The organism is Erwinia sp. 1181_3 (assembly GCF_052824965.1).
Genome location: NZ_VTDE01000001.1, coordinates 461,374 through 519,044 on the forward strand (window position 1 = coordinate 461,374; position 57,671 = coordinate 519,044).

The following is a 57,671-nucleotide window of genomic DNA, read 5'->3' on the forward strand; positions in this document are numbered from 1 at the left end:
ATGACTCATCCCTTCGCCGATCCGCTCCTGATAAAGATTCAGGCTTTCAATATCCCGATAGTCGTCAATATCAGCAAAACTCACGTTGGTCATGCCAATCTCTTCACCCTGATAAATGTAGGGTGTGCCTTTAAGGCAGTGAAGCGCGGTGGCGAGCATTTTTGCTGACACCACGCGATACTCACCGTCATCACCAAATTTGGAGACCGCGCGAGGCAAATCATGGTTGCTCCAGAACAACGAGTTCCAGCCATGGTCAGCCAGTGCCGTCTGCCACTTGTCAATCACGGCCTTAAAGCGCAACAGATCAAACGGCTGGTTGCACCACTTCCCGTACTGTTCATCCCAGAAAAGCCTGATGTGCTCAAACTGAAAGACCATCGTCAGCTCTTGCCGCTCTTCGGCACTGTAGAGCAGGGCGTCTTCCGGCGTTGCGCTCCACGTCTCCCCTACCGTTACGCTGCCGCGCGGGCCAAAGGTCGCCCGGTTCATCTGCTGAAGATACAGGTGAAGATGAGGGCCATTCGCCATGATCTGTTGATCCACTTCTTTCCCGATCAGGTCGATAACGTCCATTCGGAACCCCCCGATGCCCTTATCCAGCCAGCGGTTCATCATGGCGTGGATGGCTTCACGAACGCGCGGGTTTTCCCAGTTGAGATCGGGCTGGCGCGTGGAAAACTGATGCAGGTAATATTCACCGCTGGCCTCATCAAGCGTCCAGGCACTGCCACCAAAGTTCGAACGAGAGTCATCAGGCGGCCCGCCGTCTGCCGCCGGTGCTCGCCAGATATAAAAGTCACGGTAAGCACTGTTTTTTGAGGTCAGTGCGTCGATAAACCAGGGATGCTCGTCAGAGGTATGGTTGACCACCAGATCCATCAGGATCCCGATATCACGCGCTTTAGCTTCTGCAATCAGGCGCTCCATGTCGCTCATCGAACCAAAAATGTCGGCAATCTCTTCGTAATCAGAGATGTCATAGCCGTTATCGTCCATCGGCGAACGGTATACGGGCGACAGCCACAACAGCGTGATGCCGAGCTGTTGCAGGTAATCGAGCTTGCTGATAATACCGTTGAGATCGCCGGTACCGTCGCCGTTACTGTCCATAAAGCTGCGCGGATAGACCTGATAAACCACGGCCTCTTTCCAGTGCGGTGTGCTGCGCATATCATTGATCACGTGATTTTCCCCCAGACGAATTAGTGTACTTTTGCCAGATGACGTTGGAACGCCTGGCCGTGACTGTCGAACAGGTAACAGCATTCCACCGGAAGCCGTACCCCAACGGTTTGGCCAACATGGATGGCGGAACGCTCGGCATGCCGCACGACCCAGGGTTCGCCCGCATTGCCGTTGTCCAGATACAGCAGGGTTTCATTGCCCATCTGTTCCACAAACATCACCTCGCCCTGGTATTCGCACTGTTCCACATTGCCACTGCGAATATGTTCTGGACGAATACCGATGTTCACGCTGCGGCCCTCCGCCTCGGCCGGGGTGGCGATGGATAACACCAGCGTTTTGCCATTGTCCAGTTCCACCACGCTTTGCTGTTCGCCCGACCGGCGCAGCGTGGCCGGGATCAGATTCATCTTCGGCGAACCGATAAACTGGGCGACAAATTCATTGGCGGGCTGGTCGTACAGCTCAAGCGGCGTTCCCACCTGTTCGATATTGCCCTGATTGAGTACCACGATCCGGTCGGCCAGCGTCATCGCCTCGACCTGATCGTGTGTCACATAAATAATGGTGACACCCAGACGTTTATGCAGGGCAGAGACTTCCATACGCATCTGCACCCGCAGCGAGGCATCAAGGTTGGATAGCGGCTCATCGAACAGGAACAAGCGCGGTTCGCGCACAATGGCACGCCCGATCGCCACGCGCTGACGCTGGCCACCCGACAAATCTTTTGGCCGTCGTTCCAGCAACGGCTCCAGCTGTAAAATGCGTGCACACTCCCTCACCCGTTGATCAATCTCCGGCTTTGAACAGTGCGCAAGCTCCAGCGCGAATGCCATATTCTGATAAACACTCATATGCGGATACAGTGCATATGACTGGAAAACCATGCCGATACCGCGTTCGGCCGGGCTGTCGTCATTGGCGTAGTGACCATCGATGTACATGCCCCCGCCGCTGATCTCCTCCAGCCCGGCAATCATACGCAGCAGCGTTGACTTGCCGCAGCCAGAAGGCCCGACAATCACCACAAACTCTCCGCTTTTAATCTGCAAATTCAGCGAACGGATGACCTCCGCCTTCGCGCCATAGCGTTTTTGAATCTTATCCAGCGTCAACTGCGCCATATTCCCCTCCCGGTTCTCGATAAAATGATGCCGGCCAGCCACCGGCATGAATGAAATGACGCTATTTCAGATAGTTGAGCCAGGGCTGTTGACGAGAGATCATCACATCAACCAGCTCGGGGATCGCACGGCATTGGTTATTCACAGAGTCCACAAGCAGCGCCTGAATCACCAGATCGCGCGAGCCGGCAATAATGGCCTCGGCCGTAAGATCGTGAATGGCAATCTGATTACTGAGCAGCCCACCAATACCCGGTGGGATGTCTACCTGAATACCGTGCACGCCTTTACGGTCAATGATTGCCGGCACTTCTACCGCGATAAATTCGGGCAACTGTTTAATAAATCCACGATTAGGAATGTTGACGGCGGCCTCCTCATAGCCGGAGTCGGTCAGGATGCCCTCCATAATCGACACCACTCTTTCCTTTAATTTAAGCTCGATCTTCGGCTGCACCCCGCCAAGGTAGTTACGGTAGAAGGTGTAAAAATCGAGAATGCCACGGTGGTCACTCACCTCACCCGCCCAGCTGATGTATTCGCCAAAGTGGCTATCTACGGTGATAGGCATGCAGTGGAACTTCTCCAGGATCTCTTTGAACAGGGTGCGGTCTGCCCACGGATACGAACTGTCTTTGCCGCCCAGCGCATGACGCTCAGTACTGCCCTCGGTATCCACCAGTTTGCCGTGCTGACGGGTATACGCCAGGATGTCGCTGTAACCTGGCAGGCTGGCGAAATAGTCAGGCGCTTTGGCGCGGACATCGGCATAGGCATCTTTGCCACTGTCTTTGTAACGCGCTTCCAGCAGCACGCTGAAGTGGTTAAGGCCGCCCGCACGCAGGCTCAGGTTATCGAACGAGGTGTTGAGCATTTCAGGCAGATAGCGCTCCAGTGAGGCAATTTCGTGGCACATGCCAACAAAATTGAGTTCCGGGAAGCGGCGATGAACCGTAGTGCAAATGCGGCTCATGGGATTTGAATAGTTAAAAATCCAGGCATCAGGGCAGATGTCAGCCACATCGGCACAAATATCGAGGATCGGTGGAATAATACGCAGCGAATGGAATAACCCCCCCGGCCCCCCATTCTCACCATAAACCTGCTGAATGCCGTACTGCTGCGGGATCTGCCAGTCAAGGTCCCACAGGGCAAAACGGTCGCCCACCTCAATCGAAATGATGACAAATTCGGCCCCGCGCAGTGCCGTGCGACGGTCGGTGGTGGCACTGACGATGAACGGCAAATCTTCTTTTGCCAGAAAGTCTTTCGCTGTCTTTTCGGTCACCGCCAGTGCAACAGGATTGATGTCATGCAGGATGATTTCACTGCCGTACAGCGCACGGCTCTGAAAGATGTCACCCAGGGTGCCGTAGCCAAACTGTGCACTGCCTGCCCCCACTAAAACAATTTTTGTAGCCATGTTTACGTCTCCTGACGAGGATAATGTGGGCATTAGCCCTTAACTGCACCGTTGGTTAATCCACTGACGATGCGTCGCTGGAAGATCAGCACCAGCGCCACAATGGGAAGCGTCACGATCACCGAGGAGGCCATGATGGCTCCCCAGGGAAGTTCAAATTGAGAAGATCCCTGCATCATGCCGATCGCGACAGGCACGGTGCGTTTATCACCGGAAATGACAAACGTCAGGGCGAACATGAATTCATTCCACGCGCCGATAAATGCCAGCAGTCCTGTTGTCACCAGCGACGGCCCCATGATCGGCACGAAAATGCGACGGATGATGGTCCAGGTACTGGCACCGTCGACGATGGCCGCCTCTTCCAGCTCCGTTGGGATAGCCTTCATAAAGGTGGTCAGCACCCAGATGGTGAAAGGCAATGAAAAGGTGGTGTAAGAGAGCACCAGCGCGCCAAGCGAGTCATACAACCCCATAAAACGCACCAGCTCAAACATGCCGGAGAGCACGGCCACCTGTGGGAACATCGACACGCAGAGAATGGTGAACAGCAAATACTTGCGGCCTGTAAACTGAATGCGCGACAAAGCAAAAGCGGCGGTAATCGACACCAGAAGGCACAGCCCCACAGTCAGCGTTGCCACCACTGCCGAGTTGAAAAGGCTGCGGGCGATGCCGTTATCCATCAGCGCCGTGACATAATTTCCCCAGTTCATTTCATTGGGTAACCACTCCACGTTGAAGAGATTCTGCCCTGAACGCAGGGACGTGATAATGGCGTAATAAAACGGGAACAGGCAGATCAGACAGGCGAGTGTCGCTGCGGTCAGAATCATTAAACGCCGGGCAAGCTGTTGTTGTTGACGGTTCAGCCTCATGATTTTGCCTCTCCATTGCTGCGGCGGCCCAGCATCACAAAGCAGGCTGCAATCCCGGCCACCATCATGAATACCAGTACCGACGCAGCGGAACCGGACCCCATTTCCTGATAACTCACTAACTGATCGCGTGCGTAACCTGACACCGACACCGTCGCCTCACTGTTGGACGTCAGGATATAAATCAGATCAAAGACGCGCAGCGCATCCATGACGCGGAAAATCAGCGCCACGATCATCGCCGGCATAATTAAGGGCAGCGTGATGCGACGAAAACGCTGCCACGCGTTGGCACCATCAATCCGTGCCGCTTCGTACAAGTCGCGGGGGATCAGCTGCAGCGCGGCCAACAGCATCAGTGCCATAAACGGCGTGGTTTTCCACACGTCAACGATCACTACCGCCCACATTGAGAGCACCGGGTCCGCCACCCACGCCAGCGGCGTGTTGATCACGCCCATTTTGAGCAGCAGGTCGTTCACCACGCCGTACTGATCGTGGAACATCCAGCTCCACATTCTGGCTGACACAATCGTCGGGATCGCCCAGGGCACGAGGATTGCGGTGCGCACCAGCCCCTGCCCGCGAAACTTCTCGTTCATCAGCAGCGCCAGCAGCATGCCGAAGACCAGCTCAAGCGATACCGACATCATGCTGAAACGCAGCGTGTTACCGACGGCCATCCACCACAGCGGGTCTGCCAGCACGCCGTAATGATGGCCACCCGCAGCAACGTCAAAATAATTGGAGAAACCGACAAAATGGTAATCGTCAGGCGCATCCAGCATGGCATCAGTGAAGCTGTAAAACAGCGTACGAAAGAGAGGCCAGCCAGCGACGGCGGCCAGTAACAGTAGCGCAGGCGCCACCAGCAGCCAGGCAATACGGCTGCGGCGCAATTGATAGCTGCGCTTCGCCACCGGTGCGCTAGCGGTGTTGTCAGGAAGGGACAGGGAAGGCGTTTCTTGCTTCATACATCGTACTCCGGACCGTTAATGGGGCATTGGGTTCAACGCCATCCTCTGGCTTTAATTCTCTCCAGCCGCTGCTGTAATCCGGCCACCGCGGTTGCCCCATCAATGTCACCGCGCAACACGTTGTAGGTGGCGTTATAGATCGCTTTAGAGACCTGCGCGTACTGCCGCCGGGTCTGCGTGGCGGGGCGCGGTTTGGCCAGCAAGAAGATGTTTTTGAAGTCAGACAGATAAGGTGCCTGCGCCAGGACCTCAGGATCGTCATACAGCGCGGTGCGTGACGGAGTCCACCCCATCAGCGCCAGGGTTTTCTTCTGTGATTCGGCACTGCTGACGATCTTGAGCAGGGCAATTGCTGCCTGTGGATTTTTGGTATACGCACTGATCGCCCAGTGCCAGCCGCCCATGGCGCTAACCGATGTGCCATCGTCGCTGGCGGGTAACGGCATAACGCCGACCTTGCCACGAATGGCGCTGCTGCGGTCTTCTGCCAGCGTATAGGCGTAAGGCCAGTTGCGCATAAACAGGGCATCACCGTTTTGGAATACCGAACGCGACTCCTCTTCCATATAGCCCAGCGCCCCAGGCGGGACGATTTTACCGATCCACCCTGCGGCCATATCCAATGCCTGCGCAGCGCGCGCGTTGTTGATGGTAATATTGCCTTGAGAATCAATCACACTGCCGCCGTTCTGTGACTCCACCCACTCCAGCGCGTTACAGGTCAGCCCTTCATAGGCTTTGCCCTGAAACACCATTCCCCAGAAATTTTTATGCCCTGATTCGCGTTCACTCTGCTGAATACGCGTGGCAATGCGGGTCAGTTCTGTCCAGGTCACCGGGGGCTTTTCGCCGTATTTAGCCAGTAAGTCTTTGCGGTAAAACAACGCTCCCGCATCCATATAGGCGGGAATCGCTTTCACGCGTCCATTGACCACATCGTTTTGCATCGCGGTGGGGAAAAAGTCATGGCGGATATCGCTAACGCTGTCCGTCAAATCGAGAAGATGTTTGTCCAGCACGCCAATCCAGACGGTATCCGCCTGAAACAGATCAATGGCATCGGAATCTTTCGCGGCAAACAGCTGCTGAAACAACGACAGTTTTTCATTAGAGGCAGGAGGAAGATCGATAAATTTCAGGGTATGGCCCGTTTGAGCCTCAAACTTCTGCTTAATATAGTGACAAAATTGACGGCCTTCCTTGCTTGGCGGGCACTCCATGCGCAGGGTATCTGCAGCAGCCAGACCCGATGTCAAGGTCAGCACGGCAAGCACCAGTTCCGGGATCACTCTTCTCATAGCTTGTTCTCAGGTGGGGGCGAGAATATCGTCATAGGAAAAAAAATAGCGAAACCATGACATTGACGGAAATTGATTTTCACCGCTAAGCTATAGAAAAAATCTATAGCATGAAGGGAATATGTGATCGTGGATAAAATTCTTCGTCAGTTTATTGAAGTCGCGATGTTCAAAAATGTGAGTCATGCTGCAAACAAACTTTGCCTTAGCCAGCCCACCGTTACCCATAATATGAAGAAGTTAGAAGAGAGTCTGGGCGTGCAGCTGCTGGAGCGCACGTCAACGGGCGTGAAGACCACCGAGTATGGCGACCTTTTGCTGGAGCAGGCGCAAATGATGCAGCGGATTTATGAAAATACGCTGACAAAACTGGCGTTTATCAAAGCACGTCAGGTGCAAAGCCTGCGCATGGGCACGGGGCATGCCTGGTGGCATCTGTTTATCCGCGACAGCTTCACCGCTTACCGAACGCTGCACCCTACCGTCAATATTCACATCGACCAGGGAAACCATCTCAGGTTGATGGATCTGTTACTGGGGGGGGATATCGATCTGTTTGTCGGGCATGAAATTCAGGGTCTGAATTCGAAGGCGGGGATCAGCTTTGTGCCGCTGTTTAGCGTCACTGACAGCCTGTTTGTCCGGCAGGGTCATCCGCTGAGCAACAGAGTTATCGAACCGGTTGAACTGCAGGACTATCCTTGTGTGGAGTTGACGCCGGATGAGGGTCGCTTTCAGCATATGATGGAAGATATGCAACCGAAAAGGCAGGCAAGAAACCGCATGCATTTAGAAGAGAGGGTGATCTGGTCAACTAACTCCATGATGGCGGCAGTCGATATGATCAACGAGTCGGACGCCGTGATGTTGAGCTATCCGTTATGCATGGCTGACTACTTTTCTCGCCATAAGATTGTTCCCTTGCAAACCACGCAACCCAGTCCACGCTATAACGTCGGCTTTTATTTGATGCGTGAGAAGAGGGACACGGCTCACGTGGTGCAAATGCAGGAACTGATGCAACAGCATCTTGAGCCGATCCGCCACCTGCTGGTTTAACGACGGTGATCGGTTAACCCCGTCAGCGCCTCATACAACGAACGGGAGTTACCCGGGCCGACAACCAGGTGATACTCAGTGCTGTGCTGAGCCGTGTCGACTTCCAGCACGGATTTAATCGCGTCTAACGCTTCCAGCGCGTGCCTGTCGAAGCACGCGTTGTCACGAATGGTCACCCTGATGCGACTGGCGCAGTAACTCAGCTTAACGAGATTATCCGCCCCCCCTAATGCCTTCAGCACACCCGCCGCGAGCTGTTGTTTTTCCACATTTCCTCCTGAGAGCCTTTCATATTTTCCGCTGTAGCATAGGGTTGGCATCAGGCGAAGTGAAATTGATTTATTGCCGAGAGATATAGAGTCCATCTATAACTCGCTTCAACAGCATAGCGCGGTGGATATTTTTCAATGAAAAAAAACAGAACTATCCCCCAGAGAGAAAAAGAAACTAAATCGATTCAGCTTAATATCACTCATTCTGAATAAAAATAGAGAACATGATTCCTTTTAGCGACGTAAATTTTATTTCACATTTACTTGATCACTCAAGAGTCGCATAATTAAAAAAAAACAAAAACACTCGCAATAATTAATAAAAAATCAGTCAAAAAGTCTATTTTTGACATTACCATCTCAATACTTTACCCCACACATATTAAAGTGATAACTCATCACCTCTCTATATTTTAGGATTAATCATAGGAGAATTATGTTATGTCCTCTCAAGGATTGAAAACGGCTGTCGCTATTTTTCTTGCAACCACTTTTTCTGCCACATCCTATCAGGCCTGCAGTGCCGGGCCAGATACCGCCCCCACGCTCAACGTTCAGCAATCAAATGCTCTGCCCACATGGTGGAAGCAGGCTGTTTTTTATCAGGTATATCCACGCTCATTTAAAGATACAAATGGGGATGGCATTGGGGATTTAAACGGTATTATTGAGAATTTAGACTATCTGAAGAAACTGGGTATTGATGCAATTTGGATCAATCCACATTACGATTCGCCCAATACGGATAATGGTTATGACATCCGGGATTACCGTAAGATAATGAAAGAATACGGTACGATGGAAGACTTTGACCGTCTTATTTCAGAAATGAAGAAACGCAATATGCGTTTGATGATTGATATTGTTATCAACCACACCAGCGATCAGCATGCCTGGTTTGTTCAGAGCAAATCGGGTAAGAACAACCCCTACAGGGACTATTACTTCTGGCGTGACGGTAAGGATGGCCATGCCCCCAATAACTATCCCTCCTTCTTCGGTGGCTCAGCCTGGGAAAAAGACGATAAATCAGGCCAGTACTACCTCCATTACTTTGCCAAACAGCAACCCGACCTCAACTGGGACAATCCCAAAGTCCGTCAAGACCTGTATGACATGCTCCGCTTCTGGTTAGATAAAGGCGTTTCTGGTTTACGCTTTGATACCGTTGCCACCTACTCGAAAATCCCAAACTTCCCTGACCTTAGCCAACAGCAGTTAAAAAATTTCGCCGAGGAATATACTAAAGGTCCTAAAATTCACGACTATGTGAATGAAATGAACAGAGAAGTATTATCCCACTATGATATCGCCACTGCGGGGGAAATATTTGGGGTTCCTCTGGATAAATCGATTAAGTTTTTCGATCGCCGTAGAAATGAATTAAATATAGCGTTTACGTTTGATCTGATCAGGCTCGATCGTGATGCTGATGAAAGATGGCGGCGAAAAGACTGGACCCTTTCGCAGTTCCGAAAAATTGTCGATAAGGTTGACCAAACGGCAGGAGAGTATGGGTGGAATGCCTTTTTCTTAGACAATCACGACAATCCCCGCGCGGTTTCTCACTTTGGTGATGATCGACCACAATGGCGCGACCATGCGGCGAAAGCACTGGCAACATTGACGCTGACCCAGCGTGCAACGCCGTTTATCTACCAGGGTTCAGAACTCGGTATGACCAATTATCCCTTTAAAAAAATCGATGATTTCGATGATTTAGAGGTGAAAGGTTTTTGGCGAGACTACGTTGAAACAGGCAAAGTGAAAGCTGAGGAATTCCTTCAAAACGTACGCCAAACCAGCCGTGATAACAGCAGAACCCCCTTCCAGTGGGATGCAGGAAAAAACGCGGGCTTTACCAGTGGAACCCCCTGGTTAAAAATCAATCCCAATTATAAAGAAATCAACAGCGCAGATCAGATTAACAATCCAAATTCCGTATTTAACTATTATAGAAAGCTGATTAACATTCGCCACGACATCCCTGCCTTAACCTACGGCAGTTATATTGATTTAGATCCTGACAACAATTCTGTCTATGCTTACACCCGAACGTTTGGCGCTGAAAAATATCTTGTGGTCATTAATTTTAAAGAAGAAGTGATGCACTACACCCTGCCTGGGGATTTATCCATCAATAAGGTGATTACTGAAAACAACAGTCACACTATTGTGAATAAAAATGACAGGCAACTCCGTCTTGAACCCTGGCAGTCGGGCATTTATAAACTTAATCCGTAGAAGATCCTCGTGAGGCTACAAGCGTTTGTAGCCCCTTCCAGGCTCAAAAAAGGCCTGGCGACCCGGTTTACTCTGCTGCCCATTCGATTCGGTTCTTGCCCCGGTTTTTCGCTTCATACAGGGCGACATCCACGCGTTTAAGTAAATTCTCGACCGTTTCGTCTTCTTTTTTGTGACCGGCACCGATACTAACAGTAAAGCGTATTTCATCCCGGATGATTAAGTCTCGGGTTCGGGATAGTATTTTTTCCGCCACAACGCTGGCGTCCTGTTGTGATGGCAATGTCACTATAACGGCAAATTCTTCACCGCCGATTCTTGACGCGGTAACATTACCGTCATGCAGACTACTCAACAGATTACCGAACTCCCTAAGGACTTCATCACCCATATCGTGTCCATATTTATCATTGATGTTTTTAAAAAAGTCGATATCAATGATAAAAACATAATTATCTGTGTTTTTTAACTCCAGAAGAATGTTTCTGAAATACCGTCTGTTTGGCAAGCTCGTCAATTCGTCACGATAAGAATCAATGCTGATATCGGCATATTTTCCATTGACATATCTCACAATAAAATAGATGCCAATCGAAACACAGAGCATCCCTGCCAGCTTGAAGACATCTTCAATATAATACCCCACCCACCGTGGCTGCTGGATAAATTCATCCATCACATCAAACGCAGCAGAGATGATCCAGATATGCAGGCCCAGGTTAATGCCTCTGCGCAGGCTGGCGTTAACCGTTAAACGGTTAAAACTCCATAAGATAAAGTTAAGTATTAGCCACTGAATGATGTCCACTATCCAGCCGGAATTTTCCATCCATGAATGTCCAATTTTCTTTTCCGGAAAGCTGGCCAGATTAATAATCACCACAAAAAAACATAACACCAGAGAGGATAGCATTGGTATGTAAAGATTTTTTAGTGATTCATTTTTTGTAAAAAGTCCGTCTTCATATTTCACAAATGGCATACTAACCCCTGATAAATATTGAAATGAAAATCATTCTCATATAAATTTTATGCCTGAATATTTCATTATTTACCTATCCCTGGCGGTTATAACAACATGTCATCTCCTTGTTTTGGTTTGCGTGAAAACATTGTGCTGATCTTCTCGGAACATAACAACTGGCTACCTGAATTTTACCCTGTACCAAAATCCTGCCGCACTCAGCAACAGAATTCCGGCATGATAAACACGCTCCTGAACGGAGGAAGAATGAGAAAAGCCCGCTCAGGAAATCCTGAGCGGGCTTTTTGTTTTTCATAACTTTGCACGAACCTTTGTATGATTTTAATGCATTGAGGTGAACGGGAAAGACATCCCTACTGTTACCCTACCGTTACCCTACCGGGAAAAAGGTCAGAATAGCCCGTTAAGAAATGTCATTTTATTCTTTCGCATCAAGCTGAAGATTTTTGCGCACGACCTTATCCAACAATGACGCAGGCGCGAATCTGAGAATAAAATTCAACTGTCCTGCCAGCGCGCCCGCCGTGTAACGCACCTTCGGGCGTAACGCCTGAGCCGCTTTCACCACCACGTCAGCCACAACCTCCGGGCCTTCCGCTGCGTCCATTGCTTTGCTCACCACTTTCGCAAGTTTAGCCCGGATCAGGTCATACTCTTCACGCTTCGCATCCGGCTCGATGTTATTGGCTTCAAACTGCGTTTTCGTATAGGCCGGTTCGATGACGGACACTCTGATACCCTGCGTGCGCAGTTCATGATCCAGTGCTCCCGTATACCCTTCGACCGCATGCTTACTGGCAGCATACAGGGCCACGTAGGGCAACGGAACGATGCCCAGTATTGAACCGATGTTAATGATCCGCCCACTGCCCTGACGGCGCATGTGAGGGATCACTGCCCGCGTCACCCTGACGATGCCCAGAAAGTTAGTGTCGAAAATGCGCCTGGCCTGTTCGACAGAACTTTCTTCCGCCGCCGCCGGGGCAATTCCGAAGCCCGCATTGTTCACCAGAATATCGATTCGCCCCTCCAGACGCAGCAATTCCTCAATGGCAGCCTCGACAGAAGCGTCGTCCGTCACATCCAGCGTTAATAACGGAAACGGATGCGTTCCCGCCTGGGAGCCACGCCGACTCGTGCCATAGACCGTATAACCCGCGGCTAACAGTTTATGAGCCGACGCTTCGCCGATACCTGAGGAAGCGCCGGTCACCAGTGCTACACGTTTTTTTGTCATGCTGAACAGGACCTTATTCACTAAAGCGTTTTATATCGCTCTGCGGCTTCATCTTGTTTGATGTCCGAAAGCAGAGCCTGACGCGAGGCATCGAGGGTGTCCCAGCGTGCAGCATGATGCAGTGGTGGGATGGTGACGAGTTCACGGCGATCAAAGCCCACCAGTGCGGCATCCACTAACTCGCCCACTTCCATGAATTTTGACGCATGAGTGATGTCGATCCCCGCACGATCCCAGATTTCCGTGTAAGTGCCGGCAGGGAGCACCGCCTGGACATAAATGCCCTGAGATGACAGCTCGACATTCATTCCCTGAGACAGGAAAAGAACAAAAGCTTTGGTTGCGCCGTAAACCGACATAGAAAATTCAGGGGCCAGGCCTACGATAGAACTGATGTTGACGATCGATCCTTCACCCGCTTGCACAAACCGTGGTGTCACGGCACTGGCCAGTCTCGTCAGGGCGGTAACGTTAAGCGCGATAAGGCGTTCTATCGAATCAGGCGTCTGCTCTGTAAAACTGCCGGACTGCGCGATACCCGCGTTATTGATCAGAATGCCAATCTGCGTGTCTTCACGCAGGCGGGCTTCGACCACGGCTAAATCACGCGTTTGCGTGAGGTCCGCAGGTAACACATCGACAGAAATGCCATTTTCCTGTCGCAGGCGATCGGCAAGTGTCTCTAACCTTGCTTTGTCGCGTGCAACCAGAACAAGGTTGTGTCCCCGGCGGGCGAACCGCTCAGCATAAACAGCACCAATACCCGTCGAAGCGCCTGTAATAAGAACTGAATTTTTAGTCATAAGGTGATCTTCTTTATTAATGTGTAATCAGAATCCGCAATGTGCGGTCCGGGTAGAACCTGGACATCGGCTGCTTTACTTGCTGGTTTCAGCAAGCGACGGGTAATCGGTATATCCCGCTGCGCCACCGCCATACAGCGTGTCAGGGTTAAGTGAGGCCAGAGGTGCGCCCGTTTTCAGCCTGTCGACCAGATCCGGGTTAGAAATGAATGGGCGGCCAAACGCGAACAGATCGGCTTTGCCTTGCGTAAGTTGAGCGGACGCCAGCGCCAGGTCGTAGCCGTTGTTGCCGATCCAGGTGTTTTTAAAGCGGCGGCGCAGGGAGCCGTAATCGAACGGCGATACATCACGCGGGCCACCCGTCGCGCCTTCAACCACATGGAGGTACACGATGCCTAATGCATTGAGTTGATCGGCAACGTAATCATATTGCGGCTGCGGATCGCTGCATGAAATCGCATTCGCAGGTGAAACCGGTGAAATGCGTACGCCGGTGCGATCAGCGCCGATCTCCTCTTTCACGGCCGCCGTCACTTCTAACAGCAGACGCGCACGATTCTCGACAGAGCCGCCGTACTCATCGGTACGCTGATTAGCGCCGTCTTTCAGGAACTGTTCCAGCAGATAACCATTTGCGCCATGGATCTCTACGCCATCAAACCCGGCGGCAATGGCATTGGCCGATGCTTTTCTGAAATCGTCGATAATCCCCTGTATTTCTGGTAACTCGAGCGCACGTGGCTCAGAGACATCAGCAAAACCGTTGTTCACAAAGGTCTTCGTCTCGGCACGAAGAGCAGACGGTGCGACCGGCGCAGCGCCACTCGGCTGTAAATCGACATGCGAGATGCGTCCTACGTGCCATAGCTGTACAAAAATTCGCCCACCTTTGGCATGAACCGCGTCAGTCACTTTGCGCCAGCCTTCGATTTGCGCTTGCGTATAGATCCCCGGCGTATCCTGATAGCCCTGTGCCTGTGCTGAGATCTGCGTGGCTTCGGTAATCAGTAATCCTGCGGTGGCACGCTGGGCGTAGTAAGTCGCTGCCAGTTCGCTGGGTACCAATCCTGCTGCTGCCCTGTTACGCGTCAGGGGTGCCATCACGAGATGGTTGGCCAGGGTGATGGTCCCCAGCTCGTAGGGTTGAAATAATGTCTGGTTTGTCATGTTTAATCGCCTGCTCAGTGGATGGTCAACGTGTCGATGTAATGATGATGATCGTAATCTATAAAGTCAACTGGTTTGATTATGGTCATCATCAATGTATACTTACCTCCTATTTTTGAAACGGGCAGAAAGCATGAAAGTGTCGAAAGAGCAGGTTCGGGAAAACCGAATACGCATTGTTGAAACGGCCTCAGAACTTTTTCGTGAGCGCGGTTACGATGGCGTGGGCGTCGCGGAACTGATGTCAGCGGCAGGCTTCACCCACGGAGGGTTCTACAAGCACTTTGGTTCCAAGGCTGATCTGATGGCGGAGGCAATGAGCTGCGGTTTCACGCGATCGGCAGAAAGCACGGCAGGTGTGAACCGGGAAAAATTTATTGAATACTACCTCTCCCGACAACATCGCGATGAGATGGGAAAGGGATGTGTGATGTCGGCACTGGGCACCGATACGGCCCGTCAGTCTGAATCCATCAAGGCGACATTTGCGGCCGGGATTGAACGTCAGCTGGCCGTTTTAGGCAATGAAAATGGATCGCGCGCTGAGCTGATAGACACCATTGCGCATCTTGTCGGCGCCCTGGTGCTGTCCCGTGCCTGCCCGGATGATTCCGCTCTGGCTGATGAAATTCTGGATGTATGCCGCACTCGCCTTCTCATTCCCAGGGTAAACCTGGCTCCCAGCGTTCCACAAGCAGGTCAATAAAGGCTCTGATTCGCGGTGATAAATGGCGTTTGCTGGGATAAATGATCCGAATGGGTTCCGGGGGGAAAGGATACTCCTCAAGTACAGGGATTAACTTACCGCTACGCAAATCTTCTCCGAGCAAGTAGGTGGGCAAGTGAACGAGACCAAATCCAGCAATAGCCGATGCCCGCATGGCTTCCGAACTGTCGAGGTTCAACCGACCGGGTCCTTCATAGACAAACGTGCCTTCCGGAGTCGCAAACCGCCAGCTGCGTCTCTTTTCTGCACTCAGAAGAAAGATAGTGTCATGCCCGGTTAAGTCTGCGGGTGTTTCTGGAACGCCTCGTGAGGATAAGTACTCGGGTGATGCACAAGTGACAATATGTTGCGAAGCAATCGTTCGGGTAAGAATGCGTGAGTCGTCGCGAGGTTCACCTATGCGAATAGCAATATCAAAACCTTCTTCTATCAGGTCAACAAACCTGTCGCTAAAGGAGACTTCTGCACGAAGTTCTGGCCACTTTTTCAGATAAATATCCAGAACAGGAAGGATATGTCGCTGCCCAAAAGAGAGCGGCGCACTCAGCCTGAGAGTCCCCGTTGGCTTAACCCTGCGCATGGCCATGGTGGCATCGACCTCCTCCAGGTCATCCAGTATCTGTCGGCAACGATCAAACATGACCCTCCCTTCATCGGTGAGACTCAGACTTCGGGTAGTACGGTTCAGTAAACGCACCCCCATACGCGTTTCGAGCCTGACAACACTTTTGCCAATGGCAGAACGAGTAAGCCCAAGGGAACTCGCTGCGTGGGTGTAACTCCCGGCTTTTACCGCAGCGACAAACGCTGCGATATCACCAATGCTGTTGATCTCCATGCTTTATTTATCTCATCCAATACGGGCGTTAACGTACCCTGATATGGGAAACACATTCCCCAAATGTTTATATATCATAGATTCCTGTTCTTTTTTAACGCAAATACAAACAGGAATAAAAATGTTGAATCAACAAACCAGGCAAGCCGTTAAAGAGTGGTCAGAAAGCCTGGCCGGTCTGGGTCCAATTATTACGGGTGAGGATACCGTAACGCCGATGAGTGAGGTGCGTGAAGCCTATACCCGTATGCTGGCTAAAAATCCTGCACCTGCCGGTGTCAGCTTTACTGAGATCGACATGGGGGGCGTTCCGGGAACACTGGTGACTCCCGATACTCTTAAAACAGAGGCCATCGTTATGTACATCCACGGCGGGGCCTATATTGTCGGCGAACCGGCTGGCTATCACGGTATTGGTGGCAACTACGCCAGCATGCTGGGAGCACGGGTGTTCATGCCGGATTACCGACTGGCACCAGAGTATCCTTTCCCGACGCCCGTTACCGATACAGTTCGTGCGTATGAGTGGTTGATTGAACAAGGCTTTGACGCCAGCAAAATCGTGCTGGCCGGCGAGTCTGCGGGCGGCGCGATGGTTATCACCGTGATGGTTGCTGCTCGCAACAAGGGTCTGCCACTCCCAGCCGGCGGTGTTTCTATTTCACCCTGGGCTAACCTTGAGCATACTGGCTTCTCTATGACCAATAGAGAAGGCCTTGATCCTCTGAATACCAAAGCGGGTCTTGATTTTCTTGCGCGAACGTTCCTCGGCGAGGCATTGCCTAATCATCCAATGGCATCACCGGTATTTGCTGATGTAACGGGCCTGCCGCCGGTGCTCATTCAGATTGGCGAGAACGAACTGATGCTGAGCGACGCTATGCGTCTTGCAACTCATCTGGGTGATAACCGCGTTCGCGTAAACCTGGAAGTCTGGCCGGGTATGTTCCACGCCTGGCATTTCTTCTCCACGCTACAGCCTGAAGCGGTACAGGCGCTTGAGAGTTCAGTCGCTTTTATTGAACAGGCTTTGCGGGATGCAGCGAAGTCATCATTATTGATGATTGACTAAATAACGGGCGCAGCAGATGAACGCTGCGCGCTAGCTAACCGTGTCGGCAACTCTTTTTTGAGTTCCTCAAGTAAGACTCTCACTTTGGGAAGCACCGCATGAGTCCTGGGCCACATTGCAGAAATGGGGGTGGGTGGTGCCTGATATGCGGGTAAAATTGTTTGAAGCTGCCCCTTTTTAATGGCATCCCCGCACAACCAGTCAGGCAACTGCGTCACCCCACATCCGGCAATGGCGGCCTCCAGCATGGCATGACCATTATTGAAACGATAAGCAGAGGATACGACATGCCTTACAACGTGCCCCTCTTTACCCCTGATTAACCAGTAAGTTTGCCCATCTGAAGGCAACCCTGAAATGCAGTTGTGTGATGAAAGCCCATGAAGATCAATGGGGGTGCCTGCTCGTTCCAGATAGACCGAAGAGGCGCAAATAATAAGCCTTTGCTCACCCAGTCGGGTGGCTACCAGGTCGCCTGAGTCAGGCAGAGGGCCAAGCCTCAGAGCCAGATCAAAGCCGTCTGTCGCCGGGTCGCGAACACGATCGCTGAAATCAACTTCGATATTCAGGGCGCGGTATTTTAACGCCATGATATTGAGTAAAGGCATCATAAAAAGATGCCCAAAGGCCACCGGTACCGTCAGGCGCATCAGCCCGGAAGGTTCCACTGTCCCCGCCTCGATTTTGCTTTCGGCATCTGAAATCATCTCCAGAGCAGCATTGCAGCTATTGAAATAGATCTCCCCTTCCGGTGTCAGCGACAGGCTCCGCGTACTGCGGTTGAGTAAGCGAACCCCCAGACGTGTTTCCAGACGCTTGATGCTTTTGCTGAGTGCCGAACGCGTCACGCCTAAACCGTCAGCTGCAGCGATGAAACTGCCTTTTCTGACGACTTCAATAAATTCCTGTACACCATTGAGTTGTGCCGTCACAGATATTGGTTCCTTTATGTCAACACTGAGGGTTTTTTTGACCAGGTAATCAGGGCCTGTAAATCAAGGTAAGATCCTCGACACTAGTTTTTTACCATGAAATTCATTCAGGAGACAGAATGAGCGAGTTATTGAATATCTATACAATGAATGGAATAAGTCTTCGTAATCGCGTCGTTATGGCACCAATGACCCGATCCCGGGCTTACAATCTTGTCCCCACTGACAGTATGGTCACCTACTATCGTCAGCGCGCCACAGCAGGTTTGATTGTTTCCGAAGGTTCACCTGTTTCAATGGAAGGTCGTGGACAAGCTTACACACCGGGAATTTACACTCACGGACAGATAGAGGGCTGGAAAAAGGTCACTGAGGCAGTACATGCGGAAGGCGGGAAAATATTCATTCAGCTTTGGCACGTGGGACGTTCTTCCCACATTGCTCACCAACCTGATGGACAGGCACCGGTCAGTTCCGTCTCACGTATTGCAGAAGGCTGTACAACTCACATTCCAGGGGAAAACGATCAGTCTGTACGCGCATTTCACAGCCAGCCTCGGGCATTAACAACGGATGAAGTACCGCGGGTGACGCAGGATTTCGTTCAGGCGGCTAAAAATGCCATCGAGGCGGGATTTGACGGTGTAGAGATCCACGCTGCTAACGGCTACCTCTTTGAGCAATTTATCAATGGCGAACTTAACGACAGAACAGACCGCTATGGCGGTAATATTGCTAATCGCCTGCGATTCACGCTGGAAACGGTGGATGCGGTCTCTGCTGCCATCGGGAGTCATCGGACGGGTATCCGTATTGCACCTTTTGGTCGCCTGCAGGATATGCATGGCTTTGATGATGAGCAGGAGACCTGGCTTGCCTTGGGTATCGAACTGCGTCGTCGTCATCTTGCTTATGTGCATTTGAGCGATCAGGAATCTCTGGGAGCTCAGGCCCTCCCTGCCGGCTTCCTGACAACGTTTCGCGAGACCTACGAGGGAACTCTCATCGTCGCGGGCAGCTATACACCGGAGCGCGCAAAACGGGCACTCAGGGAAGGTTTTGCCGACTTGATCGCATTTGGACGCCCTTTTATCGCCAATCCCGATCTCGTTACACGCATGAAGAACGAGTGGCCGTTGGCTGTTCCTGACAAGAATACGTTCTACACCGGGCGAGATGCAGGTTATATAGATTATCCCTCGTATCACGTGGATTAGGTAAACCCGCAGTAATATCTCTGTGCCAGATGAGGGCTCACCCGCGCAGGTTCTCTTTTTAATTGATGACAACGTGTCTGGCTTTACGCCATGCTTACGTCAATGTTCATCAGGATGAAATCAGACATGCTCATCAGGCCCGCTCCACTCTCTGTGGATTTGCCCGACTGTGGTTACAATAACGTCAGTCCCCCCAGCCAGGCACAATTCTGGCGTGATTCGACTACGGGTTATGTGGAAAGTCGTCGCGCCTGTAACAGCCGTGCATGTTATAAGCCACACAGTCACCCCACCTTTTCAATAGGGGCAGTGGATGCAGGCGGTAGCACATTTACAGGAGCGTCCGGGGGCCCTTGCGCTCTTCGGCCAGGAATGATGGTTTTCATTCCCGCTAACTGCGTTCATGCCTGTAATCCATTACCCGATCAGTCCTGGAGCTATCAGATGCTGTATCTGGATGCTGCATGGTTAAATGAAGTCATGGCTGAAATAAGCCCTATTTCAGGGGAATTCATCAGTAAAAAAGACATTCGAATCATTGATAATGAAGCGGTCTATGGCCGCTTTTGTGAAATGAATGCCACCCTGTTTTCAGACGCCAGTGCAGAAGACAAAAATACAGCGTTAATAGAGTTTATTGGCGACTGTGACTGTGGCATCAATCTGGTAGACACATTTCCTGGGTTATCAGCGGGTGTCAGGCTGGCGCTGAAAAACGTTATCGATGTGTTGCAGCAAACTGACCGGCAGCCGTGGGCATTAGCCGCGTTGGCAAATATTGCAGGCATGAGTCGCTATCAACTCATCAGGGAGTTTCGCGCGGCCACCGGAATGACACCACATGCTTACCAACTCAATGTGCGTATTAATCAGGCACGCCGCTGGCTACAGTCAGGCCATGAAATAACAGAAATTGCTTATCGACTGGGTTTTGCCGATCAAAGCCATTTTCAGCGCGTATTCAAGGCTTATGCTGGCGTAACGCCGGGTTGCTATCGAGCCTGAGTAAAATGCAATTTTATTCAATACAATCCTGCCTCAAGGCTGCACCCTATTAAAAAATATTTTCTAAAAGGGTGATACCGTGATGCAACAATTTCTTATCGTGGCCGCAGCGCATTTTTTGGCGTTGCTGTCGCCAGGCCCGGATTTTTTTCTGGTTGCCCGAACCTCAATTAAAGCTGGCTGGCGTCACGCAGCGAAGGCTTGTCTGGGAATCGCGATCGCTAACGGTGTTTTTATCTTCGCGGCTTTTAGTGGTCTTACGCTTCTTCGCCCTGGCAGCATGAGCTTTATTGCCATTCAGCTTGCAGGCTGTGCCTACTTACTGTACATCGGTATACTTTTCATCCGTTTTGCAGGCACGAGCACTATCGCCGAGCATCATGTCAAAGCACCCGGGCGTGTCACCGCATCTGCCGATGTATTGAGTCACTGGCGTGTATTCGGCATGGGCTTTTTATCGGGTATTCTCAATCCAAAAAATGCGCTGTTTTACGTCAGCCTGGCCACGCTGATTGAGGGATCTCATACCGAGACAAATTTGAAGGTCTTCTATGGTGTGTGGATGTTTAGTATTGTGCTGCTGTGGGATTTACTGATAGCCATCTTCATTGGTAATCGTCTGGTATTACAATCCTTTTCGCAGTCATTACCCTGGCTGGAACGTATCTCCGGAGTCATGCTGATTGGGCTGGCGCTGAGTGTCCCCGTGGTCAATGTCATGGCACTGGCTTGAAAAGCAGCGTACTCCCCGCTTCCGACATCCGTATTATTTCGCAGCATCCACGTCTGCTGTTGGCACGGCGCAGATCGAGGCCGGTAGCAGGTCTGCGATAAGCGGACTAAGGTCTATCCTATCCGTTCGGAGCTGTAACCGGCACATTCCAAAGCCTTTGTATCCATTCCTTAATGATTTTATCATCTATGATAAACCCTTCTGTCAGCTTGACCTGGTTTATCAGGGATAAAATAACAAGGACTAAACGCATGCTTACCGTAAATATTCGAGCCACGATCGGAGGGGCTCTTTTATTGATGTCAGTCGTGGTCTCAGCGTCCGCAACTCAGTCTTTGTCCGTACCTTCTGAACATCCGAACTCGCAGCGTATCTCTGTACAGACGGAAGGTTCAGGAACGGATGTCATATTGATTCCGGGGCTGGCGTCGTCTCGCGAAGTTTGGGCCGAATTAGCATCAACTTTACGCAGGAGCCACCGTATTCATCTTGTTGAACTTGCGGGCTTTGCAAGTACGCCTGCCATTTCCAATCCTGAGGGAAAGGTCATCGCTCCGGCAGTTGACGCCATTGCTGATTACATTCACACCCAGCACATAAAAGCACCGGTGATCATTGGCCATTCTCTTGGAGGGGAGATTGCATTGATGCTGGGGGCCCGTCATCCCGACCTGGTCGGTCGTTTGATGATCGTCGATGCCTTGCCGTTCTATACGTTGATGATTGACCCTGCGGCGACCACCAAAACCGCTGCCCGGCATGCCACAGCCACGCGGGATTGGCTACTGGGGCAGTCGCCGGAACAAATCAAAGAGTCTCAGAATACATCTATCGCCCGTTTAGCTAAGACCGAGGCTGTGAGGCCTGCTCTGGTGGCTGCGGGGATCCATTCTGATCGCAAAACCGTTGCGGATACCGTGTATGAATTGATGATTACCGATTTGCGCCCCGAGCTTGGACGCATTAGAGCGCCGATTGAGGTCGTGTACGCGTATGACGCCTTATTCGGGGTTCCTGCAGCCAGCGTGGATGCGATGTACCGTAAAGCCTATGCATCTGCATCTGATATCCATTTCACGCGTATCGATGACAGTTTTCACTTTGTCATGCTTGATCAGCCAGAACGTTTTTCCAGCGAGGTTGAGTCATTCTTAAATCAATAAAGGATGCTGCTACACATCAAGTTGACGTTGGAGCTGCAGCTAAGTCCGGCCAGCAGATATAGCTGCCAAAAACAGCGATCCGGTGAACCCACTTGCCGCTCCGCTTAAGTGAAAGGCATCGCGGCATGAGGTTTTTTTGATGGTAAACCGGTCACACTCGCTGACCGGATCCCTGCTTAGCATCGTGATTAAAGCATCATGGTGTCATGCCCGTCTGCTGGCATCATGTCAGGCTTTGTTTTCGGTAAACTCCCCCTTATCGGGCCGTATCCTGAACCAGATGGCATACATGGCAGGCAGGAAGACCAGCGTGATGATGGTGCCGCCAAAGGTTCCGCCAATCAGGGTATAAGCCAGCGTGCCCCAGAACACCGAGTGCGTCAGTGGGATAAACGCCAGAATGGCGGCCATTGCCGTGAGCAGCACCGGCCGGGCTCGCTGCACCGTTGCCTCCACCACCGCATGGAAGGGTGCCAGCCCTTCCTGTTCGTTGTGATGGATCTGCCCTATCAGGATCAGGGTGTTACGCATCAGGATACCCGACAGCGCAATCAGTCCGACCAGCGCATTGATGCCAAACGGCTGATTGAACAGCAGCAGCGTGGGCACCACGCCAATCAGCCCCAGTGGCGCGGTGAGGAAGACCATCACCATCGCCGACATCGACCGCACCTGCAGGATAATAATCAACAGCGTCATGGCGATCATGATCGGGAACAGCGGTGCCATCGCCTGGGTGGCTTTCCCGGATTCTTCAATAGAACCCGCCTGCTCGATGCGGTATCCAGCCGGAAGTGTATCGATGATCGGCTGCAACGCTGTCATCATTGCCGTTGAAACATCCGGCGGCTGCAGGTTTTCGGCAATGTCCCCCCGCACAGTCATAGTTGGCGTACGATCGCGACGGCGCAGAACAGGATCTTCCATTTGCACCTCAACCTCCCCGATCTGCGACAGCGGAATGCGCTGGCCGGCAGAGCCCACTAAGGTAAAGCCCGCTATTTTGGCCGGGTCGAGCCGGATATCTCCTGCCGCCCGCCCCATGACCTGCACCGAACGAATATCTTCACGCACAGCGGTAACAGGAACCCCAGAAAGCAGGAACTGAAGCTGCTGCGCGACCGCATTCGATGTCAGCCCCACCGCCTGCAGGCGGTCCTGATTGAGGGTGAAATGCAGCGCCGGTACACGCGGCCCCCAGTCGGTGTTGACGTTCCTCATCATCGGACTGGCCTGCATCACCTTTTCGACTTTGCCTGCAATTTCGCGCAGTTGAGTCGGATCCGGCCCCATAACACGGTAAGCCACCGGATACGGTGAATACGGACCAAACACCAACTGCGTCACGCGCACGTGCGCCTCAGGCGCCAGGCCGCTGGCCGCTGCCTCACGCAGTCTGAACTTGAGCGCTTCGCGCGCTTCCTGGCTATCCGTCAGCACAACAATTTTCGCGAACGACGGATCGGGCAGCTCGGGTGCCATCGCCAGATAAAAACGTGGCGATCCCTGGCCGATGTAAGATGTGACGATTTTTGCCTCTTTTTGCTTTTCCAGCCAGGCTTCGATTTTCGCCGTCGTGGCGCTGGTCTGTTCAATCGCGGTGCCATAAGGCATCTGCACTTCGACCAGCACCTCCGGACGATCGGAGGTAGGGAAAAACTGTTTTTTCACCAGTCCCATACCGAGAATCGCTACCGTAAAGACGGCAATAACGGTGCCAGCCACTATCCACTTTCGCGCGATCACGCGGGTCAGTACACGGCGAAAACGGTTGTAATGGCGGGTGTTGTAGATAGCAGCGTGTCCCCCTTCAACCTTTTTGATGTCGGGCAGCATTTTCACTCCCAGATAAGGCGTAAACACGACCGCCACAACCCAGGAGGCAATCAGGGCGATACCGACAATCCAGAACATGTTGCTGGTGTATTCGCCGGCGGTGGACTGGGCAAAACCATTGGGCATGAAACCGACGGCAGTGACCAGCGTGCCCGCCAGCATCGGGGCCGCCGTGTGGCTCCAGGCATAGGCCGACGCTTTGACGCGGTCGTAGCCCTCTTCCATTTTCACCACCATCATCTCGATGGCGATAATGGCATCATCGACCAGTAACCCGAGAGCCAGGATCAACGAGCCCAGGGTAATGCGGTCAAAGTTTTTGCCGGAAGCCTCCATCACCACAAAGACAATCGCCAGCGTCAGGGGCACCGCCGCCGCGACAACTACGCCCACGCGCCATCCCATACTGACGAAGCACACCACCATCACCACCAGCAGCGCGACAAAGAATTTAATCATAAACTCGTCAACAGCGGAGCTGATGTTGACTGACTGATCCGTGACCTTGGTCAGGGTCATGCCCAGCGGCATGCCCTCATTGATGTTGGTCGTTTCCGCATCCAGCGCCTTACCCAACTCCAGACCGTTCCAGCCGTCGCGCATGATGACGCCCAGCAGCAGCGCCGGTTCACCCTGATTGCGGATCTTAAAGGTTGCAGGATCTTCATAGCCACGCTCAACGGTGGCTACGTCAGAAAGCTGCAGGGTCCTGCCCTGCACGACGACGGGCGTTTTGCGGATTTTTTCCAGTGTGTCGAAGGCACCATCCAGGCGGATAAAGACCTGCGGCCCCTGGGTATCAATCGAACCCGCGGGCGTCAGGACGTTCTGGCTGTTAAGGGCGGAGAAAATATCCTGAGGCGAAATACCCAGCGTGGCCAGCCGGTCATGCGAGAACGAAACAAAGATGCGTTCGGCCTGTTCGCCAATGATATTGACCTTCTTGACCCCCGGCACATGCAGAATTTGCTGGCGCAACGCTTCCGCATCGCGCACCAGCAGCCGCTGTGGCTCGCCTTTGGCCTTCAGCGCAAAGAGCGCAAAGGTCACGTCGGAGAATTCATCATTGACCATCGGCCCGATGACGCCTGCCGGCAGGTTTTTGGTCTCATCCCCCAGCTTCTTACGTGCCTGATAAAACGCTTCCTGCACCTGTGAAGGCGGTGTGCTGTCCTTCAGCGAAAGCATGGTAAAAGCCAGACCGGGACGCGTATACGTTTCGCTGCGGTCATACCACTTCAGCTCCTGCATCCGCTTTTCCAGCGGTTCAGCCACCTGATCCTGCATCTCCTGCGCGGTGGCGCCCGGCCAGGCCGAAATAATGGTCATCTGCTTGACCGTAAACGGCGGGTCTTCAGCCCGTCCCAGTTCAAAAAATGAAAGAATACCGGCCACAGTAATCAGGATAATCAGGAACAGCGTGATTGAGCGCTCACGCACGGCGAGCGCTGAAAGATTGAATCGCCCTCCGCTCATGGCTGGCTCCCGGCGACGCGGGCATCGCTTTGTTCGGCCATGCGTACGGCCTCACCGTCATGCAGCAGATGCGCTCCCAGGGCGACCACCTGCTCTCCCGGCTTAAGGGAACCGGTCACCCTCGCCGCATCGTCACCCAATCCCTGCACCTGCACAGGCCGCCATGACACTTTGGCGGGCTTACCCGAAATCTCCCAGACCCCCGGCCCTTTGCCCGGATCATAGATGGCCGCTAAAGGCACCTGCATCACCTGGCCCGGTAATTTATCGTCTGCAATATGAAGGGTAACGGTGGATCCCAGAGGCGCGCTCGCCAGTGCCCCCTCAAGCACATATCTTGCCTCGAAGGTACGTGTGAGTGGATCTGCCGCATCGGAAAGGAGCCGCAGTTTCGCAGGGACGGACTGTTTACCGGTGCCATACAACGTTGCCCCGGCCTCGCTTCCGGCAGCCGGGCGTAGCGTCTCGGGCAACTGCACGATGGCCTCGCGCTGCCCTGCTCTGGCCAGACGAACCACCGGCTGGCCGGCACTGACAACCTGACCGGGTTCAGCCAGCGTATCCATAACCACGCCGTCGGCATCCGCCAGCAGCACGGCGTAGCCCGTCGCGTTTTGCGCCACATTCGCCTGTGCCTGGGCCGCACTGAGTTCGGCTTTTGCCGTATCGGCAACGGCCTTGATCTGATCGTAGGCCGATGCCGATACGGCACCGCCCGCAACCAGCCCGCGGTAACGCGCCTCGTCAGCAGACGTTTGTTTTGCACGAGCCCGTGCCGCCGCGACGGCCTGTTGCTGAGCCTGCGCCTGCAGGCTCAGGTCAACCGGATCCAAACGCATCAATGGCTGGCCGCGTTTAACGGTCTGGCCGGTATCGACCAGACGTTCAAGGATTTTGCCTTGCACTCTGAAACCGAGATCGCTTTGAATCCGGGCGACAACAACGCCGGTAAATGATCGGGAGACATCGGCAGCACTCACCACGGTCGCAGACCTGACCAGAGGAGGCTGAGTACGAGGGTCGTCGGTGACGGAAGTGTCACCGCAGGCCACAAGGGCAAGTGGCAACAGGCAAACGGCAAAGGTGGCAGGATTAAGCCTGAGCATGGGTTCCCTTCATTACGTTAACAGGAGAGTAACCGCATTCTCAGACCAGTGACCAATAATGTCAATAGTCACCTTTTCAGGGTGACAAACTTCTCAGGATCAGTGAGGACAGGAGCGTAGCCGCAGCCGGAGCTGTTTCCAGATTGTATTGTAACTGGACAGGACTGATGTAAGGCCGCATGACCAGATATATCGCATGAGCCGCCTCGTCCAGCGGGGTTTTACGTTCAAATTCTCCCGCCTGCCGCCCTTCAACAATGATTTGCTCAATCAGTTTTCGCAACCGTTCTTCATGAGCCTCTGCTGACGGCCACTTGTCCCGCGCCGCGACGGCAGCAATGTCGTAAAGCTTGCGATCGTGAAAAAACAGATCACTGCCGGCTTCAGTCAGTGCTCTGAATAAACGCCGCAATTTTTCGGAAGCTGACGGCGCATCAGCAATCGCTGAATTGACAATCGCCATGATCATCGCCAGCCGGTTGGTGCAGATCACCTCGCCGATCGCCTGCTTGGAATCAAAAAATTTATAGATATAAGCTTTTGAAAAACCTATCGCTTTTGCCAAATCGGAGACGGTGGTTTTTTCATAGCCAAAATGCCCGAAATGCTCTGTGGCCGCGTCCACAACCTGATCGCGAACACCGTGATCCGATGGCCCCCTTGGGGCATGTACATTTATATGTTTAGTCATTTTTCCAGCTTAGCTCAATGAGCCCTGATTGACAACGAGTGACCATTTGGTAATGTAGTCACTCCTCAAAATTGACTCAAGGAATATCAATGTTCCCCCTCCGTACTCCTGGCGTTAATACGTTAACCGAAGAACGGATCTGAGCACGTTTACCCGCCGGTGGTTGTGATGAGGAAATCAATCAATGTCTTTACTCGTTTCGTTTTACCCGCGCTTTTCGGGTAATAGACATAAACCGGTGGGTATGTTTTCCAGTAGCGCTCCATCACGGGGATCAGTTTTTCCCGATCCGGTTGTAAGCGGTGAATGGGTTCAAATAACCTTCCAATCCCCAGCCCGTTACGTATTCCGTCAGCCATCACCTCAATATCATTGCTGATTAACTGGCCGGGCATCTCAACGGTCAACTGCTCCCCGTGGTCATCCAGGATCAGGGGCAGAATTCGGTTGTTGGTGATGAAGCGATACCCGATAAGCTTGTGCTGATAGAGATCGGCGGGTGCCTCAGGCGTACCGTACTCGGCAAGATAGGCAGATGAGGCATACAGCCCTTCCCTGAAGGGCTTCATTAACGGGCGTGCCACTACGCCGCCATCCAAAATATCGCCAAAGCGGATCCCCAGGTCGAAGCGATCGTCAATGATATTCACAGTGCCGTCGTAAACTGAAATCTCTAGCTGGATACCCGGATACTGCTGACAAAACGCGGCCATCACGGGTTTGAGTATCAGCAAATACGCGAAGCGAGAGAGGGTAATCCTCACCAGACCTGACGGTTCCTGATTCTGATCGCGGATGCTTTGCAACGATTGCTCAAGCGAATCCATCGCTACTGCGGTTCGCTCAAGCAACTGCTGCCCGATATCGGTCAGCTCAATGCGCCGCGTGGTTCGTACAAAAAGCGGATGCCCAATGTGTTGCTCCAGCAACTTCAGGGCATGGCTCACTGAGGGAGGGGTAATTTCATGCTTACGAGCGGCCGCTGAGATACTGCCTTCCCGGGCAATACTTTGAAAAATACGTATCTGGTTATAAATGGCGTTATTCATAGCGTCATCCTCAAACAATAGCCACCTGATTGTTAGATACAGACTAAATATCCTTAAGTCAATGATGGCCTAATCTTCCCGAAAAAGTGAACTTATACTTCTCATCTGTTCAATCTGAGAGTCAGTTCGGGAGACTGAAATGCAAGTTCTATGTTTGGATAATTGGGGGCTGATATGCGGGATTATCGTGACAACCAGGATGCGCAACGCATTATCCGTGAGGTGTACAAAAGCGAATGAATAATATTCTGATTATTTCCGGCCATCCTGACCTGCGTTCATCCATCGGTAATGCAACCATTCTGCAAGAAGTGGCTGCTGCGCTGCCTGAGGCCGAAATTCGTCGTCTGGACTGGCTTTATCCTGACAGTAAAATCAACATCCAGGCGGAGCAGGACAGCCTGCTGAAAGCGGATGTGATTGTCTGGCAATTCCCTTTTTCGTGGTACTCGCTCCCGGGGATCATGAAGTTATGGCTGGATGAGGTTTTTATCCATGGATTCGCGCATGGCTCCATGGCAAAACTCGGCGGTAAAAAGCTTATCCTTTCATTTACGACGGGGGCTCCTCAGGCGCTGTATACCTCAGAGGGATTCTTTGGACATCGCGTCGAAGATTACCTCATCCCGTTAGAAACGACGGCCAGGCTTTGCAATTTTGAGCTGCTCAAACCTGTTTATACCTGCGGTATCAGCTATGTGGACAGGGATGCAGATAAAATTGCGCAACAAAAAACGATCGCAAGGGAACACGCATCACGGCTTATCGGGGTGCTTAATGCCGTCACCGACGGATACCCATTATCTTGATAACGTGCCATCAGCCGCAGGCTTTACCGGGGATCATGGCGAAAATTACGTCGAAAAAGAAAGATGTAAAACTGGTAGGCAGTTTATCGCACCACTGAAAAAGTGATTTTCCGTTATATGAATATTAACCCTCGACGATAAAGGTTATCTGTGAAAAACATTGGCGTAATGACCCTCAGTCTGATGATGAGCAGTTCCGTCATCGCGAAAGCAACGAATTCTCCGCACAGCCTGGTAATGAGTATTTTTGAGCTCAGCGTGAAACCGGATAAAAACCCGCAATATGATGAAATGGCAAGGGATACGATTTCCACGTCACTCGACGAGGAAGCGGGGACGCTGGCGATGTACGCCCTCAAGCATAAGGATCATCCGCAACAGGCTTACATGGTTGAAATATATAAAAACATAGAGGCTTATCACCATCACCTTAATTCTGCGCAATATAAGAAATTTATTGCCCATGCCCCTGAAATAATCAACCAGAAGCATCAGATAAAGTTAACACCACAATTTCTCAGCGATAAGCCCGTGATACAAAATTCAGGAACCATCAATAATCTGGTGGTTGTCGATGTGAAACCTGAATTTCAGGAGGCATTTAAACGTATTGTTCTTCCTGAAATGGCGGAGTCCATCAGAATTGAGCAAGGCGTTCTTGCTATGTATGCCGCAACGGATGTGAACAATAAGTACCGCTGGTATTTTTATGAAATTTACGCCAGCGAGGCGGCTTATCAGCAACACAGGCAGACGCCGCACTTTCGGGACTACATCGCGCAGACAGCACACATGGCCGTCAGCAAAGAATCCCTCCCTGTCGCCCCGCTCTCTCTGCGAAATAAAGGCGAAATACGGTTTGTTGAGTGAGGCTTCAGCTTAGCCGTTCAGACAACAGGAGAGGCGCTAACATGAAAAAGGTCATTGCGGCAGCGGCAATGTCGCTTGTACTTGCAGATGTTACGAATGCAAATGAAAAAAGAGGTGAAGCTATGTTGAAAACTGAACCATCAGGCCTTTCCGAGGCCGATATTCTGTCTGTCTCTCCGGCACTTGCCCGGTTTGGTCGCGAAGCCATTACGGAAGGATCTCTGGCAGCGCAATGCGCTTTCTCCACGGGACCGCAGCATGATTACCGTCGCCATCCTCATTGCCAGAAACCACCCCACTGAGTTGAAGTATTACCTCGAGGTCGCGCTAGACAGCGGCGTCACAGCGGCCGAAGTCTCGGAAATGATCACTCACCTTGCCTTCTACTCCGGCTGGCCAAATGCCATGTCGGCGATTGGCGTCACGAAAACTGTTTTTCAGGAGCGTGGGGTCAAGGTTGAAGATTTGCCTGACGCCTCACCGGAACTGTTACCGCTCAATCAGCAGGCAGAAAACCAGCGTTCGGAAACGGTGGAAAAAAATGTGGGTCCCCTTTCTCCGGGGCTGGTCAAATTCACCGCCACCCCTCTCTTCCTCGATCTCTGGCAGAGGCCTGCGCTGAAGCCCCGTGACAGAAGTCTGGTGACGGTCAGCGCGTTAATCGCTTCGGGACAAAGTGCGCAAATTAGTTATCACCTTCATCGGGCGATGGATAATGGTCTGACGGCTGCAGAAGCCGGGGAAATTGTCACTCAGGCTGCTTTCTATGCGGGTTGGCCAAATGCTTTTTCTGCAGCTCCAGTGGTGGGTGAAGTACTACGTACGCGGCGGCCCAAAGAAGATTAATACGCCTTACATGAGGGGTGGAGGGTTGTAGTACAACAATGAATTGATTCAACTAAAAATTAACCGTCAGAAACATTTCATGTAACCTAAGCGCACTTTTTTCAAATGGATAGCGGATACCCCCTACCGGAGAAATGCTCAGTGATTGATGATTCTGCACGGCGCTGGTTGCTCGCGCTTTCAGCCCCGATGGTGGCGATAAATGCCGGAGCGGGTGCCGCCTACGACTGCGATCAGTTTTATCCGTTTGATACCGGCGTGGATCTGAGTGACAGCTGGGGCATTGATTCCCGTGAAGAGCTGTTTGAGATGATTGTCAGGATGAGCGACAACGGCCACGCGGACGATCTGGCCCATTACTTCAGGCTCTGGCACCGCCTGAGCCTGAGCGAGTGGCAGGATTATGCGGCGCATCAGGCGCCGGACGTACAGCCCCTGCTGGCACTGGTGGCTGACAGCGCCGTGATGTGCGGTGACGGCGGGATCCGCGCCTGGGATTTGGCAAGAATGGGCTTCCTTTGCCGTATCGCGCTGCTTAACGGCTGGATAACGCCTGAAGAAAACCTGTGGTTGCACAGCCGTCTGGCAGCGCGAGCCCGTTACTATTACACCAGCTGGCAGCGCTATAACGCCGGGTTTATCATCGGAAGGCTCTACTGGCAGTCACTCAACGCTTCCAACGCCGATGCCCGGCGTTATGCCTTCAGTGCCGATGCCGGTAGCACCACCAATATTGAATTAATGCGCCAGCTTTACACGCATCCGGATAGCCCGGTATCCCAACTGCCGTGGCACATCGCGATGAATGAAATTGAGAAACCCGCATCATTGCCGGAGATGGATCTATGAGTAACCCGTCATGTTGGGAAACCCTGGGCATTGAACCGACGCAGGATCAGCAGGTGATTCGCCAGGCCTACCGCGTCCTGCTGCCCACCTGCCACCCGGAAAGCAATCCGGAAGGATTTAAGCGTCTGCGTGAAGCCTATGAACAGGCGCGGAAAGGCGTGGATGAACCCGCCGCCCTGATGCCATTTGAACCACCAGCGCCCCCGCCAGAAGCGCCAGCCGCCGATCCCACGGGCTTGCTTGATACCTTCAGCCAACTGCTCACCTCCCCCGCTGAGCGTTATCTGCCGATCAACTGGCTGCGCTTTATCAGCCAGCTCGACGCTCACCCGGTTGCCACCATCGACCAGCTCCGCTGGCCGTTACTGGAGGCCGTTTTGCAGGTGAACTTTGTCTCTGCCGACTGCCTGCTACTGCTGGCTAACCGCCTGCAATGGCGGATGCGTCTGCAGGAACTTGATCAGGACATGGGCGCACGGGCGGACGACTTACTGAACTTTGCCGAGGGCGGCGACATTTTCGATCTTTCGACGCTGGCCCCTCTCAGTCTGGCAGCGCAGGACGAAACGCTGGGTTATTTCCATCAGATTCGGCACTTTTACTGGGAACAACCGGCGGGCTGGTTGCGATATCTGCTGCAAGAACCGCGTGTGATTTACTGGCCCTCGTGCCCACGCCTGATGAAACAGATAGCTCGCTGGTTTAATGTCGCTGCCGAGTCCAACGCGGAGGTGCGTGACTACTGCCTGCGGCAACAGGAACGCCATCCCGATGACCCGGAGTGGCTCTATCTGAGCGCCAGCCACTGCGGCATGATGGGCGATAATGAAACAGCCTTCCCGCTGTGGGTCATCCTGCATGAACAGTACCAGCATGCCGAAGCCGAACAGTGGCTGCTGGCGTGGTGTGCCAGCGATTCTCCGGATTACCTGCCCCTGCTGATTCAGGCCTTTGACCGCCCGGATGTTCCGCCAGCGGCCTCCGCCACCGACGAGGAGGAAACCGCTTATCGGCCGCAGGCACAATCACCTCAAACGCTGGTGCGCTGGGCCGAAACGATACCTGTGGATGTGTCCCCTGTCGCCACTGACTTCATCAGCTGGAAATCAGGCCGCTATCGCGCGCAGGTGATGTTCCCGCATCTTTTGCAGGTCGATGGCTCGGATACACTGCTGCACCTCTACTGGCAGGCCAGCATGTTAACGATGGGCAATGAAGCCTTATTACAGGCGATCCTTGACCAGCCGCTTCCCGCGGCACCGCTGGAAGCGCTGATCTTACGCGGTCTGCAGCGCCAGGCCGCACAGCGCCTGGCGTGGCTTCAGGGCTCACCGGTGCTGGCAGCGTTCAGCGCGTGGTTATCTGCGCCAGAAGAGACGCCGCTGCCTGAAATTTTCGCCGACGGCGAGGGTGCCGCCTGGAAACAGAGCATCGCCTGGTTGTGGCACTGGCGCCCGCTTCCTCCTCACAGCCTGTCCAGGCTGGCGCAACATCCGGCGTATGGCGAGAGCGTGTTGCCAGCGCATACCAGCTGGCTGTGCTATCTCCTCGGTCATGCCAATATTGCCTTGCCGGAAGAGGACCAGACGCCGCCGCACGATGCGCTGCGTCAGGTGATGCTGCTGGAGACAATGCTCGAACTGGATATTGACAACATTTCCCTGCTCAGCCAGTTGAACGATTTCCCGCTGGATGAACAGCACCCCTTCTGGTCGATGTATCAGGTATTTACCCAAATTGACCCGGCTCAGGGCGATGAAGTTGGCCAGCTCAAAAGCCATCTGGATCTGAACAACTCGCTGCATTTCAACTGCTGGACCCGGCTACCCGTCAGTATCGAAGAGTATATTGCGCGGCGTGAAGAGCTCTCATCTAACTCGGCTCACTATTTCTATCGTTATCAAGCCGAGTGGCAGTCACGGCTGGAGCAATCCCCCTTCGCGTATCAGGCCCTGTACCACGCGGTTTTCCTGTCGCATGACAATGCGCAGTATGCACAGGACAATCTGGATGCTCTGGAGGCCCTCACCGCCAGCTCGCCAGAAGCAGCCGCGTTTAAGCAGCAATTGCTGTTACGCCAGTTGCCGGTATTTCCGACAGACGACACGGTTGCCAGTGGGGCAAGCGACGCGTCGGCAATCGCCCTGGGGATCCATCAGCTTGGCAGCAATCCGGAATATTTGCTGGATGCTAAACTGAGTGCCGCTGCCGGCAACTGTGCTGACGACCCCGCGATGGATATCGCGTTGCGCTTAGCGGCAGCGACGATGCTGCAAGTCAATACCCGCCGTCAGAATGCGTTCGCACAGTACCCGCAGCGCCGCAGTTATTTCTGGCAGTTCTGGCGGGTTAATTCACGCCTGGGTCGGGTGGGGTTGATATTGCAGATTGTGCTGGGGAGCGAGCTCGCTATCCTGCTGGTAAACGCGATTGTCGCTGAAGGACAGCTGGCGAATACCGCGCTGTCGGCACTGCTGGTGGTGATGAACGTTTACAGCGCGATCGTGCGCCGTGGACGGGATTTGGGCCTGGCCTCCGCGGATAAACTGAAAGAGATTAAAATTCCGGTGCTGAAACTGCTGGGGATGTATCTGTTCAAACGCGGGATGCCTGAGCCAAACCGCTTTGGCCCGCCACCCGGCTGGCGCCGAAAAAAATAGTCGGAAAAGTGTGTATGCCGCCCGGGTTCACGGGCGGCATATTTTTTTGGTTTTACAGCGTCATGTCCTTGAGCATGCCTTCCAGTTGATGACGCAATGGCGCGATACGGCTTTCCTGTTGGCTGGCTAACGCCATTTCAAACTCTTCTAACCACAGGCCAATCTGTCCACGGGTATCGCCCAGCGATTGCGCCCAGGATTTCTCCAGACGCGCCAGCAAGTTGCGGTTCACCAGCGTGTCGCGGGGATGAATTTTCACCGCCGTTAACCGTTCACGGCTGCGCTGCTGCTGTTCCGGGCTGAGGCCAATCGGGCTGTGGTCGATCACTTTACTTAGTGACTCACCGCTTTCGGGCAAATGCACATCCACTTCCAGCAATCCGTTAATGTCATAACTGAAGCGCACGTCGATATTCTGTAACGCGCCGTTGGGTTTGACCGGCACCTGTAATTCATCGATAAAAATATTGTTGGCGACCAGGGGATTCTCACCCTGATAGATAGCGATGCGGATAAACGTCTGTTCGACGTGACGGGTCGTGAACGTCTCCACCCGTGACGCCGGTACAACGGTATTACGCTCAAGGATCGGGGAAAATATCCCGCTCCTTTGCTCGCTGGCGGTGGCAATACCGAGCGTATAAGGGCAGACATCGGTGAGGATCACCTCTTCAATATCTTCATTACGCAAGCGACAGGCGGCCTGTGCGGCGGCACCGAGCGCAACAATGGTGGCAGGGTCCAGATGCTGGTGAGGCAACTTCCCGAACAGTTTCACCACCAGCTTCTGAATCACCGGCATACGCGATGCACCGCCGACCAGGACCAGATGATCAAGCTGCTCCGGCCGCAGACGGGCATCGTGCAGCGCCTGTTCTATCGGGGCTCGCAGACGCGTCATCAGCGGCAACCAGATCTGTTCAAGTTTCTCTTCATCAAACAAGAGCGTCCACGCCTTATCCTGCCACTGCCAGCTCAACTGATTCGGGGCATTATGCTGACCGAGCTGGCATTTTAGCTGTTCAGCACAATCGGAGAGGCGCGCCAGTTCGGTCGCGGGGATTGTCTCCGCGTTGAGCTTCCACTCACGGAGACAGGCATCAATCATCGCCTGGGTAAAATCTTCACCGCCCAGATAATTGTCGCCAGCCGAACCATGCACCTCGATCAGCGGCAGATCGTATTCCAGCACCGTGACGTCAAAGGTTCCCCCGCCGAGATCAAAGACCAGCGTGCGGCCGGTATTTTGGGTATGCAACCCGTAGGCCATGGAGGCGGCGGTCGGTTCGTTAATCAGCCTGACAGCATTGAGCCCTGCCAGTTCTGCGGCAAAGCGGGTCTGTTTGCGTTGTTCGTCGCTGAAATAGGCAGGCACCGAGATCACCACGTCGGAAATGTCATGACCAAGGTAAGCCTGAGCATCCGCTTTCAGGGATTTCAGCACCAGCGCCGATAACTCGGGCGCATCAAAGGTTTGTGTCTCAAGCCGAAACTGTTTCTTACTGCCCATAAAGCGCTTAAACAGCGCCGCTGAGCGCTGCGGATGGGTGGTCAGACGCGACAGTGCCGGGCGGCCAATCAGCATTTGTCCATCGTCATCCAGGCTCACCACCGACGGTGTTAAATATTCATTCAGCGCATTGGGGATCAGCCGTGCCTGGCCGTCCTGCCAGACGCTGATCAAACTGTTGGTGGTGCCTAAATCAATACCGATCGCCGGGACAGCCATCTTCAGTTCCGTCATGATTCTTTCTCATCAATGATGTGTTCCATCGATTTTATTCAATCATATTGAATTATAGAAGCCTTTGTCACACAGCAGAGTCACCATACTCTATCAAGCCGAGTGAAATTACCGGTGCTCGCTAGCCATCTGATGTTAGGTTCAGGGAGGTAACAGGGTGACAGTGGCCCACAAGAACGTGGACCCGGGGGTTTATCTGGCGTTATGCTCATCACGCTTTTGTTTCAGAGTAGAGGAAAGCCATTCCAGGAAGCCAAGAAGTGTTGGTGTGTGATATCTCGTATCCCCCACAGAGCCGTCGGTAAGTTCATTCAGGGCAACAACTGCGGACTCATTATCCGGGTAACATTGGCGGAAGTCGTCAATATTGGTAATCAGGTTATCGAGATAATAACCAGCATCTTCAACATAAATCTTAAAAGCAGAATCGACAATCTCTTGATAAGTTTCGCCATATTCATCGCTATCCTGTCCAAAAAAAACGATAAAAAAGGTACTGATAGTTGTGAATTTTTTCATTTTTAAAGCACCGGGGTCATGGCAATACTGAAACCGTTTTCCATCACATTTCCCTGTTATTAAACAATCCAGGGCTGAGGGTAAATAAGTGGGGTGACGCGGTAAATATTATCCTGTGCGACATCCTCTTTCTATAAAAACACTGACACGGCACTGTCATGTCACAAGTTCCCAGGGGTGAGCAAATAGCCACGGCGCTCGCTGGCGGCGTTTATTTTCCTGATGCTGCGGATCGGCAAAAGGAATGCTGTCGATCAGCGATCGCGTATAGTCACTGGCAGGCCGGGAGAACAACTCACTGACCCGCCCCTGCTCAACCACATGACCGTCTTTCAATACCAGCGCCGACTGGCAAAGGCTGCGCACCACCGCCAGGTCGTGGCTGATAAACAGGCAGGCAAACTGATACTCCTTTTGCAGATTGCGCAGCAGTGTGAGGATGCTTTCCTGGATAGAGACATCCAGTGCCGAGGTGGGTTCGTCAGCAATTAATAGCTGCGGGTTCAGCGCCAGCGCACGGGCAATCGCAATGCGCTGGCACTGCCCGCCTGAAATCTCATACGGATATTTCTGCTGCCATTCGGCGGGAAGCCCAACCTCCGTGATTAATGACGTCACCCGCTTGAGGATCGCCGCCTCTTTTAACGTGGTGTGCGTGCGCAAGGGTTCAGCAATCGACTGGCCGAGCGTCATGCGGGGATTCAGCGAGCTAAGCGGGTTCTGGAAAATAGCCCCAACCTGCGATTTAATCGCTTTGCTGCGCGTGCGGCTGGGATGATAAATCGCCTCGCCCGCCAGCGTCAGCGTTCCCTGGTGCGGTTTAATGATGCCCAGCAGGCTGCGACCCAGGGTGGTCTTCCCCGATCCGGACTCCCCCAGCAGGCCGAGGAACTCGCCTTTGCCGATGTTAAAAGAGACGCCATTAACAATATTATGGCGCTTGCCAAACCCTGCCGGATAACTGATGTGCACGTCATCCACCCGCACCAGTGCCTCAAACGTTTCCTCAACGGCGACCGGTGTTGATGTGGATGATGGGATCGCCGCCAGCAGCTGGCGGGTATAGGCACTTTCAGGCGCGCGGAACAGGGTTTTTGCCGCACTGTTTTCCTCTATTTTCCCGTGCCGCATTACAATCACCCGCTGTGCAATATCAGCGACCACGCCCATGTCGTGGGTGATCAGCAGCAGCGCCATACCGGACTGCTGGTTCAGGCTGAACAGCAGGTCGAGTATTTCCTGCTGAGTGGTCACGTCCAGCGCAGTGGTCGGCTCATCGGCAATCAGCATCTTCGGGCGTCCGGCCAGCGCCATCGCGATCATGATGCGCTGGATCTGGCCACCTGAGAATTGATGAGGGTAGTTCTTCAGGCGTTTATCCGCCTGCGGAATGCCCACCTGCGACAGCAGCTCAATGGCACGCGCCTTGCGCTGTGCAGCCTTGAGTGACGGATCGCACAGGGCAATCGACTCATCCAGCTGGGTGCCGACGGAGAAAACCGGGTCGAGCGATGACGTCGGGTCCTGAAATACCATCGCGATCTCCCGCCCTCTGAGGGTGGAAAGTTCAGTACGATTTAACCTCAGCAGATCGATACCCTGAAACAGGATCTTGCCGGAAACGATGGCATTCGCCGGTAATAATCCCGGGATCGCCTGCGCAATGGCCGATTTTCCAGCCCCCGACTCGCCGATGACGGCCAGTATTTCTCCGGCAGCGAGACTCAGGCTGACCTGATCCACTGCGGTCACGCCTGCGTCCTGCCCCGGATAGCACACGGACAGCCCTTCAATGTGGAGTAACGGTGTGTTATCCGGCATTGTCGATTAATCCCTGCGCCAGCCAGCTGTCTAACCGCGGAATGGCGATCGCATAGACTTTAAACGCGCGCTTCAGGTTTTCAATCGACACAAACTCGTCAGGGCCGTGCGGAGAGCCATGCCCGTCAGGGATAAAGTCAGGGCGCTCGCTGACGTTTTCACCGTTAAACAACGCCGATGCACCCCGGCCAAATCCCGGGCCAAAGGTGATGGCGTTCGGCAATACCCGCGCATGGGTGCCGCCGCCCATGGTGTAAGGGTCGGTTTTGGCGTCCGCTATCGCGTCATAGGTTTGCTGCAAGCGCTGCACCAGCAGGCTGTCTTTATCCACATGCATCGGCACGTCGTCACGCAGGATCGTTAAGCTGCCGTTCAGCGGCGCAATGGTCTGTTTCAGCGTCGCCAGCAAACCGTCTTTATCGGTAAAAATCGGATAGCGAATATCCAGATAGATCGCCACACCGTGCGCATTCGAGATCGCTAATCCCCCGTTCAACGTCAGCTTACCGGTCTGCTCATCTTCAAAGGCAATACCCGCTCCGTGCCCCCAGGGATCGGCCAGCAGCTGCGCAATCAGCGTTGCCGCATTGAGATCTGCATCAACCAGCAGCCCGGCACCCACGGCGGCATTCAGCAGCAGCGGGATGGCATTTTGCGTGTTTTCAGGAAAGGCGGCGTGCCCGGATTTGCCATGCGATACCAGCAGCACATCGCTGCCGTCAGGCGTAATCGACAGCGATTCGCGCAGCCCGGCCGGTAATCGGGCAAGCGCGCTGTCAACGGTGGCAATGTCCGTCGCGGTCAAACGCAGTGTCGCACTGGCCGGAACGGCATTTTCCGCCACGCCCGCCGACAGACGGGATAACACCGGGCCGGTCGGGATCTGTAAAATCAGGTTCAGACCGCCTTTTTGCGCATAGTTGACGGGGAATGCGCCATCGGTGATCACGGAAAAGCGCGGAACCGGCCCGTTTTTCGCGAAGTATTTCATGTCGCCCATACCAATTTCTTCTGCGCCCCCGTAGATCACGCGCAGCTTGTGATGCAGGGAGACGCCGAGATCGCGGAAGGCACGCAGCAGGTAGAGGTCCAGCAGCGCCGGGCCTTTGTTATCCGATGCCCCGCGGCCAATAACGAAACCCTGTTTGTGGAACGGTTCGAACGGCGCAAAGGTCCAGTTATCGCCAGGTGGCACAACATCAAGATGCGAGATCAGCCCCAAATCCTGGGTCGCGTTGCGGTTATCCGCCAGCACAGACAGCGCGTGCCCCTGATGCGCTTCGGTGGCAAAGCCCAGCTTCTCCGCCTGCGCTTTAACGTGCTGGAAAATCGCTTCCACCTCGTTACCATAGGGTTTGCCGTCCTGCGCTAATTTCTCATCGGCAATGCTCGGATAAGCCACCCATTGCAGCAGGTCCTGAATGAATTCTTCACGGTGTTGCTCAAACCACTGTTCAATTTTTTCCGAAAAAGCGGTCTCCTCTGCGGAGAGATTTCCGGTAAAGCCTTTTTCCTGCAGTGACTGACTCATGCGCTTTTCCTTTTTTGGGAGAGTTTCAGCGAGTGAAGGTGGATATCTTTCACCGGGACCGCAGGCCGTGGATTTAACACCCGGGCAAGCCCCTCGCCGATAAAGTTGATCGCCAATACCATCAACACAATGGTTAAGCCGGGGGGGATCCACAGCCACCATTCGTCATCAATGACTCTGATACTTTGCGCCGCCGACAGCATGTTGCCCCATGACGGCTGCGGCTGTTTGACGCCCAGCCCGATAAAGCTCAGCGCGGCTTCGGCAAGAATCGCATTCGCCACCGCGAGGGTAAGATTTACGACGATGGGCGCGCAGGCATTCCTCAGCAAATGCCGCCAGACAATCGTGAAGCTGCTCACGCCCATGGATTTTGCGGCCTGAACATAGCCGCTTTCGCGCAGCGACAGCAGTTCAGCGCGCACCAGCCGGGCGATGCCCGTCCAGTGAAGCACGCCGATGATCAGAATCACGTTCCAGACGCTGGCACCCAGCAGGGCGGCGAGAGTTATCGCCATCGCGTAAAAGGGAAAACACATGATGATGTCGGTGATGCGCATAATGATCATATCGGCCACACCGCTTTTATAGCCCGCGATGCTGCCGAGTACGATGCCGATCGCCGCCTGAAAGAGCACCGCGGCCAGCGCGACCATGATGGATACGCGGCCGCCGTAGAGCAGCCGCGAGAAGACATCGCGGCCAATGTCATCGGTACCCAGCCAGTGTTCGCTGCCGGGCGGTGCCTCAATATTGTAGAGATCCATATCATCGGGGTTGTAGGGTGTCAGCCAGGGCGCGAAGAGGGAAAAAGCAGCAAGCAGCGTCAGTAGAATCAATCCACTGACGAAATAGTGATCCTTCAGCAGGGGATGCAGCCGGGTTCGCGGCCGCAGAGCCGCGTCATCATGGTTCAGCATCATCGGGTCAGCCTTACTCGCGGGTCGGCGAGTGCATAGAGAATATCCGCGAGGATATTGATGGCTAAAGTGATCACCGCCAGAAAGAGCACAATGCCCATCAACAGGGGAAAATCGCGTGACTGGATAGCATCAAAACTCAGACGTCCGATGCCCGGCCAGTTAAAGATAATCTCGGTCAGCAGCGTTGCCGAGAGCAGCGCCGGGATCTCCATCCCCACCACGGTAATCAGCGGTTTGGCGGCATTTTTCAGCAAATGCGGATAGATCACGCCCGATCGCCTCATTCCCCTGGCGAACAGCGCCTTGATAAAGTTCTGGTTAATTAACTCGCTGATGCTGGAACGCAGGTAACGGCTAAAAATAGCGATGTTGCCTAACGCCAGCGTGACTGCGGGCAAAACAAGGTGTTTAGCCACATCGACAATATGATCAAAACCGGTAAGGTGACTGCCCAGCGTAGAGACGCCCGAAACGGGAAACCAGCGCAGATTCATGGCAAAGACTTTCACCAGTAAAATGGCAATAAAAAATACCGGAATGGAGAGGATGACAAAAGACAACAGCGAGACCGCGATATCCGCCGTAGCACCACGGCGCAGACCGAGATAAATCCCCAGCGGCAGCGCCACGATTAAGGTGATCAACAGCGAACTGCCCGCCAGCAATAGCGTGTTGAAGACCCGTTCACCGATAAGCGTGAGTACCGGTGCCCCACTCTGTAAGGAGTAACCGAAGTCACCCACCATCGCTCGCGAAGCCCAGCGCAAGTATTGCAGCCATATCGGGTCCAGGTAGCCAGCCTGACGCAGCATTTCCTGTTTCTGCTCTGGCGTTGTTTCGGGCGAGATCATGCCGACCAGCGGATCGCCGGGCTGTAACTGTATTAAGAAGAAGACCAGCAGCGAGATGCCGATAAGCACCGGAACAGCGATCAGTAACCTGTGAAAAATAACCCTGAACATAAAAAATCCCGTGCTGAAGTGAACGGGTTTTACAGAAGAGGTGCTCTGTAAAACCCTGTACCGTGCAATGCGTTACTGTTTTACGCTCCAGCCAGCGACATCGGCGAAAGGTTCATAAGGGTAAGAGTGATAGCTTGTTATTCGCTTACTCAGGGCGTAGCCGATATTGGGGATGTAGAGCCAGGCGTGCGGCACTTCTTCATTAATCCCGGTTAACCACCCGCCAACGCTGGTCTTGAGGGCGTCACGGTCGATGGTGGCATTAAACTGACTGGCGAAAGCGTCCAGCTGTGGGGTGGAGAATCGTTCCCACCAGAAGTTGTTATCATATTCGCCAGGCCTGAAAGTCCCTCCCATCAACACGCCATCGTAGACTTGCGCTTTGTCCTGCAAAATAGAGAGCGTGGCGTTGAAGTCGGCGACGTTAAGCACCACGTTGATGCCGATTTTTTTCAGGTTTTGCTGAATAACGGGTGCGGTGAGTTCGCGGGTGCGGTTCCCTGTCGGGTAGTTAATGGTTAGGGTGAAATCTTTGCCGTCTTTATCGACAACGCCATCACCGTTGGTGTCTGCCCAACCGGCTTCTTTTAATAACGCCTTCGCCTTTTCAGGGTTATAGGCATAATTATTTAACGCTTTAGGGTAGTAAGGGCTGTGCGGATTATCTTTGGTATTGAATATCTGAGCGTGACCGTAGAGTAATTTATCGACAATCGCCTGTCGGTCAATGCCATAGACCAGCGCCTGTCTGACCCGGCGATCGGACAGATTTTTATTGCGCGTATCCAGTGATAAATACTGTGCACCTACGCCCGGCTGCTCAATAATCTGAATGCCGGCATTTTTATACGTCTGTAAATCGCGGCCATTCCATGATGAGAGTTCAGCAATATCAACGTCGCCATTGATCAGCTCATTCTGTACCGTCTGTGCGTTAGAGACTTTAAATATCAGCGTTTTGGTTTTCGGTTTTCCGCCGTAATAGTCGTCGTTGCGTTCCAGCTTGACGTACTGATCCGGGAGAAACTCGACAAACTTGTAAGGGCCGGTGCCGACCGGGTTGCGCAGCAGGTCAGTCGCTTTATTCCACTCTTTAACCGGGACTTTGCTCCAGATATGTTGGGCCAGCACAGGACGGTCGGCAAAGTGAGAGAAGGCCGCAGCATACGGGGCTACAAAGGTGAAGCTCAGGGTTTGCGCGTCAATCACCTTGATGCCCGCTAAACGGTCCGTTTTACCCATATGGTAATCCTCGTAACCCACCAGGTGTTTGACAAAGCCAGGGGTGTCTTTCGGGAAGCCCGCATCGGCTTCGGTGGCATAGGTAAAATAGACATCTTCCGCGGTAAACGCGGTGCCATCATGCCATTTCACGCCCGGTTTTAAATGCAGCGTCAGTGTTTTTCCGTCAGCCGAGTAGTCATATTTTTCAGCGAGAGACGGTTTTGGGTTTTGCTGTTCATCGAGGGTAAACAAGCGGCCAAACAGAGTGAATATAACCGCGCGATCGTAGTCAGTAAAATAAAGCGTGGGATGGAAGTTACCGCTGGGATTGCTCCATATTGCGTAGCGAATAATATTATTACTGTTGTTATTCTCTGCCGCTGCAACGTTAAACGCCGTCAGGCTCATTGCCGCAAAAGCAATGGCTTTTGAAAATCCCTTCATTCCCACCCCAGATAAAGTTGTCATAATTCACCCCGTCATTTTACTTCCAGAGGTAAATTAATAATAAGCCCATCGTTAATACGCTATTTTTAACAACGTTACTGTTTGAAACAAACACAAGCAAATAGAATGATTGGTAATGGTTATGTGATTATGTTGCAAGTGAGGTGACGGCACGCTGACGCCCACGGGCGCACAGCCAGATTCGCCAGCTGGCTGAAAATTCGTTATTATCCGCTCCCACTCGCTACCGGGGCAGTCTGATGTCTGTGATTTTCGATACCTTTATTGCCCCACCCTGCCATGACAAGATTGAAGTCCTGTATCAGGACGATCACCTGGTGCTGATCAATAAACCCGCCGGGCTGCTCAGCCTCTCGGGGAAAAATCCGCTCAATCTCGATTCAGTGCATCACCGGCTGGTACAGCTTTTCCCCGGCTGCACACTGATCCACCGGCTTGATTTCGGCACTTCCGGGCTGATGGTGATTGCACGCAATAAGGCGATCAATGCCGCCCTTTGCCAGCAGTTCAGCCAGCGTACGGTGACCAAGGTGTACAGCGCACTGTTGTGCGGGCATCTGGATAATGATGAAGGGATCATTGATGCGGCGATTACCCGCGATCCGGCGCTGTTCCCGCTGATGTCGATTTGTGCCATCCACGGTAAACCCGCCCGCTCCCGCTATCGGGTTGTTGAGCGCATTGTTCGGGAACAGGAAGACGGGACGTTACTGCCTGTGACGCGGGTACAGCTCACCCCGGAGACCGGGCGCACCCACCAGCTACGCATTCACTGCCAGCAGCTGGGCCACCCGATTCTGGGCTGCGATCTGTATGGCGGTCGCCTGTTGCCAGGCACCGAACTGACGCCGCGGATGATGCTGCACGCCAGTGAATTACATTTTGTTCATCCGATCAGCGAAGCGCCGATCAACGCCTGCAATGCCTCGCCGTTCTGATTTACCACATCAAATCATCAGGCACTTTGAAATCAGCATACGGATCGTCTTCGTTTTGCTCTTCCAGGCTCAGCGCGCTATTTAACACAATGCTGCCTGCATCGCGCTGCGCAATCTTATCGGCGACCACGGCGGGAATGATGACGTATTCGCTTTCGCCGCTGTTGCCGAGCAAACGTGCAATGGCGAGGCGACCGCTGATAAGCTGAGCTTGCGTGGCCTTATCGACGGCGATTTTCTTAATCAGGTTGTTATCGGTGAAATTAAAATCAATGTTGCCTTTGGCAATGTCGACTTTGTTCATCTCAATCAGCTGCTTCACCTGCGCTTTATACTCTTTCGATAACGCCGCCTGCTTCTGCTGTTCACTGAGCAGCTTATCCCGCTCGATCTGCGCTTTTTTATTCTCTTCTACCGCTTCTCTGGCCTCACGGGCCTGAGCCTTAGATTTTTTGACCGTTCTCTGAACTTTGGCCATTTTTTTGCTGCTGACTAATCCTGCTTTCAGCATCTGCTCTTGCAAGGTGAGTTTTGTCATGTTCGCTTCTAAATCCGTTGAATAATGCGGGGGATTATACCTTTAATTTTTAGGGCTGTACCAGGTTGCGCCAAAATAGCCAGCCTTGCTGGATGGCCCCACAGGCTGTTTACTCTGCTACTGCGCACTCTCTGCAAACGGCACTTTCACTTCCCGACTGACGGTGGTGGTTATCTCAGACTTATCGGTAAACGACGGCCAGTCGGAAGATTTGGTGATGAACTCCCAGGCATAGTACGCCTTCCCCTGGTCCAGTATTTTCAACTGCAAAACACGCCAGCTCTCATCGTGACAATGGGACTTGCGGGCATAATCCTGTTCAGAGAAACAGGCCCGGATCATTTCACGGGAGGAAAACAGAATATCTTTGAAGGCGGCGTTGTAACTTCCGTCATCATTCAACTGCATAAAGTCGGCGTAATTTTCTTCACGCCCGCCGCCCGAATACCCCGTCGACCATTGCGACACCAGGGCCACCGCCTGCTGGCTTTTACTCAGGGGATATAACGCGGGGTAGAGTGTGACACCGTTTGCAGACAGCTCATCATCACCCTCGTTCTTATCACTGTGACTGTGATGATACGGGCTAAAATCCCACGTTCCTTTCACGCGCCAGGTGCTGCCCGTTTTCTCAATCTTCATCAACTCGGGGGAGGAATTGATTAAATAGACGGTGTTCGCATCGGCCTTGCTCTTCCATAAGGTGGTTTCTTTCCCGGCGTTACAGCGATCTTTTAAAGCGGCACACAAACTGTTGTACTGATCGCTGCCGCTTTTCACCGCCGTCAATGCCAGCGGCCTGATGGAAGGTGGCACCTCAGCCGCCAGGACGGATGCCGATGCCACGGCCAGAAACGGAACCCAAAACCTGATCATAGTGCTCTCAAATAATGATGACGTATCAAGCAATTATGAAGAATACGCAAAACGATGCAAAGCAGTAATCAACGCAGGCGCGTCAGATGTCGATATAACGCAGTCGCCTGCGCGTGCGTGAGGGGGGCTCCAGGGCCGCCTTCGCTATTGCCGCACCGATATCAGCGCTGACGGTAATACCCTGCACAAACGGCCGATCGTGCATTAAATAAGGCAAGGCACCGAATGCAATGCGCCCCCGAGCACTCTCCGGTGACAGCAATGTGTAATCGTTACCGACGTCAGGAATCTCATCCCCACAGGACTGCAACTGGGCGCGCAACGTCGGAAATGGCAGGTCACGGGTCTTCAGCGGTTTTTGCCCGCGGGCATCAATAAAGACATCAAACACCCGCGTTTGCCCTTCAGCGGAAATCACGGTCTGGTTGTCATCTTCGTGCAGATGATAATCCTGCCCGAGGGCCTGGATGCTGATGATCCCGGCCTCGCGCAGCGCCAGCAGTCGACGGATCGACTGTGATGGAATAGCGGCATAATTATCGATAAACACACGGGCCAGACCACCGTTGAATCTTTTCGCGTCTTTGTCATTGAGAAAAGGGACGATTTCTTCAACGGCTTCGTGTAAACGCAGCACGGTATAACGCCAGGCCACCGTGTGTTTTTCGCGCTTATTGCGCTCGACTTCATTAAGATTGGCGCAGGCCCAGTGAAAAGGGTCATGCTGATGCCGATCGGCGAACCAGGCTGCGGAAAAACCGTCGACGTCCAGCGTCCGCAGCGAGATATGTTGGCTCCAGGCCGGATCGCTTTGTGCCATCTCCTCAACCATCAGCCCGAACACCCGGTCAAGCAGGCCGTCCGCTCCCTCCGCAATGGCGTTTTCGATGGCCTCTGGCGTGACGATGCTCAACGGTTCATAAGGGATCGGGCAATAAAAATCGGCCTCCGGCAGGATGCCTGTGCGCGACATCAGCGTGATGTTCAGCCGCTCACTTCCCTTATTCAGTCTGAAGGTTATCTGTTCGTCATCGCCTTCTTTAAATGTCCCATGCTGAGCCACCACTGCCATTGCCGCATCAATGCCACTCAGCGACGTGCCCATAATGCCGACTTCACAGGGGGGAATACGGGCATCCATGAGCCCGGACCAGGGGCTGGGAAAAAAGGTGCGGGTCGCCTTGCTGTCATCAGGCCAGACATGCCCTGTGGCAATCACCGCAAGATCAAACAGCGCCGGGATGCGTTCACCCTGCGCCCAGATATGCACGCCCTGGGAGGTGGCTTCCAGATCGGTCACCTTGCACGCTTCGTGGATATTGACTTCAAAACCCTGGCGTTTAGCCTGAGCGACGATTTCCAGAAACTGGTGGCGGAAATATTCACCCAGCAGGATCCGCGGCAGGAACTGCCGCACATGCAGGGAAGAAGCCTCGACGCCATAGCGGGCCAGATGGCTGTCACTCAGGGTGCGCAGCCACGCAATATAGGTGATAAAAACAGGCGGAATTTCAATACTGGCGATATTGGCCAGCATCATCCGCGAGTTATCTTCATCGCTGTAGGGCATGCCGACGCCCGCCTCGGCGGCCTGCTCATAGACAGAGACAGACAGCGGTTGCGGATTGCCCAGCAGTGCGTAAAACGTATAAATGCCTGTTGGTCCCGCCCCGATGATGGCTATCTTTTTCATTGCTGCTCCCGCCTTATTATTGTTGTTAAATCCAGCTATTTTCCGGGAATACCTCTTTTCTGAATGAACGCCATTCCCCCCTTTCCTGAACAACGCTCATCAGCCGGTAGATCAAGTCTATATGACTATTTTCGTTGTGCGCGTGGTCAGTGCCATTACGGCACTGGCCAGGGTAAAGAGTGCGATAATCCAGCCCATGGTCCAGGGCGTGCCATCGCTAAACAGCGCCAGTAGCAGCGATGAGATAATGCCGCTGCCGTACTGCAACGATCCCACCAGTGCCGATGCCGAACCCGCCATCTCCGGCGCAGCATCCAGCGCAGCTGCGGTCGATGTTGCCGCGATAATGCCGTTCATGGAGAAGAAAACGAATACCGCCGCGATAATCAGGCCTATCCCGCCCATGCCAGACCCGGTCGCCACCGCTAATAGCAGTGCGGCAAGTGCGGCAACGGAGGCGGCACACTTAAGCAGGGTTTCCAGCGGATAGCGATGTACCAGCCGTCGGTTCACCATGCTGACCGCCATTAATCCGACAATATTCACGGCAAACAGCCAGCCGTAATGCGCGGGTTCAAAACCAAAATACGAGATGTAAACAAAGGGTGAGCCGGTAATAAACGCATAGGCCGCGACATAATAAAACGTCACGCAGAGCGTGAAGCGCATAAAGGTGGCATGCGTCAGTAAGCGGTAATAATTGCGAAAGGCACCGGACAGGGAGGCTTTCACCCGTTTTGATTCAGGCAGAGTTTCAGGCAGCCAGGCGATTGCCAGCAGCATCACGGCACCGATTATCGCCAGCAGCCAGAAAATGGCATGCCAGGAGGCGATGTGAATCATCTGCCCCCCCAGCAGCGGCCCGGCTATCGGGGCAATGGCCATGACGATCATCAGCGTGGACATCATCTGTGCCGCACGGGTGCGGCTGTAGAGATCGCGGATCATCGCCCTGGCCAGCATCGGCCCGGTACAGGCACCCAGCGCCTGAAATACCCGCCAGAAGACGATATGCACGATATCAGTGGATAAGGCACAGCCCACCGACCCCATTACAAACAGTACCATACCGATGCACATCGGCAAACGCCGACCGAAGTGATCGCTGATCGGTCCCCAGACCAGTTGAGCTATGCAAAAACCGATTAAAAAGCCGGTGATGGTCAGCTCCGCATCGCCCTGTAAATCCTTCGCCATCACGGGCATGGCGGGCAGATAAATATCGGTCGATAACGAGGTAATAGCCATTAGTGCACTGAGGATCAGTACAAAGGTAAAGCCGGTGGTTTTTGGGGTGGCTAACGGCGTATGCGCCTGAGAGTCAGTCATGACAATCCATCGGGACAGAAAGGGAGAACGGTAGAGTAGCGGTTTGCCATCAGAAGATAATGTCAGGTAATCAGGTCGTCGTTATGAGCTGAATTCATAAATGGCGATAGCGGATAATCGCACATCAACGAATTTCCAATAAAATACGCCGTTGTTATGCTGGAGCATCAGTGATGACTTATGGATGAACTCAGGGATATGTATGCCATTTAAGGAAACTAAGGATGGAAGTCTGCGCCTGATGACATTGGGTGAGATTAAGATGGCGAAAGATATTTTTCGCGACACCATAAACTACGGCAAAGTGTAGGTCCATAAAGGAAGTTACTTGCCTTTAGGCTTACAACTGCAACGCGTCTCGATGTCACCCAATGGAGAAATGTATTTTCGGGAGGATTATAGACCTGACTTCTCAAGAGCGGATATAACTCGCCAACAAACTTTTATTCATGAGCTTTCGCACGTATGGCAATATCAGAACGGCATGAAAGTGAAGTTAAGGGGGCTCGCTAGCTGGGCTGCAAAGTATGAATATGCTTTAGACAGCTGGCCGCTTAGCACTTATGGTATGGAGCAACAAGCCCAGATTATCGCGGATTATTATATCCTTACACAGCCTGACCGACGTGGTGACTGGGAGTCAAATACCTTATGTACTAACTGTGATGATTTATCCGATGAAGAATTATTGAGCCAGTATAAATACACGCTTCGATCATTCCCATGGAGTCTGTAATGAAAATCAATAATCCCCTCCTGCCCACCCTTCTCTCTTTATTGCTGACTGGCTGCTGGTTGGGGGATCACTTCCCGCCGTATGAAGTCGGGCAGGTTTCCAGAACGGACGCCGGATTCTGTTTCCAGATTAACAATGCCGGCGACTATTACGTACATTATCTTTCCATCAGAGACAGACATGCACCTGAAAGATCGGGTTTCAACCGCAAGTTACCTGCTTTAAAAGTTGCTAATAATCAGCTATGCATCCCAGACACTTACTATCAATTTCCGGACTACGGTGAAATTAACGTGGATATATCATTACGTTCTCCCACCGAAAGAAGAATGATACGCCGCATCATTATATCTGAGTTCAGGACGATAAAGGGTGTACCGCATCCCTTCGCACCGAGGGATTATTCCGTGCTAACGGTTGATTATATCCGGGAGAGGGAAAAAAACAGCGACTGACCACACCGTTGTGCAAGCCGTCGGACCGTTTCCACAGGAACTGAAGGTCGAACCCTGCAACGTATCCTGGTGCCCGGCCACCGACCGTAGTGGCCGACCTGCCGTTACGGTCGGTCATCAGTGATGACTTATGGATGAACTCAGGGATATGTATGCCATATGAAAATCAATAATCCCCTCCTGCCCGCTCTTCTCTCTTTGTTACTGACTGGCTGCTGGTTGGGAGATCACTTCCCCTCGCTTGAGATCGGACAGGTTTCCAGAACGGATGCCGGATTCTGTTTCCAGATTAACAATGCCGGCGACTATTACGCACATTACCTTTCTATCAGAGACAGAGATGCACCGCCGAGGTCGGGTTTCAACAGGGATTTCCCTGCTTTAAAAATTGCTAATAATCAGCTATGCATCCCAGACACTTACTATCAATTTCCGGAGTCCGGTGAGTTAAACGTGGAGATCTCATTACGTTCACCCACCGAGAGAAGGATGATGCGCCGCATTATTGTTTCTGAGTTCATGATGATAAAAGGTGTACCGCATCCCTTCGCGCCGCGGGATTATTCAGTGATAACAGAGGATTATAGCCGGGAGAGTGAAAACAACGACGGCTGACCAGGCCCCTGATGAATCCCCACAAAAATGAGTGGCTGATCATTCGGCTTCAGGTCTGAGGCCAGTTTGAGCACGCCGGATCGGCAACTGCCGCATCCCTGCGGGCCTCGGCACACGACGTCCTGTCGCGTGACGTCCGGCTTACCTCAAACTGGCCCCATCCCCGCAGCACCGTTGCTCGCTGTTAGTTTTAAAACTGCCACAATATGGCGATCTCTGCGGTTTATTTGGGTGAGGACATCCCACCTTAGTGGGACTTAAAATGCCGCTCAATACTGTCCAGCATATTGCTGGCACTGTAATAATCCAGACGGAACGTATCCGGGCCCATTGCATAGACCCGCTCAGCCGTTACCGGCTCCAGATGCTCAAGGAAGGGATTGGCCCTTACGCGCCCCACCGTCTCGTCGTCTGCTGAGAACAGCAACATACTCTTCCCAGTGAGACCGGCCGCCATATTCTCACCTGACAGCTGAATAATATCGTTACGCTTACCCATGCTGGTGCCGCCCTGCACGTCCGCGGGTGGCATCGCCAGCGTAAAGCCCAGTTCAGACAGCAGCTTGCCCTGTGCTGATGCCAGGGTCCACAAATTCACACCGCGGCCATCTTCATAATAAACCAGCGCGGAAACCGGCTGGGGTGGCAGCGTGATCGCCTGCTTCACCGCCTGAACCCGTTGCTCAAAACGGTCAATCACAGTGCTGGCGTCTTTCTCATGCCCGGTGATCTCCCCTAACTGTACAGCAAGCTGTTGCCAGCTTTTATCACCGTAGTCGATCACCAGCGTCGGGGCGATAGCCGACAGCTGATCGTAGAGCTTTAACGCTGAGTCACCGCCCGTGGCGGCAATCACAATCAGGTCCGGCGCCGCAGCGGCAATCGCCTCGGCGTTCGGTTCAGAAATGTAGAGGGGTTTCAGCCTGGCCTGCTTCGCCACTGCACTCCATTGTTTAAAAAAACCCTGGTCATCCGACACCGTGCTGTTACGACTGGTGCCGCCGGAACCGACCAGCGGCGCATTGATTGCCAGCAGCGTTCCGGTAATGGTGACGCTGGTGGAGACAATACGTTCCGGGGCCTTAGTCAGGGTCAGTGGCCCTTTAGGGGTTTGCAGCGTACGCGGCCAGCCCTGCTGTGCGCCTGTTGGCGCAACAGCTGCGGCCGCAGCCGGTGGTGAGGCGGGTTGCGCCTCTGAATACTGAGTTGAGCAGCTGCGGACGGATACAACAAAGATCAGTGCGGCAGCCACCAGCAGTGCACACAGCACCGGGAAGGAGAACAGTTTTTTCATCTTAGCCACTTCATTGAAAATGAGTCTTATTATCATACATTTAATGGCGGGGAATTTAAATCGCTTATGACAATGGAGAAGAGGCGGGAAAAACTGGCTTACGCTAAAAAGGCCGGGCAAGCCCGGCCTGAGTAAAAATTTACACTTTCATCCAACGCCCTTCGGCGGCAGAGAGGGCGATCGCCTCCAGCACTTTCGATACCTGCAAGCCTTCAGCAAAGTCTGGCCACATACGGTCATCGGCGGCAATCCCGTTAATCAAATCGCGCACTTCCACCGTTTTCTGATCGTTAAAGCCAATACCGTGCCCGGCAGAAATACAGAACGCCGCATAATCCGGGTGCGCCGGGCCAGTCAGAATGGTTTTAAAGCCCTGGCGACCGGCCGGGTCATCATGGATATACAGCTCCAGCTCCGCCATGCGCTCCTGGGTGTAACGGATGCTGCCTTTGGTGCCGGTCACCACGTAGGTCAGGCCCATTTTGCTGCCGCAGGCGATACGTGAGGTTTCAATCACACCGTGCGCGCCGTTAGCAAAACGCAGCAGTGCGCTAGCCTGATCTTCGTTTTCCACATCGCGCAGCTGGGACAGATTTTTCGGGTCCGGGCGCTGCTTGATGACCGTCATCATATCGCCGCTAACCTCATCAATGTTGCCCACCAGATAGTGCGCCATGTTGACAATATGCGCGGCCAGGTCGCCCAGAGCGCCGAGGCCCGCCAGCGCTTTCTGACAGTGCCAGTCCAGCGGGGTGTTCGGATTCGCCAGGTAATCTTCATTGTGCGTGCCGTAGAAGTGCACCACCTCGCCGATTTCGCCACGGGCAATAATCTCTTTCGCCAGCTGGCTGGTCGGGTTTTTCATATAGTTGAAACCCACCAGCGTTTTCACCCCGGCTTTTTCGGCTGCACGCACCATCTCTTCAGCATCGGCGACATCCAGCGCCAGGGGTTTTTCGGAGTAGACGTGTTTGCCGTGGCGAATGGCTTCCAGCGCCATCTCTTTATGCAGGAAGTTAGGGGCACAGATATCAACAACGTCGATATTTTCATCCGCAACCAGTTCACGCCAGTCTCCGGTTGAACGATTGAAGCCGAGTGTGGCCGCCTGCGCGCTGGCCAGTTCCGGGTTCACTTCCGCCAGCATCTCACGAACCAATTCCCCTTTCAGGTTGAACACGGTCGGCGCCTGAGAGTAGGCAATCGCGTGGCAGCGTCCGATATAACCGGTACCGATCAGGCCAATTCTGACTTTTTTCATGATAAATCCTTAGATGTAGGGAACAGGAAATGGAACAAAAATTCAATATTGATGAAATTTATATTTCGCAACACTGTGATTCAACGTCAAAATGAAACAAACGTGATCGCCCTGGCGAAAATGAATGTAACGCCGCTGCAAGTCCCACCGCATCCTGCAACGCAATACGCAAAGGCACGATTTTTGTGGTAAAAATCACATAGGCTTGTTCAGTATGCTGCTTTATTCAGCAGTTGAACCAAAAGCGTGAAAACAGCCTTTGACATCCCCTGCCCTGCTGGATATCATGCGCCCCGTTCCAACAATTCCTCTGTAGTTCAGTCGGTAGAACGGCGGACTGTTAATCCGTATGTCACTGGTTCGAGTCCAGTCAGAGGAGCCAAATTTAAGAAGCCCGCTCAGGGAAACCTGAGCGGGCTTTTTGTTGTTAATGATTTCGTGCCGCCGGATGACAGGCAGTGGGGAAATGTGTGAAGGGGACGTTCTCAAAGGCCGTCAGCGATGCCGAAATCCTTCCGCTCAATGGCGCAGGATTTCGGCACAGGGATCAGTCCGGATGGTGTCAGACCTTAAGCAACTTCACCGTGCTGTCGATGTCGATCTCATCTTCCGAGAAGATCAGGGTTGTTCCCTGGAAGGTGGTGATCGCCAGTTTTTTCACCGTGCGCATTTCACCCGGCTGCGTGGCTGATTTCGGCCTGATGCTGTTCATCAGTATGCCCACAGACAGCACCGTATTTTCTTTATCAATGCGCGTCTCAGCCGGGACTTCTTCGCTGTACACCAGGAAAGACTTGATCGAGGTGAGCTTCAGGCGCTCGCCCGCGATATAGATGTAGGAGCTTTCCGGGATCACTTTCACATCATAAGCGGACAGGCCTTTGCTGTTGGTGGTCGGCTCGAAAGTCACCGCCGCATCTTTCTTAATCAGCTCAGGATTGGCGATTTTAATCACATGAACATAACGGTTATCACCGTTTTCATCTTTGATAAATCCAAAGCCTTTTTCTTTAAACCAGGTTGTGATCGTGCCGTTCATCGCCATTGTCGCCTACTTAATCGTTAATCTACTCAATTTTCAGCGCGCAGTGTAAAACACAATGCCTGCGCAGACTATGCCTTTGCTGTAAGTCTGGACGATAAATTGCGGGTACGCGAGGAACGGCAGGCTGGGGAAGGCGCATAACAGGCAAAGTGACAGGTGAAATGTGAGTGAACCCTGAGCGATTGGAGAGTATGATGAACTTTCGCCACAATCCCGCTCCTCCCTCCCCCTGATCATGAAAATCGCTCATGTTGCTGTGAAATTAAATCACTTCCCCTCACCCGGTGACTCTGGCATAAAATATGCACTATAGAATGTGTGCAGACGGCTGAATGTTGGAACCTGAATAGAAAATTGCAGCTTCATGAAAAGTGCAAAAAGTAAGCTCAGGTTTGTAGCGGAAATTAGGATACCAGATTACGATGAATAATAACTTTGCGTTTACCATAAAAAAAATCTGTTTCGATGAGAATTATAATCCATCCGAAAATACGCGTATCACAACCAACTTTGCTAATCTGGCCAGAGGTTCAAAACGCCAGGAAAACCTGCGCAACGCCTTAGTGATGATGAACAATCGCTTTAATTCCCTGGCGCATGGGGATAATCCCAAAGGGGATCGTTACGCTGTCGAACTGGAAATCATCTCCGTTGAGATGAATATTGCTGTCGAAGGCAATAACGATAGCTTCCCGGTGATTGAGATTTTAAAAACCAATATTATTGATAAGAAAACAGATGAACGCATTGAAGGTATCGTAGGAAATAACTTTTCCTCTTACGTACGCGATTATGATTTTAGCGTGGTATTGCCAGAGCATAATAAAAACCAACCCGAATTTAGCATCCCCGCTAACTTTGGCGACCTGCATGGCAATATTTTTAAACGCTTTGTGGATTCAGATATCTACAAAGAAAACTTCTCCAAAGCGCCGGTGATTTGCCTGAGCGTCTCAAGCAAGAACACCTATCATCAGACGGGTTATCAGCATCCTGCTCTGGGCATCGAATACCAGCAGAATGAACTGTCCCTGACCGATCACTATTTCAATAAAATGGGCTTACAGGCGCGCTATTTCATGCCTGCAAACAGTGTTGCGCCGTTAGCTTTTTATTTCGTAGGGGATCTGGTGAATGATTACACCGATCTGGAGCTTATCGCCACCATCAGTACGATGGAGACGTTCCAGAAGATCTACCGACCAGAGATTTACAATGCGAACTCTGCAGCAGGAAAGCATTATCAACCCAACCTGACGCAGCGGGACCATTCATTAACGCTCATTACTTACGATCGCGAAGAACGTAGCCAGCTGGCTGTTGAACAAGGAAAGTTCACTGAAGAGAAGTTCATCAAACCATATCAAACTCTTCTTGAACAATGGTCTGCTGATCCCGTTCTTTGATTAAACAAATACAAGGTTTCTATTATGAAAAAGTTATTGCCCACGTCCACGGCTGGCAGCTTACCTAAGCCTTCATGGATTGCACAACCTGAGCAACTCTGGTCCCCGTGGAAATTGCAGGATCAGGAATTAGCCGACGGCAAAAAAGATGCGCTGCGTTTGTGCCTGGACGATCAACAGCAGGCCGGTATTGATATCGTCAGCGACGGTGAGCAAACACGCCAGCATTTTGTTACCACGTTTATTGAGCACCTTGAGGGTGTTGATTTTGAGAAACGTGAGATCGTTAAAATTCGCGATCGCTATGATGCAAGTGTGCCAACCGTTGTCGGCCCTGTCAGCCGCAAGAAGTCGGTGTTTGTGGAAGACGCTAAGTTTTTACGTCAGCAAACCGATAAGCCGATCAAATGGGCCTTGCCGGGCCCGATGACCATGATCGATACGCTGTATGATAACCACTATAAAAGCCGCGAAAAACTCGCCTGGGAATTTGCCAAAATTCTCAACGAAGAAGCCAAAGAGTTAGAGGCTGTCGGCGTTGATATTATCCAGTTTGATGAGCCTGCATTTAATGTTTTCTTCGATGAAGTGAATGACTGGGGTATTGCCACCCTGGAACGCGCTATCGAAGGGCTTAAATGCGAAACCGCTGTCCATATTTGCTACGGCTACGGCATCAAAGCCAATACCGACTGGAAAAAGACGCTGGGCACCGAGTGGAGACAATACGAACAGATTTTCCCGAAATTGCAAAAATCTAATATCGATATTATCTCACTCGAATGTATGAACTCGCATGTTCCTATGGAGCTGATGGAACTCATTCGCGGTAAGAAAGTGATGGTTGGTGCCATTGATGTGGCAACCAATAACATTGAGACGCCTGAAGAAGTCGCCGCGACGCTGCGCAAAGCCCTGCAGTATGTTGATGCCGACAAGCTCTATCCTTGCACCAACTGCGGCATGATCCCGTTACCGCGTGGCGTTGCACGCGGCAAGCTGGATGCATTAAGTGCAGGCGCAGAAATCGTGCGTAAAGAACTGCTGGCGAAATAACGGCGTCAGGCCGTCGATCATTTGAAACAACGCAGTCCGGATTGAGCAATCTGAACAATCCGGACTGTGCCCTCCCCCCCTGCACTTCCCTGTTTGATTTCTCCTTCTGTTCGATTATGGGATATATTGAAGGCACTCTCGTTAAATGCTCCCTTTAGAACAGGTAATATCGGCAATGGCTCTGATCCCCAAAAACTATGCGCGGCTGGAAAGCGGCTACCGTGAGAAAGCACTCAAAATCTATCCGTGGGTCTGTGGCCGCTGCGCGCGCGAGTTCGTTTATTCCAACCTGCGCGAATTAACGGTTCACCATATGGATCACGATCACACCAATAACCCGGAAGATGGCAGTAACTGGGAGTTGTTGTGCCTGTATTGCCATGACCACGAACACTCGAAGTACACCGAAGCTGACCAGTACGGTACCACCGTTGTGGCAGGAGAAGATGCGCAAAAAGACGTGGGTGCCGCCACCTACAATCCTTTTGCGGATTTACAGTCGATGCTGAAGAACAAGAAATAACAGCAGACCGGTTAGCTTTTGGAACTCTACGGACTGCCAGCATATTCAATGTGAACGGGCAGCCCGATCATTTCACCGGATGAAAAATGATAATGAATATCACTATCCGATCAGCGCGAGTTTCTGATGTAGAGCGTATTTTCGACGTCAGAACCTCGGTTATTGAAAACCATCTGA

The 57,671-nt window shown here is 52.8% G+C and carries 51 protein-coding genes, 1 tRNA gene and 1 pseudogene (2 of these 53 only partly in view); 22 read left to right on the forward strand and 31 right to left on the reverse strand.

All coding sequences use genetic code 11. From position 1 onward, the window contains the following. From FY046_RS02130 to FY046_RS02155, 6 genes are all read right to left on the reverse strand, one after another. Nucleotides 1-1,173: the 5' portion of a glycoside hydrolase family 13 protein gene (locus FY046_RS02130; RefSeq protein WP_446185789.1), read on the reverse strand. 474 nt of this gene lie to the left of the window's left edge; the window shows 1,173 of its 1,647 coding nt (coding positions 1-1,173); it begins with the start codon at nucleotides 1,171-1,173; its stop codon lies beyond the left edge, outside the window. Between the two features lie 32 nt (nucleotides 1,174-1,205). Beyond that, nucleotides 1,206-2,315, reverse strand: a complete 1,110-nt coding sequence (locus tag FY046_RS02135; protein ID WP_421504995.1) for an ABC transporter ATP-binding protein — start codon at nucleotides 2,313-2,315, stop codon at nucleotides 1,206-1,208. Nucleotides 2,316-2,376: 61 nt separating this feature from the next. Beyond that, entirely contained in the window at nucleotides 2,377-3,738 is a 1,362-nt protein-coding gene (locus FY046_RS02140; RefSeq protein WP_213202073.1) for a family 4 glycosyl hydrolase, read from the reverse strand. A 32-nt stretch (nucleotides 3,739-3,770) separates the two neighbouring features. Next, the gene (locus FY046_RS02145; protein ID WP_133841661.1) at nucleotides 3,771-4,616 is read right to left on the reverse strand and encodes a carbohydrate ABC transporter permease; all 846 of its coding nucleotides are present in this window, start codon (nucleotides 4,614-4,616) and stop codon (nucleotides 3,771-3,773) included. After that, nucleotides 4,613-5,590, reverse strand: a complete 978-nt coding sequence (locus FY046_RS02150; RefSeq protein ID WP_133841660.1) for a carbohydrate ABC transporter permease — start codon at nucleotides 5,588-5,590, stop codon at nucleotides 4,613-4,615. Before FY046_RS02150 ends, FY046_RS02145 begins: the two co-directional genes overlap by 4 nt. A 35-nt stretch (nucleotides 5,591-5,625) precedes the next feature. After that, nucleotides 5,626-6,891, reverse strand: coding sequence for an ABC transporter substrate-binding protein (locus tag FY046_RS02155; protein WP_200643319.1), 1,266 nt, complete (start codon nucleotides 6,889-6,891; stop codon nucleotides 5,626-5,628). Between the two features lie 123 nt (nucleotides 6,892-7,014). Between FY046_RS02155 and FY046_RS02160 the strand changes: the two genes are divergently transcribed. Then, the gene (locus tag FY046_RS02160) at nucleotides 7,015-7,950 is read left to right on the forward strand and encodes a LysR family transcriptional regulator (RefSeq protein WP_133841658.1); all 936 of its coding nucleotides are present in this window, start codon (nucleotides 7,015-7,017) and stop codon (nucleotides 7,948-7,950) included. Here FY046_RS02160 and FY046_RS02165 read toward each other — a convergent pair. Beyond that, nucleotides 7,947-8,219: a PTS transporter subunit EIIB gene (locus FY046_RS02165; RefSeq protein ID WP_171149199.1), complete on the reverse strand. Its 273-nt coding sequence runs from the start codon at nucleotides 8,217-8,219 to the stop codon at nucleotides 7,947-7,949. The two genes, FY046_RS02160 and FY046_RS02165, sit on opposite strands and share 4 nt — an antisense overlap. Before the next feature lie 444 nt (nucleotides 8,220-8,663). On the opposite strand from FY046_RS02165, the gene FY046_RS02170 reads away from it, so the two are divergent. Next, nucleotides 8,664-10,466 carry a glycoside hydrolase family 13 protein gene (locus FY046_RS02170; protein ID WP_446185685.1) on the forward strand — a complete coding sequence of 601 codons (1,803 nt, stop codon included), beginning with the start codon at nucleotides 8,664-8,666 and terminating at the stop codon, nucleotides 10,464-10,466. A 67-nt stretch (nucleotides 10,467-10,533) separates the two neighbouring features. Here the strand turns inward: FY046_RS02170 and FY046_RS02175 are convergent, their stop codons facing one another. The 4 genes from FY046_RS02175 to FY046_RS02190 form a co-directional block, all read right to left on the reverse strand. Continuing rightward, on the reverse strand, nucleotides 10,534-11,448 hold the full coding sequence (locus FY046_RS02175) for a GGDEF domain-containing protein (RefSeq protein WP_421504991.1): 915 nt from the start codon (nucleotides 11,446-11,448) through the stop codon (nucleotides 10,534-10,536). Between the two features lie 421 nt (nucleotides 11,449-11,869). Then, nucleotides 11,870-12,688 (reverse strand): oxidoreductase, encoded by an 819-nt coding sequence (locus tag FY046_RS02180; RefSeq protein ID WP_133841654.1) that lies wholly within the window; start codon nucleotides 12,686-12,688, stop codon nucleotides 11,870-11,872. Between the two features lie 20 nt (nucleotides 12,689-12,708). Continuing rightward, on the reverse strand, nucleotides 12,709-13,491 hold the full coding sequence (locus tag FY046_RS02185) for an SDR family NAD(P)-dependent oxidoreductase (protein ID WP_167863710.1): 783 nt from the start codon (nucleotides 13,489-13,491) through the stop codon (nucleotides 12,709-12,711). Nucleotides 13,492-13,566: 75 nt separating this feature from the next. After that, nucleotides 13,567-14,658 (reverse strand): alkene reductase, encoded by a 1,092-nt coding sequence (locus FY046_RS02190; RefSeq protein WP_167863709.1) that lies wholly within the window; start codon nucleotides 14,656-14,658, stop codon nucleotides 13,567-13,569. Between the two features lie 133 nt (nucleotides 14,659-14,791). Here FY046_RS02190 and FY046_RS02195 point away from each other — a divergent pair, with 133 nt between their 5' ends. After that, on the forward strand, nucleotides 14,792-15,364 hold the full coding sequence (locus tag FY046_RS02195; protein ID WP_167863708.1) for a TetR/AcrR family transcriptional regulator: 573 nt from the start codon (nucleotides 14,792-14,794) through the stop codon (nucleotides 15,362-15,364). On the opposite strand, the gene FY046_RS02200 is transcribed toward FY046_RS02195, so the two are convergent. Continuing rightward, nucleotides 15,315-16,223, reverse strand: a complete 909-nt coding sequence (locus tag FY046_RS02200) for a LysR family transcriptional regulator (protein WP_159336412.1) — start codon at nucleotides 16,221-16,223, stop codon at nucleotides 15,315-15,317. The genes FY046_RS02195 and FY046_RS02200 overlap by 50 nt on opposite strands. Nucleotides 16,224-16,344: 121 nt before the next feature. On the opposite strand from FY046_RS02200, the gene FY046_RS02205 reads away from it, so the two are divergent. Next, entirely contained in the window at nucleotides 16,345-17,295 is a 951-nt protein-coding gene (locus tag FY046_RS02205) for an alpha/beta hydrolase (protein ID WP_133841649.1), read from the forward strand. Here the strand turns inward: FY046_RS02205 and FY046_RS02210 are convergent. Next, on the reverse strand, nucleotides 17,292-18,227 hold the full coding sequence (locus FY046_RS02210; RefSeq protein ID WP_446185686.1) for a LysR family transcriptional regulator: 936 nt from the start codon (nucleotides 18,225-18,227) through the stop codon (nucleotides 17,292-17,294). The genes FY046_RS02205 and FY046_RS02210 overlap by 4 nt on opposite strands. Nucleotides 18,228-18,346: 119 nt before the next feature. Between FY046_RS02210 and FY046_RS02215 the strand changes: the two genes are divergently transcribed. From FY046_RS02215 to FY046_RS02230, 4 genes are all read left to right on the forward strand, one after another. Then, on the forward strand, nucleotides 18,347-19,444 hold the full coding sequence (locus tag FY046_RS02215; RefSeq protein ID WP_212812978.1) for an alkene reductase: 1,098 nt from the start codon (nucleotides 18,347-18,349) through the stop codon (nucleotides 19,442-19,444). Nucleotides 19,445-19,570: 126 nt separating this feature from the next. Further along, a complete protein-coding gene (locus tag FY046_RS02220; RefSeq protein ID WP_171149195.1) occupies nucleotides 19,571-20,449 on the forward strand; it encodes an AraC family transcriptional regulator in 879 nt (292 codons plus the stop codon). 82 nt (nucleotides 20,450-20,531) lie between these two features. Further along, nucleotides 20,532-21,182 carry a LysE family translocator gene (locus FY046_RS02225; RefSeq protein ID WP_167863847.1) on the forward strand — a complete coding sequence of 217 codons (651 nt, stop codon included), beginning with the start codon at nucleotides 20,532-20,534 and terminating at the stop codon, nucleotides 21,180-21,182. Nucleotides 21,183-21,433: 251 nt separating this feature from the next. Then, on the forward strand, nucleotides 21,434-22,345 hold the full coding sequence (locus FY046_RS02230) for an alpha/beta fold hydrolase (RefSeq protein WP_446185687.1): 912 nt from the start codon (nucleotides 21,434-21,436) through the stop codon (nucleotides 22,343-22,345). 228 nt (nucleotides 22,346-22,573) lie between these two features. Here the strand turns inward: FY046_RS02230 and FY046_RS02235 are convergent, their stop codons facing one another. The 4 genes from FY046_RS02235 to FY046_RS02250 form a co-directional block, all read right to left on the reverse strand. Continuing rightward, the gene (locus FY046_RS02235; protein ID WP_446185688.1) at nucleotides 22,574-25,657 is read right to left on the reverse strand and encodes an efflux RND transporter permease subunit; all 3,084 of its coding nucleotides are present in this window, start codon (nucleotides 25,655-25,657) and stop codon (nucleotides 22,574-22,576) included. Then, nucleotides 25,654-26,763 carry an efflux RND transporter periplasmic adaptor subunit gene (locus FY046_RS02240; protein ID WP_200643330.1) on the reverse strand — a complete coding sequence of 370 codons (1,110 nt, stop codon included), beginning with the start codon at nucleotides 26,761-26,763 and terminating at the stop codon, nucleotides 25,654-25,656. The genes FY046_RS02235 and FY046_RS02240 overlap by 4 nt, the downstream gene beginning before the upstream one ends. A gap of 76 nt (nucleotides 26,764-26,839) precedes the next feature. Further along, nucleotides 26,840-27,454: a TetR/AcrR family transcriptional regulator gene (locus FY046_RS02245; protein ID WP_133841643.1), complete on the reverse strand. Its 615-nt coding sequence runs from the start codon at nucleotides 27,452-27,454 to the stop codon at nucleotides 26,840-26,842. A gap of 149 nt (nucleotides 27,455-27,603) precedes the next feature. Beyond that, nucleotides 27,604-28,503, reverse strand: coding sequence for a LysR substrate-binding domain-containing protein (locus FY046_RS02250; RefSeq protein WP_133841641.1), 900 nt, complete (start codon nucleotides 28,501-28,503; stop codon nucleotides 27,604-27,606). 236 nt (nucleotides 28,504-28,739) lie between these two features. On the opposite strand from FY046_RS02250, the gene FY046_RS02255 reads away from it, so the two are divergent. From FY046_RS02255 to FY046_RS02275, 5 genes and pseudogenes are all read left to right on the forward strand, one after another. Beyond that, nucleotides 28,740-29,312 carry an NAD(P)H-dependent oxidoreductase gene (locus FY046_RS02255; RefSeq protein ID WP_446185689.1) on the forward strand — a complete coding sequence of 191 codons (573 nt, stop codon included), beginning with the start codon at nucleotides 28,740-28,742 and terminating at the stop codon, nucleotides 29,310-29,312. A gap of 150 nt (nucleotides 29,313-29,462) precedes the next feature. Then, nucleotides 29,463-30,182, forward strand: a complete 720-nt coding sequence (locus tag FY046_RS02260) for a putative quinol monooxygenase (RefSeq protein ID WP_446185690.1) — start codon at nucleotides 29,463-29,465, stop codon at nucleotides 30,180-30,182. Nucleotides 30,183-30,223: 41 nt separating this feature from the next. Further along, nucleotides 30,224-31,028 (forward strand): annotated as a pseudogene (locus FY046_RS02265) (carboxymuconolactone decarboxylase family protein). Nucleotides 31,029-31,169: 141 nt separating this feature from the next. After that, a complete protein-coding gene (locus tag FY046_RS02270; protein ID WP_446185691.1) occupies nucleotides 31,170-31,877 on the forward strand; it encodes a DUF1266 domain-containing protein in 708 nt (235 codons plus the stop codon). Then, nucleotides 31,874-34,537 carry a hypothetical protein gene (locus FY046_RS02275; RefSeq protein WP_446185692.1) on the forward strand — a complete coding sequence of 888 codons (2,664 nt, stop codon included), beginning with the start codon at nucleotides 31,874-31,876 and terminating at the stop codon, nucleotides 34,535-34,537. Before FY046_RS02270 ends, FY046_RS02275 begins: the two co-directional genes overlap by 4 nt. Before the next feature lie 52 nt (nucleotides 34,538-34,589). Here FY046_RS02275 and FY046_RS02280 read toward each other — a convergent pair whose 3' ends face one another. From FY046_RS02280 to FY046_RS02310, 7 genes are all read right to left on the reverse strand, one after another. Next, entirely contained in the window at nucleotides 34,590-36,272 is a 1,683-nt protein-coding gene (locus tag FY046_RS02280) for an Hsp70 family protein (RefSeq protein ID WP_446185790.1), read from the reverse strand. A gap of 201 nt (nucleotides 36,273-36,473) precedes the next feature. After that, nucleotides 36,474-36,800, reverse strand: coding sequence for a hypothetical protein (locus FY046_RS02285; RefSeq protein ID WP_446185693.1), 327 nt, complete (start codon nucleotides 36,798-36,800; stop codon nucleotides 36,474-36,476). A 156-nt stretch (nucleotides 36,801-36,956) separates the two neighbouring features. Continuing rightward, nucleotides 36,957-38,621, reverse strand: a complete 1,665-nt coding sequence (locus tag FY046_RS02290) for a dipeptide ABC transporter ATP-binding protein (protein ID WP_446185694.1) — start codon at nucleotides 38,619-38,621, stop codon at nucleotides 36,957-36,959. Continuing rightward, complete coding sequence (locus tag FY046_RS02295; RefSeq protein WP_446185695.1) at nucleotides 38,611-40,152, reverse strand: Sapep family Mn(2+)-dependent dipeptidase; 1,542 nt, start codon at nucleotides 40,150-40,152, stop codon at nucleotides 38,611-38,613. Before FY046_RS02295 ends, FY046_RS02290 begins: the two co-directional genes overlap by 11 nt. After that, nucleotides 40,149-41,075, reverse strand: coding sequence for an oligopeptide ABC transporter permease (opp4C, locus tag FY046_RS02300; RefSeq protein WP_446185696.1), 927 nt, complete (start codon nucleotides 41,073-41,075; stop codon nucleotides 40,149-40,151). Before opp4C ends, FY046_RS02295 begins: the two co-directional genes overlap by 4 nt. Then, nucleotides 41,072-42,037: an ABC transporter permease gene (locus tag FY046_RS02305; protein ID WP_133841635.1), complete on the reverse strand. Its 966-nt coding sequence runs from the start codon at nucleotides 42,035-42,037 to the stop codon at nucleotides 41,072-41,074. The genes opp4C and FY046_RS02305 overlap by 4 nt, the downstream gene beginning before the upstream one ends. A 72-nt stretch (nucleotides 42,038-42,109) precedes the next feature. Continuing rightward, nucleotides 42,110-43,729, reverse strand: coding sequence for an ABC transporter substrate-binding protein (locus FY046_RS02310; protein ID WP_446185697.1), 1,620 nt, complete (start codon nucleotides 43,727-43,729; stop codon nucleotides 42,110-42,112). Nucleotides 43,730-43,968: 239 nt separating this feature from the next. Here FY046_RS02310 and FY046_RS02315 point away from each other — a divergent pair, with 239 nt between their 5' ends. Continuing rightward, nucleotides 43,969-44,667: an RluA family pseudouridine synthase gene (locus tag FY046_RS02315; RefSeq protein WP_159336403.1), complete on the forward strand. Its 699-nt coding sequence runs from the start codon at nucleotides 43,969-43,971 to the stop codon at nucleotides 44,665-44,667. A 1-nt stretch (nucleotide 44,668) separates the two neighbouring features. Here FY046_RS02315 and FY046_RS02320 read toward each other — a convergent pair whose 3' ends face one another. The 4 genes from FY046_RS02320 to FY046_RS02335 all read right to left on the reverse strand — a co-directional run bounded on the left by FY046_RS02320 (nucleotide 44,669) and on the right by FY046_RS02335 (nucleotide 49,103). After that, nucleotides 44,669-45,205 (reverse strand): DUF2058 domain-containing protein, encoded by a 537-nt coding sequence (locus FY046_RS02320; protein WP_133841633.1) that lies wholly within the window; start codon nucleotides 45,203-45,205, stop codon nucleotides 44,669-44,671. A gap of 117 nt (nucleotides 45,206-45,322) precedes the next feature. Further along, nucleotides 45,323-46,081, reverse strand: a complete 759-nt coding sequence (locus tag FY046_RS02325) for a hypothetical protein (RefSeq protein WP_421504986.1) — start codon at nucleotides 46,079-46,081, stop codon at nucleotides 45,323-45,325. Nucleotides 46,082-46,163: 82 nt separating this feature from the next. Further along, nucleotides 46,164-47,774, reverse strand: a complete 1,611-nt coding sequence (locus FY046_RS02330) for an FAD-NAD(P)-binding protein (RefSeq protein ID WP_446185698.1) — start codon at nucleotides 47,772-47,774, stop codon at nucleotides 46,164-46,166. Nucleotides 47,775-47,891: 117 nt separating this feature from the next. Further along, nucleotides 47,892-49,103 carry a multidrug effflux MFS transporter gene (locus tag FY046_RS02335; RefSeq protein WP_446185699.1) on the reverse strand — a complete coding sequence of 404 codons (1,212 nt, stop codon included), beginning with the start codon at nucleotides 49,101-49,103 and terminating at the stop codon, nucleotides 47,892-47,894. Between the two features lie 328 nt (nucleotides 49,104-49,431). On the opposite strand from FY046_RS02335, the gene FY046_RS02340 reads away from it, so the two are divergent. The 3 genes from FY046_RS02340 to FY046_RS02350 all read left to right on the forward strand — a co-directional run bounded on the left by FY046_RS02340 (nucleotide 49,432) and on the right by FY046_RS02350 (nucleotide 50,909). Continuing rightward, entirely contained in the window at nucleotides 49,432-49,839 is a 408-nt protein-coding gene (locus FY046_RS02340; RefSeq protein ID WP_446185700.1) for a type IV secretion protein Rhs, read from the forward strand. Beyond that, nucleotides 49,839-50,294, forward strand: a complete 456-nt coding sequence (locus FY046_RS02345; protein ID WP_212812992.1) for a putative T6SS immunity periplasmic lipoprotein — start codon at nucleotides 49,839-49,841, stop codon at nucleotides 50,292-50,294. The genes FY046_RS02340 and FY046_RS02345 overlap by 1 nt, the downstream gene beginning before the upstream one ends. A gap of 159 nt (nucleotides 50,295-50,453) precedes the next feature. Beyond that, nucleotides 50,454-50,909: a putative T6SS immunity periplasmic lipoprotein gene (locus tag FY046_RS02350; RefSeq protein ID WP_446185701.1), complete on the forward strand. Its 456-nt coding sequence runs from the start codon at nucleotides 50,454-50,456 to the stop codon at nucleotides 50,907-50,909. Nucleotides 50,910-51,156: 247 nt separating this feature from the next. Here FY046_RS02350 and fepB read toward each other — a convergent pair whose 3' ends face one another. Together fepB and FY046_RS02360 are read right to left on the reverse strand one after the other, a co-directional pair. After that, nucleotides 51,157-52,203, reverse strand: coding sequence for a Fe2+-enterobactin ABC transporter substrate-binding protein (gene fepB / locus FY046_RS02355; RefSeq protein WP_446185702.1), 1,047 nt, complete (start codon nucleotides 52,201-52,203; stop codon nucleotides 51,157-51,159). Between the two features lie 139 nt (nucleotides 52,204-52,342). Beyond that, the gene (locus tag FY046_RS02360; RefSeq protein WP_133841626.1) at nucleotides 52,343-53,464 is read right to left on the reverse strand and encodes a Gfo/Idh/MocA family protein; all 1,122 of its coding nucleotides are present in this window, start codon (nucleotides 53,462-53,464) and stop codon (nucleotides 52,343-52,345) included. A 306-nt stretch (nucleotides 53,465-53,770) separates the two neighbouring features. Between FY046_RS02360 and FY046_RS02365 the strand changes: the two genes are divergently transcribed. Then, nucleotides 53,771-53,846: transfer RNA gene (locus FY046_RS02365), tRNA-Asn, on the forward strand. A 180-nt stretch (nucleotides 53,847-54,026) separates the two neighbouring features. Here FY046_RS02365 and FY046_RS02370 read toward each other — a convergent pair. Continuing rightward, a complete protein-coding gene (locus FY046_RS02370; protein WP_446185703.1) occupies nucleotides 54,027-54,509 on the reverse strand; it encodes a cold-shock protein in 483 nt (160 codons plus the stop codon). A gap of 422 nt (nucleotides 54,510-54,931) precedes the next feature. On the opposite strand from FY046_RS02370, the gene FY046_RS02375 reads away from it, so the two are divergent. From FY046_RS02375 to FY046_RS02390, 4 genes are all read left to right on the forward strand, one after another. Beyond that, nucleotides 54,932-55,915 carry a DUF1852 domain-containing protein gene (locus FY046_RS02375; RefSeq protein WP_133841624.1) on the forward strand — a complete coding sequence of 328 codons (984 nt, stop codon included), beginning with the start codon at nucleotides 54,932-54,934 and terminating at the stop codon, nucleotides 55,913-55,915. Between the two features lie 24 nt (nucleotides 55,916-55,939). Beyond that, entirely contained in the window at nucleotides 55,940-56,971 is a 1,032-nt protein-coding gene (locus tag FY046_RS02380) for a methionine synthase (protein WP_133841623.1), read from the forward strand. A 175-nt stretch (nucleotides 56,972-57,146) separates the two neighbouring features. Beyond that, complete coding sequence (yajD, locus tag FY046_RS02385; protein ID WP_339458012.1) at nucleotides 57,147-57,494, forward strand: HNH nuclease YajD; 348 nt, start codon at nucleotides 57,147-57,149, stop codon at nucleotides 57,492-57,494. A 92-nt stretch (nucleotides 57,495-57,586) separates the two neighbouring features. Continuing rightward, nucleotides 57,587-57,671, forward strand: the beginning of a protein-coding gene (locus tag FY046_RS02390) for a GNAT family N-acetyltransferase (protein WP_167863690.1). Its footprint extends 353 nt past the window's final position; only the first 85 of its 438 coding nucleotides appear in the window; it begins with the start codon at nucleotides 57,587-57,589; the stop codon falls past the right edge of the window.

What these genes read in the sequence shown, in the direction of transcription:
- opp4C (WP_446185696.1), bottom strand. Translation starts at nt 41,075, where the DNA reads ATGATGCTGAACCATGATGACGCGGCTCTGCGGCCGCGAACCCGGCTG.
- FY046_RS02325 (WP_421504986.1), bottom strand. Translation starts at nt 46,081, where the DNA reads ATGATCAGGTTTTGGGTTCCGTTTCTGGCCGTGGCATCGGCATCCGTC.
- yajD (WP_339458012.1), top strand. Translation starts at nt 57,147, where the DNA reads ATGGCTCTGATCCCCAAAAACTATGCGCGGCTGGAAAGCGGCTACCGT.
- FY046_RS02180 (WP_133841654.1), bottom strand. Translation starts at nt 12,688, where the DNA reads ATGACAAAAAAACGTGTAGCACTGGTGACCGGCGCTTCCTCAGGTATC.
- FY046_RS02275 (WP_446185692.1), top strand. Translation starts at nt 31,874, where the DNA reads ATGAGTAACCCGTCATGTTGGGAAACCCTGGGCATTGAACCGACGCAG.
- FY046_RS02310 (WP_446185697.1), bottom strand. Translation starts at nt 43,729, where the DNA reads ATGACAACTTTATCTGGGGTGGGAATGAAGGGATTTTCAAAAGCCATT.
- FY046_RS02170 (WP_446185685.1), top strand. Translation starts at nt 8,664, where the DNA reads ATGTCCTCTCAAGGATTGAAAACGGCTGTCGCTATTTTTCTTGCAACC.
- fepB (WP_446185702.1), bottom strand. Translation starts at nt 52,203, where the DNA reads ATGAAAAAACTGTTCTCCTTCCCGGTGCTGTGTGCACTGCTGGTGGCT.
- FY046_RS02250 (WP_133841641.1), bottom strand. Translation starts at nt 28,503, where the DNA reads ATGAATAACGCCATTTATAACCAGATACGTATTTTTCAAAGTATTGCC.
- FY046_RS02335 (WP_446185699.1), bottom strand. Translation starts at nt 49,103, where the DNA reads ATGACTGACTCTCAGGCGCATACGCCGTTAGCCACCCCAAAAACCACC.
- FY046_RS02320 (WP_133841633.1), bottom strand. Translation starts at nt 45,205, where the DNA reads ATGACAAAACTCACCTTGCAAGAGCAGATGCTGAAAGCAGGATTAGTC.
- FY046_RS02330 (WP_446185698.1), bottom strand. Translation starts at nt 47,774, where the DNA reads ATGAAAAAGATAGCCATCATCGGGGCGGGACCAACAGGCATTTATACG.
- FY046_RS02185 (WP_167863710.1), bottom strand. Translation starts at nt 13,491, where the DNA reads ATGACTAAAAATTCAGTTCTTATTACAGGCGCTTCGACGGGTATTGGT.
- FY046_RS02140 (WP_213202073.1), bottom strand. Translation starts at nt 3,738, where the DNA reads ATGGCTACAAAAATTGTTTTAGTGGGGGCAGGCAGTGCACAGTTTGGC.
- FY046_RS02195 (WP_167863708.1), top strand. Translation starts at nt 14,792, where the DNA reads ATGAAAGTGTCGAAAGAGCAGGTTCGGGAAAACCGAATACGCATTGTT.
- FY046_RS02215 (WP_212812978.1), top strand. Translation starts at nt 18,347, where the DNA reads ATGAGCGAGTTATTGAATATCTATACAATGAATGGAATAAGTCTTCGT.
- FY046_RS02295 (WP_446185695.1), bottom strand. Translation starts at nt 40,152, where the DNA reads ATGAGTCAGTCACTGCAGGAAAAAGGCTTTACCGGAAATCTCTCCGCA.
- FY046_RS02380 (WP_133841623.1), top strand. Translation starts at nt 55,940, where the DNA reads ATGAAAAAGTTATTGCCCACGTCCACGGCTGGCAGCTTACCTAAGCCT.
- FY046_RS02350 (WP_446185701.1), top strand. Translation starts at nt 50,454, where the DNA reads ATGAAAATCAATAATCCCCTCCTGCCCGCTCTTCTCTCTTTGTTACTG.
- FY046_RS02135 (WP_421504995.1), bottom strand. Translation starts at nt 2,315, where the DNA reads ATGGCGCAGTTGACGCTGGATAAGATTCAAAAACGCTATGGCGCGAAG.
- FY046_RS02245 (WP_133841643.1), bottom strand. Translation starts at nt 27,454, where the DNA reads ATGACTAAACATATAAATGTACATGCCCCAAGGGGGCCATCGGATCAC.
- FY046_RS02315 (WP_159336403.1), top strand. Translation starts at nt 43,969, where the DNA reads ATGTCTGTGATTTTCGATACCTTTATTGCCCCACCCTGCCATGACAAG.
- FY046_RS02290 (WP_446185694.1), bottom strand. Translation starts at nt 38,621, where the DNA reads ATGCCGGATAACACACCGTTACTCCACATTGAAGGGCTGTCCGTGTGC.
- FY046_RS02360 (WP_133841626.1), bottom strand. Translation starts at nt 53,464, where the DNA reads ATGAAAAAAGTCAGAATTGGCCTGATCGGTACCGGTTATATCGGACGC.
- FY046_RS02230 (WP_446185687.1), top strand. Translation starts at nt 21,434, where the DNA reads ATGCTTACCGTAAATATTCGAGCCACGATCGGAGGGGCTCTTTTATTG.
- FY046_RS02155 (WP_200643319.1), bottom strand. Translation starts at nt 6,891, where the DNA reads ATGAGAAGAGTGATCCCGGAACTGGTGCTTGCCGTGCTGACCTTGACA.
- FY046_RS02345 (WP_212812992.1), top strand. Translation starts at nt 49,839, where the DNA reads ATGAAAATCAATAATCCCCTCCTGCCCACCCTTCTCTCTTTATTGCTG.
- FY046_RS02375 (WP_133841624.1), top strand. Translation starts at nt 54,932, where the DNA reads ATGAATAATAACTTTGCGTTTACCATAAAAAAAATCTGTTTCGATGAG.
- FY046_RS02255 (WP_446185689.1), top strand. Translation starts at nt 28,740, where the DNA reads ATGAATAATATTCTGATTATTTCCGGCCATCCTGACCTGCGTTCATCC.
- FY046_RS02235 (WP_446185688.1), bottom strand. Translation starts at nt 25,657, where the DNA reads ATGAGCGGAGGGCGATTCAATCTTTCAGCGCTCGCCGTGCGTGAGCGC.
- FY046_RS02285 (WP_446185693.1), bottom strand. Translation starts at nt 36,800, where the DNA reads ATGAAAAAATTCACAACTATCAGTACCTTTTTTATCGTTTTTTTTGGA.
- FY046_RS02240 (WP_200643330.1), bottom strand. Translation starts at nt 26,763, where the DNA reads ATGCTCAGGCTTAATCCTGCCACCTTTGCCGTTTGCCTGTTGCCACTT.
- FY046_RS02305 (WP_133841635.1), bottom strand. Translation starts at nt 42,037, where the DNA reads ATGTTCAGGGTTATTTTTCACAGGTTACTGATCGCTGTTCCGGTGCTT.
- FY046_RS02200 (WP_159336412.1), bottom strand. Translation starts at nt 16,223, where the DNA reads ATGGAGATCAACAGCATTGGTGATATCGCAGCGTTTGTCGCTGCGGTA.
- FY046_RS02205 (WP_133841649.1), top strand. Translation starts at nt 16,345, where the DNA reads ATGTTGAATCAACAAACCAGGCAAGCCGTTAAAGAGTGGTCAGAAAGC.
- FY046_RS02370 (WP_446185703.1), bottom strand. Translation starts at nt 54,509, where the DNA reads ATGGCGATGAACGGCACGATCACAACCTGGTTTAAAGAAAAAGGCTTT.
- FY046_RS02175 (WP_421504991.1), bottom strand. Translation starts at nt 11,448, where the DNA reads ATGCCATTTGTGAAATATGAAGACGGACTTTTTACAAAAAATGAATCA.
- FY046_RS02225 (WP_167863847.1), top strand. Translation starts at nt 20,532, where the DNA reads ATGCAACAATTTCTTATCGTGGCCGCAGCGCATTTTTTGGCGTTGCTG.
- FY046_RS02220 (WP_171149195.1), top strand. Translation starts at nt 19,571, where the DNA reads ATGCTCATCAGGCCCGCTCCACTCTCTGTGGATTTGCCCGACTGTGGT.
- FY046_RS02190 (WP_167863709.1), bottom strand. Translation starts at nt 14,658, where the DNA reads ATGACAAACCAGACATTATTTCAACCCTACGAGCTGGGGACCATCACC.
- FY046_RS02145 (WP_133841661.1), bottom strand. Translation starts at nt 4,616, where the DNA reads ATGAGGCTGAACCGTCAACAACAACAGCTTGCCCGGCGTTTAATGATT.
- FY046_RS02150 (WP_133841660.1), bottom strand. Translation starts at nt 5,590, where the DNA reads ATGAAGCAAGAAACGCCTTCCCTGTCCCTTCCTGACAACACCGCTAGC.